The organism is Sphingobacterium sp. UBA5639 (assembly GCF_002421245.1).
GTDB classification, from domain to species: domain Bacteria; phylum Bacteroidota; class Bacteroidia; order Sphingobacteriales; family Sphingobacteriaceae; genus Sphingobacterium; species Sphingobacterium multivorum.
Genome location: NZ_DIJR01000016.1, coordinates 1 through 55,641, shown reverse-complemented (window position 1 = coordinate 55,641; position 55,641 = coordinate 1). Strand labels below are relative to the sequence as shown.

At 39.3% G+C, this 55,641-nt stretch carries 53 protein-coding genes; 23 read left to right on the top strand and 30 right to left on the bottom strand.

The window, feature by feature from the left end:
- Positions 1 to 988: 988 nt before the first annotated feature.
- Complete coding sequence (locus tag B4Z90_RS10725) at positions 989 to 2,146, top strand: zinc-dependent alcohol dehydrogenase (RefSeq protein ID WP_070568391.1); 1,158 nt, start codon at positions 989 to 991, stop codon at positions 2,144 to 2,146.
- Positions 2,147 to 2,284: 138 nt separating this feature from the next.
- Here B4Z90_RS10725 and B4Z90_RS10720 read toward each other — a convergent pair whose 3' ends face one another.
- Positions 2,285 to 2,410 carry a hypothetical protein gene (locus B4Z90_RS10720; RefSeq protein WP_280176864.1) on the bottom strand — a complete coding sequence of 42 codons (126 nt, stop codon included), beginning with the start codon at positions 2,408 to 2,410 and terminating at the stop codon, positions 2,285 to 2,287.
- A gap of 426 nt (positions 2,411 to 2,836) precedes the next feature.
- Between B4Z90_RS10720 and B4Z90_RS10715 the strand changes: the two genes are divergently transcribed.
- The 4 genes from B4Z90_RS10715 to B4Z90_RS10700 are packed head-to-tail and all read left to right on the top strand — an operon-like array spanning position 2,837 to position 8,652.
- Positions 2,837 to 4,306, top strand: a complete 1,470-nt coding sequence (locus B4Z90_RS10715) for a hybrid sensor histidine kinase/response regulator (RefSeq protein WP_145331359.1) — start codon at positions 2,837 to 2,839, stop codon at positions 4,304 to 4,306.
- A gap of 8 nt (positions 4,307 to 4,314) precedes the next feature.
- Positions 4,315 to 7,899, top strand: coding sequence for a response regulator (locus tag B4Z90_RS10710; RefSeq protein ID WP_286769528.1), 3,585 nt, complete (start codon positions 4,315 to 4,317; stop codon positions 7,897 to 7,899).
- Positions 7,900 to 7,906: 7 nt separating this feature from the next.
- Positions 7,907 to 8,278, top strand: coding sequence for a response regulator (locus tag B4Z90_RS10705; protein ID WP_286769527.1), 372 nt, complete (start codon positions 7,907 to 7,909; stop codon positions 8,276 to 8,278).
- Between the two features lie 2 nt (positions 8,279 to 8,280).
- On the top strand, positions 8,281 to 8,652 hold the full coding sequence (locus B4Z90_RS10700; protein ID WP_286769526.1) for a response regulator: 372 nt from the start codon (positions 8,281 to 8,283) through the stop codon (positions 8,650 to 8,652).
- Positions 8,653 to 8,742: 90 nt separating this feature from the next.
- Here the strand turns inward: B4Z90_RS10700 and B4Z90_RS10695 are convergent, their stop codons facing one another.
- Entirely contained in the window at positions 8,743 to 9,093 is a 351-nt protein-coding gene (locus tag B4Z90_RS10695; RefSeq protein WP_145331365.1) for a hypothetical protein, read from the bottom strand.
- A gap of 18 nt (positions 9,094 to 9,111) precedes the next feature.
- The gene (locus tag B4Z90_RS10690; protein ID WP_286769525.1) at positions 9,112 to 10,227 is read right to left on the bottom strand and encodes a hypothetical protein; all 1,116 of its coding nucleotides are present in this window, start codon (positions 10,225 to 10,227) and stop codon (positions 9,112 to 9,114) included.
- A 629-nt stretch (positions 10,228 to 10,856) separates the two neighbouring features.
- Between B4Z90_RS10690 and B4Z90_RS10685 the strand changes: the two genes are divergently transcribed.
- Positions 10,857 to 11,075: a hypothetical protein gene (locus B4Z90_RS10685; RefSeq protein ID WP_145331369.1), complete on the top strand. Its 219-nt coding sequence runs from the start codon at positions 10,857 to 10,859 to the stop codon at positions 11,073 to 11,075.
- A 130-nt stretch (positions 11,076 to 11,205) separates the two neighbouring features.
- On the opposite strand, the gene B4Z90_RS10680 is transcribed toward B4Z90_RS10685, so the two are convergent.
- Positions 11,206 to 11,946, bottom strand: coding sequence for an Rpn family recombination-promoting nuclease/putative transposase (locus tag B4Z90_RS10680; protein ID WP_286774933.1), 741 nt, complete (start codon positions 11,944 to 11,946; stop codon positions 11,206 to 11,208).
- A gap of 10 nt (positions 11,947 to 11,956) precedes the next feature.
- On the opposite strand from B4Z90_RS10680, the gene B4Z90_RS10675 reads away from it, so the two are divergent.
- Both B4Z90_RS10675 and B4Z90_RS10670 read left to right on the top strand, forming a co-directional pair.
- Positions 11,957 to 12,427: a hypothetical protein gene (locus tag B4Z90_RS10675; RefSeq protein ID WP_286769522.1), complete on the top strand. Its 471-nt coding sequence runs from the start codon at positions 11,957 to 11,959 to the stop codon at positions 12,425 to 12,427.
- Between the two features lie 219 nt (positions 12,428 to 12,646).
- Complete coding sequence (locus B4Z90_RS10670) at positions 12,647 to 13,174, top strand: hypothetical protein (RefSeq protein WP_286774931.1); 528 nt, start codon at positions 12,647 to 12,649, stop codon at positions 13,172 to 13,174.
- 81 nt (positions 13,175 to 13,255) lie between these two features.
- Here B4Z90_RS10670 and B4Z90_RS10665 read toward each other — a convergent pair whose 3' ends face one another.
- Positions 13,256 to 14,002 (bottom strand): hypothetical protein, encoded by a 747-nt coding sequence (locus B4Z90_RS10665; protein WP_088161284.1) that lies wholly within the window; start codon positions 14,000 to 14,002, stop codon positions 13,256 to 13,258.
- A 262-nt stretch (positions 14,003 to 14,264) separates the two neighbouring features.
- Between B4Z90_RS10665 and B4Z90_RS10660 the strand changes: the two genes are divergently transcribed.
- On the top strand, positions 14,265 to 18,773 hold the full coding sequence (locus tag B4Z90_RS10660) for an AAA domain-containing protein (RefSeq protein ID WP_286802181.1): 4,509 nt from the start codon (positions 14,265 to 14,267) through the stop codon (positions 18,771 to 18,773).
- Positions 18,774 to 19,056: 283 nt separating this feature from the next.
- Here the strand turns inward: B4Z90_RS10660 and B4Z90_RS10655 are convergent, their stop codons facing one another.
- Positions 19,057 to 19,452, bottom strand: coding sequence for a hypothetical protein (locus B4Z90_RS10655; RefSeq protein WP_286768343.1), 396 nt, complete (start codon positions 19,450 to 19,452; stop codon positions 19,057 to 19,059).
- Positions 19,453 to 19,455: 3 nt separating this feature from the next.
- Positions 19,456 to 20,628: an FAD-dependent monooxygenase gene (locus tag B4Z90_RS10650; protein ID WP_286768344.1), complete on the bottom strand. Its 1,173-nt coding sequence runs from the start codon at positions 20,626 to 20,628 to the stop codon at positions 19,456 to 19,458.
- A gap of 83 nt (positions 20,629 to 20,711) precedes the next feature.
- Between B4Z90_RS10650 and B4Z90_RS10645 the strand changes: the two genes are divergently transcribed.
- Positions 20,712 to 21,665, top strand: a complete 954-nt coding sequence (locus B4Z90_RS10645; protein WP_286768345.1) for a helix-turn-helix domain-containing protein — start codon at positions 20,712 to 20,714, stop codon at positions 21,663 to 21,665.
- Between the two features lie 5 nt (positions 21,666 to 21,670).
- Here the strand turns inward: B4Z90_RS10645 and B4Z90_RS10640 are convergent, their stop codons facing one another.
- Together B4Z90_RS10640 and B4Z90_RS10635 are read right to left on the bottom strand one after the other, a co-directional pair.
- Complete coding sequence (locus B4Z90_RS10640) at positions 21,671 to 21,928, bottom strand: hypothetical protein (protein ID WP_145330417.1); 258 nt, start codon at positions 21,926 to 21,928, stop codon at positions 21,671 to 21,673.
- Positions 21,929 to 22,075: 147 nt separating this feature from the next.
- Entirely contained in the window at positions 22,076 to 22,312 is a 237-nt protein-coding gene (locus B4Z90_RS10635) for a hypothetical protein (RefSeq protein ID WP_075992239.1), read from the bottom strand.
- A gap of 343 nt (positions 22,313 to 22,655) precedes the next feature.
- Here B4Z90_RS10635 and B4Z90_RS10630 point away from each other — a divergent pair, with 343 nt between their 5' ends.
- Complete coding sequence (locus B4Z90_RS10630; protein WP_088161279.1) at positions 22,656 to 23,123, top strand: hypothetical protein; 468 nt, start codon at positions 22,656 to 22,658, stop codon at positions 23,121 to 23,123.
- Between the two features lie 26 nt (positions 23,124 to 23,149).
- Here B4Z90_RS10630 and B4Z90_RS10625 read toward each other — a convergent pair whose 3' ends face one another.
- The 3 genes from B4Z90_RS10625 to B4Z90_RS10615 form a co-directional block, all read right to left on the bottom strand.
- Complete coding sequence (locus B4Z90_RS10625; RefSeq protein WP_075992237.1) at positions 23,150 to 23,596, bottom strand: hypothetical protein; 447 nt, start codon at positions 23,594 to 23,596, stop codon at positions 23,150 to 23,152.
- Between the two features lie 119 nt (positions 23,597 to 23,715).
- Positions 23,716 to 23,973, bottom strand: a complete 258-nt coding sequence (locus B4Z90_RS10620) for a hypothetical protein (RefSeq protein ID WP_075992236.1) — start codon at positions 23,971 to 23,973, stop codon at positions 23,716 to 23,718.
- Positions 23,974 to 23,977: 4 nt separating this feature from the next.
- Positions 23,978 to 24,160 carry a DUF3606 domain-containing protein gene (locus B4Z90_RS10615; RefSeq protein ID WP_075992235.1) on the bottom strand — a complete coding sequence of 61 codons (183 nt, stop codon included), beginning with the start codon at positions 24,158 to 24,160 and terminating at the stop codon, positions 23,978 to 23,980.
- Positions 24,161 to 24,253: 93 nt separating this feature from the next.
- Here B4Z90_RS10615 and B4Z90_RS10610 point away from each other — a divergent pair, with 93 nt between their 5' ends.
- Both B4Z90_RS10610 and B4Z90_RS10605 read left to right on the top strand, forming a co-directional pair.
- Positions 24,254 to 24,454: a hypothetical protein gene (locus tag B4Z90_RS10610; protein WP_248933574.1), complete on the top strand. Its 201-nt coding sequence runs from the start codon at positions 24,254 to 24,256 to the stop codon at positions 24,452 to 24,454.
- Positions 24,455 to 24,464: 10 nt separating this feature from the next.
- Positions 24,465 to 25,238, top strand: a complete 774-nt coding sequence (locus B4Z90_RS10605) for an Fpg/Nei family DNA glycosylase (RefSeq protein WP_286802180.1) — start codon at positions 24,465 to 24,467, stop codon at positions 25,236 to 25,238.
- Positions 25,239 to 25,990: 752 nt separating this feature from the next.
- Here the strand turns inward: B4Z90_RS10605 and B4Z90_RS10600 are convergent.
- The 6 genes from B4Z90_RS10600 to B4Z90_RS10575 form a co-directional block, all read right to left on the bottom strand.
- Positions 25,991 to 26,263, bottom strand: coding sequence for a hypothetical protein (locus B4Z90_RS10600; RefSeq protein ID WP_075992232.1), 273 nt, complete (start codon positions 26,261 to 26,263; stop codon positions 25,991 to 25,993).
- 283 nt (positions 26,264 to 26,546) lie between these two features.
- Positions 26,547 to 28,112, bottom strand: coding sequence for an ABC transporter permease/substrate-binding protein (locus B4Z90_RS10595; protein WP_286768351.1), 1,566 nt, complete (start codon positions 28,110 to 28,112; stop codon positions 26,547 to 26,549).
- Positions 28,109 to 29,029 (bottom strand): ABC transporter ATP-binding protein, encoded by a 921-nt coding sequence (locus tag B4Z90_RS10590; RefSeq protein ID WP_286768352.1) that lies wholly within the window; start codon positions 29,027 to 29,029, stop codon positions 28,109 to 28,111. Before B4Z90_RS10590 ends, B4Z90_RS10595 begins: the two co-directional genes overlap by 4 nt.
- A gap of 1 nt (position 29,030) precedes the next feature.
- The gene (gene egtB / locus B4Z90_RS10585; protein ID WP_286768353.1) at positions 29,031 to 30,224 is read right to left on the bottom strand and encodes an ergothioneine biosynthesis protein EgtB; all 1,194 of its coding nucleotides are present in this window, start codon (positions 30,222 to 30,224) and stop codon (positions 29,031 to 29,033) included.
- 12 nt (positions 30,225 to 30,236) lie between these two features.
- The gene (locus tag B4Z90_RS10580; RefSeq protein ID WP_286768354.1) at positions 30,237 to 31,238 is read right to left on the bottom strand and encodes an L-histidine N(alpha)-methyltransferase; all 1,002 of its coding nucleotides are present in this window, start codon (positions 31,236 to 31,238) and stop codon (positions 30,237 to 30,239) included.
- 234 nt (positions 31,239 to 31,472) lie between these two features.
- A complete protein-coding gene (locus tag B4Z90_RS10575; protein WP_070566443.1) occupies positions 31,473 to 31,709 on the bottom strand; it encodes a hypothetical protein in 237 nt (78 codons plus the stop codon).
- 268 nt (positions 31,710 to 31,977) lie between these two features.
- Between B4Z90_RS10575 and B4Z90_RS10570 the strand changes: the two genes are divergently transcribed.
- The 3 genes from B4Z90_RS10570 to B4Z90_RS10560 are packed head-to-tail and all read left to right on the top strand — an operon-like array spanning position 31,978 to position 34,952.
- Complete coding sequence (locus B4Z90_RS10570; protein ID WP_286768355.1) at positions 31,978 to 33,063, top strand: glycosyltransferase family 4 protein; 1,086 nt, start codon at positions 31,978 to 31,980, stop codon at positions 33,061 to 33,063.
- On the top strand, positions 33,053 to 34,120 hold the full coding sequence (locus B4Z90_RS10565; RefSeq protein WP_286768356.1) for a glycosyltransferase: 1,068 nt from the start codon (positions 33,053 to 33,055) through the stop codon (positions 34,118 to 34,120). The genes B4Z90_RS10570 and B4Z90_RS10565 overlap by 11 nt, the downstream gene beginning before the upstream one ends.
- A 1-nt stretch (position 34,121) precedes the next feature.
- Positions 34,122 to 34,952: a glycosyltransferase family 2 protein gene (locus B4Z90_RS10560; protein ID WP_286802179.1), complete on the top strand. Its 831-nt coding sequence runs from the start codon at positions 34,122 to 34,124 to the stop codon at positions 34,950 to 34,952.
- A 268-nt stretch (positions 34,953 to 35,220) separates the two neighbouring features.
- On the opposite strand, the gene B4Z90_RS10555 is transcribed toward B4Z90_RS10560, so the two are convergent.
- A complete protein-coding gene (locus B4Z90_RS10555; RefSeq protein ID WP_286802178.1) occupies positions 35,221 to 36,045 on the bottom strand; it encodes an AraC family transcriptional regulator in 825 nt (274 codons plus the stop codon).
- A gap of 58 nt (positions 36,046 to 36,103) precedes the next feature.
- Between B4Z90_RS10555 and B4Z90_RS10550 the strand changes: the two genes are divergently transcribed.
- Both B4Z90_RS10550 and B4Z90_RS10545 read left to right on the top strand, forming a co-directional pair.
- Positions 36,104 to 37,255 carry an Atu1372/SO_1960 family protein gene (locus tag B4Z90_RS10550; protein ID WP_286802177.1) on the top strand — a complete coding sequence of 384 codons (1,152 nt, stop codon included), beginning with the start codon at positions 36,104 to 36,106 and terminating at the stop codon, positions 37,253 to 37,255.
- 178 nt (positions 37,256 to 37,433) lie between these two features.
- Positions 37,434 to 38,066 (top strand): hypothetical protein, encoded by a 633-nt coding sequence (locus tag B4Z90_RS10545; RefSeq protein WP_286802175.1) that lies wholly within the window; start codon positions 37,434 to 37,436, stop codon positions 38,064 to 38,066.
- A gap of 283 nt (positions 38,067 to 38,349) precedes the next feature.
- Here the strand turns inward: B4Z90_RS10545 and pgl are convergent, their stop codons facing one another.
- From pgl to B4Z90_RS10525, 4 genes are all read right to left on the bottom strand, one after another.
- Complete coding sequence (gene pgl, locus B4Z90_RS10540; RefSeq protein ID WP_201639355.1) at positions 38,350 to 39,060, bottom strand: 6-phosphogluconolactonase; 711 nt, start codon at positions 39,058 to 39,060, stop codon at positions 38,350 to 38,352.
- Positions 39,061 to 39,077: 17 nt separating this feature from the next.
- A complete protein-coding gene (zwf, locus tag B4Z90_RS10535) occupies positions 39,078 to 40,559 on the bottom strand; it encodes a glucose-6-phosphate dehydrogenase (protein WP_286802173.1) in 1,482 nt (493 codons plus the stop codon).
- A 9-nt stretch (positions 40,560 to 40,568) separates the two neighbouring features.
- Positions 40,569 to 41,987 (bottom strand): NADP-dependent phosphogluconate dehydrogenase, encoded by a 1,419-nt coding sequence (gene gndA, locus B4Z90_RS10530; protein WP_286802172.1) that lies wholly within the window; start codon positions 41,985 to 41,987, stop codon positions 40,569 to 40,571.
- 213 nt (positions 41,988 to 42,200) lie between these two features.
- Positions 42,201 to 42,806, bottom strand: a complete 606-nt coding sequence (locus B4Z90_RS10525) for a DMP19 family protein (RefSeq protein ID WP_236586081.1) — start codon at positions 42,804 to 42,806, stop codon at positions 42,201 to 42,203.
- 392 nt (positions 42,807 to 43,198) lie between these two features.
- On the opposite strand from B4Z90_RS10525, the gene B4Z90_RS10520 reads away from it, so the two are divergent.
- On the top strand, positions 43,199 to 43,726 hold the full coding sequence (locus tag B4Z90_RS10520; RefSeq protein WP_201639356.1) for a DUF4468 domain-containing protein: 528 nt from the start codon (positions 43,199 to 43,201) through the stop codon (positions 43,724 to 43,726).
- Between the two features lie 44 nt (positions 43,727 to 43,770).
- Here the strand turns inward: B4Z90_RS10520 and B4Z90_RS10515 are convergent, their stop codons facing one another.
- From B4Z90_RS10515 to B4Z90_RS10505, 3 genes are all read right to left on the bottom strand, one after another.
- The gene (locus B4Z90_RS10515) at positions 43,771 to 44,553 is read right to left on the bottom strand and encodes a hypothetical protein (RefSeq protein WP_286802170.1); all 783 of its coding nucleotides are present in this window, start codon (positions 44,551 to 44,553) and stop codon (positions 43,771 to 43,773) included.
- Between the two features lie 327 nt (positions 44,554 to 44,880).
- Entirely contained in the window at positions 44,881 to 45,948 is a 1,068-nt protein-coding gene (locus tag B4Z90_RS10510) for a DNA polymerase beta superfamily protein (protein ID WP_286768048.1), read from the bottom strand.
- Positions 45,945 to 46,691, bottom strand: coding sequence for a nucleotidyltransferase domain-containing protein (locus tag B4Z90_RS10505; RefSeq protein ID WP_286802169.1), 747 nt, complete (start codon positions 46,689 to 46,691; stop codon positions 45,945 to 45,947). Before B4Z90_RS10505 ends, B4Z90_RS10510 begins: the two co-directional genes overlap by 4 nt.
- A 416-nt stretch (positions 46,692 to 47,107) precedes the next feature.
- Between B4Z90_RS10505 and B4Z90_RS10500 the strand changes: the two genes are divergently transcribed.
- Complete coding sequence (locus tag B4Z90_RS10500; protein WP_286802168.1) at positions 47,108 to 47,716, top strand: hypothetical protein; 609 nt, start codon at positions 47,108 to 47,110, stop codon at positions 47,714 to 47,716.
- A 67-nt stretch (positions 47,717 to 47,783) separates the two neighbouring features.
- Here the strand turns inward: B4Z90_RS10500 and B4Z90_RS10495 are convergent, their stop codons facing one another.
- On the bottom strand, positions 47,784 to 48,056 hold the full coding sequence (locus B4Z90_RS10495; RefSeq protein WP_070568767.1) for a hypothetical protein: 273 nt from the start codon (positions 48,054 to 48,056) through the stop codon (positions 47,784 to 47,786).
- Between the two features lie 318 nt (positions 48,057 to 48,374).
- Between B4Z90_RS10495 and B4Z90_RS10490 the strand changes: the two genes are divergently transcribed.
- Complete coding sequence (locus tag B4Z90_RS10490; protein WP_286802166.1) at positions 48,375 to 48,659, top strand: hypothetical protein; 285 nt, start codon at positions 48,375 to 48,377, stop codon at positions 48,657 to 48,659.
- A 158-nt stretch (positions 48,660 to 48,817) separates the two neighbouring features.
- Positions 48,818 to 49,054 (top strand): hypothetical protein, encoded by a 237-nt coding sequence (locus tag B4Z90_RS10485; RefSeq protein WP_286802164.1) that lies wholly within the window; start codon positions 48,818 to 48,820, stop codon positions 49,052 to 49,054.
- 654 nt (positions 49,055 to 49,708) lie between these two features.
- On the opposite strand, the gene rsgA is transcribed toward B4Z90_RS10485, so the two are convergent.
- On the bottom strand, positions 49,709 to 50,761 hold the full coding sequence (gene rsgA / locus B4Z90_RS10480; protein ID WP_286802163.1) for a ribosome small subunit-dependent GTPase A: 1,053 nt from the start codon (positions 50,759 to 50,761) through the stop codon (positions 49,709 to 49,711).
- A gap of 313 nt (positions 50,762 to 51,074) precedes the next feature.
- On the opposite strand from rsgA, the gene B4Z90_RS10475 reads away from it, so the two are divergent.
- Positions 51,075 to 51,632 (top strand): DUF4382 domain-containing protein, encoded by a 558-nt coding sequence (locus B4Z90_RS10475; protein WP_286802161.1) that lies wholly within the window; start codon positions 51,075 to 51,077, stop codon positions 51,630 to 51,632.
- A 9-nt stretch (positions 51,633 to 51,641) separates the two neighbouring features.
- On the opposite strand, the gene B4Z90_RS10470 is transcribed toward B4Z90_RS10475, so the two are convergent.
- Positions 51,642 to 54,578: a DNA polymerase III subunit alpha gene (locus B4Z90_RS10470; protein ID WP_286802160.1), complete on the bottom strand. Its 2,937-nt coding sequence runs from the start codon at positions 54,576 to 54,578 to the stop codon at positions 51,642 to 51,644.
- Positions 54,559 to 55,641: DNA polymerase Y family protein (locus B4Z90_RS10465; RefSeq protein WP_286802158.1), on the bottom strand; the 1,083-nt coding region annotated here is incomplete at its 5' end. The genes B4Z90_RS10470 and B4Z90_RS10465, both read right to left, overlap by 20 nt.

Genomic DNA, 55,641 nt, shown 5'->3' with positions numbered 1-55,641 from the left:
CTACCCCGCGGTCACTACTTCCGCCTATGAGCACGGGTACTCCGATGAGCTTGCTGTTCTGCAAACGCTCTACAGATACAAAAAATGTATCGAGATCACAATGTACTATACTCCTCTCCATGTTTTTTTCAATTGTATCAAAAGCCCTGTATTGTCGCCTTTGATTTTTGGTAATTGCTGCATTCAAAATTACTAATATTATTAGCAAACAATCAACAGCGAGAAATGATTTAATTTTTATCACATTCATTGTCAGCGATATAATTTATAGTAAAGGATTGGCTTAAACTTCACTTACTTATGGCGGAAATCCGGTGCGCATGCCTATAAACCCATGAAAGGAAATCTGGAGCAACTGCTCGCTCGAACCTGCACAACTCCACTTTGGGAGGACGATTTATTGTCAATAGACGATGCGCGATTATTGGTAGGCACGAAACGCGTGCAAGATGATTGGATCGTGCTGGTAAAGCACAAAAGGGGGAAATAAAAAGCCTCCCTTATTAATCGTTAAGGGAGGTAATGCTTATTAGATGCCCGCCTTGGTTACATGTCAACGGGCTTCGGCTGCTTTGAGCTAAAGCAAAAGACCTTACCTAATTACCTTATCATTGCTGTTATTGATAAGCCTTAGTATTGTTGCGAGCGGAAAGAACTCAAAAAAACAATAGAGCAATTCGAAGACTCTTCGACAGAGATTGATTCTAGTGAAGTTAAAAAATAATATCACTCCGCCATACAACCTATTCTATTTAATCTTCATCACCTTCATTTAATGAATTATTCTTTCACCGTGAACATCACCGAACACCTAATGGTTTGACACATATTGATGTTGCATATACGTTATCTTTTGAGAAAAATACCCTTCATTGAGATGTGAATAGTTGTGTGCTATTATTTTTTGAACCAAAGTTGTTTTGGATGTGTTCCTTTAAAACACAGATTAATAATTGGTTAAATGTACACACATTCTAAAATATAAATTATGAAAGCAGCAGTATTCCATAAGCCCGGCGATATCAGGGTCGATAATGTACCTGACCCAGCTATACTTGACCCAAGAGACGTCATTCTAAAAGTAACCGCGACCGCAATATGTGGCTCCGATCTACATATTCTAAGCGGTGCAGTCCCGCAGAAGGAAAACCTGATCATGGGACACGAATTTATGGGCATCGTAGAGGAAGTGGGCTCAGAAATCACCAATCTAAAAAAAGGCGACCGTGTAGTAGTCCCCTTTCCGATCGCTTGCGGAAAATGTTTTTTCTGTACGCATGAAGCATCTCCTGCCTGCGAGAATTCAAACTTTAAACACTATGGTCCCAACGGGGATTTGATGGATCAAAAAGGTGGTGCACTCTTTGGCTATACTGATCTTTACGGAGGATATTCTGGCGGTCAGGCTGAATATGTACGCGTTCCTTATGCCGATATCAGTCCTCGGATTATTCCCGAACACCTGACTGATGAACAGGCTTTGTTTTTAACAGACATTTTTCCTACCGGATGGTCTGCGATTGATTGGGCAAATCTGAAAGGCGGTGAAACTGTTGCAATCTTTGGTTCGGGTCCTGTCGGCCTGATGGCTCAAAAAGCAGCATGGCTTAATGGTGCTGGTCGAGTTATCGCTATAGACCCACTGGACTATCGATTGGAGAAAGCGAAAGCAGTCAATAACGTTGAAATCCTAAACCCACATAAAGTAGATGTTATTCAGGCAATTCGTGAAATGACTAACGGAAGAGGAGCCGACGTGTGCGTAGATGCAGTAGGCTTTGAGCCCGAACGAAATTTTATGGATAAAGTAAAAGCAACGATAAATTTTGAAAAAGGGTCGATAAAAGTATTGGAAATGTGCTTTGAAGCGGTCAGACGAATGGGAACAGTATCGATCATGGGCGTATATGGTTCACCATACGATAATTTCCCACTATTCAGGATTTTTGATAAAGGTATCACCATTAAGCAGGGTCAAGCCCCTGTTCTTAACTATATTGACAAGCTTGTGAACCTCGTCAGCGAAAATAAAGTAGTTCTCGATGATATTATCACCCACACCATTCCGCTTACTGAAGCGGAGCATGGCTATAAAATCTTCAATGAGAAAGAAGACGATTGCGTTAAAGTAGTTTTGAAACCCTAAGATAAATTTGCGAGGAAAAATCACGAAAAACGAGCAGGCTTGCTGTAAACATTAAATGATTTTTCCTCGCGGTTTATCGTTCGGTTAATGCTGCTAGGCCTTTTCGCAAATCGCTAAAATAGCTTCGCAAGTATTCCTTCAAAAGTTACCAAAATATTTTCTCCATATTTTTGCTGTGCTTTGGTCTACTTTCTCTTCAAGCGTGTAAGCTGTAATCCCCCCTTTAAAATTAACTGCAGCACTTTCGATCTGGGACCACCCCATCTGCAAATATTTTTTGTAAATCAATCATACGCTTTAAGACGATAGTAAATACTATATCAGATAATTAGAGTTTATTTCTATGCATTATTGAAGCTACAATAGTTCATTTATTTTTAAGTATCCTTACCCAACCATTTGCCCTCCAAAAATGTTTTAAAACCGAGTCGAATAAATAATCAAAATATGAACTAATGAGGAAAACATGATCAACAAAAATACGGCAAAGCTAGTTTTGGTAGACTTGTATCGATTTTCTATATTACCCCAATTTATAAACGGCTAAATCTATATTTGCTGCCGGCTTTTATAATTTATCAAAAATTTTCCCTTTAGGACAGAGTTGAATTCGTTGATACAAATAAACTGTGTATATTTAACATTTACTTATACAATCTCAAACTACCGTTAAACATAAATGCAGAAACCATGATTTTAATTGTAGATGACCAAGAAGAAAACATATTTTCGTTAAAGAAGCTCTTAGAATCAAAAAATTTTTTAGTGGATACTGCCCTCTCTGGTGAGGAAGCGCTAAAAAAATCCCTGAAAACCGACTACGTACTCATTATTCTGGATGTCCAGATGCCGGATATGGATGGATTTGAAGTTGCAGCAACCCTACGTGGCCTCAATAAAACAAAAAATATCCCGATAATATTCCTATCGGCAGTCAGCAAGGACAAAAAATTCATTACGCAGGGATATGCTTCCGGTGGTCATGATTACGTCACTAAACCTGTCGATCCGGATATCCTGAATCTGAAAGTCAAAACTTTCTATGATCTCCATGAAAAGACAGTCGCTCTCAATAAAATGCAGGAACAGCTTCTATCTGAAATCGAAGAACGCAAAAAAGCCCAGCGTGCCCTTGAAAAACAGGTTGACCAGCTCCACCTGACACTCGAATCCTTACCGCAGCTGGCTTTCACTGCAAATTTTGATGGGGACATAAAATTTGTCAATTCCCAATGGTACCGATTTGCTCGGTCCGCTGAATCTTTTCCGCCCACACATCCCGATGACGAGGAGATCAAAATGCTATGGACTGACGCTGTGTCACACAGAACGGTTTATGAAAAAGAAGTCCGCATCAAAGAGCTTAGCGCAGAAAATTACAAATATTTTCTTCTTCGCATAGCACCGATACGCGAGCAGGAATCGGGCCCAATTTGGGTGGGAACCCTGACGGACATTGACCACAGAAAACAATTGGAAAAAAAGAAAGACGAATTCTTGAGCATTGCCAGCCACGAACTAAAGACACCTCTGACCAGTATTAAGGGTTATGTGCAATTTATGATGCGCCTGATCGGCTTAAACGACATTTCTTCTATCCAAAAACATCTCCTTACCCTAGATGGACATGTAGATAAGTTACAGGAGCTGATAAAAGACCTGCTCGATATTTCTAAAATTGATAGCGGCCAGCTAAATTTAAGAAAAGAGGATTTTGTAATTGAAAACCTGATTGAAGAGACTATATCCTCAATGAGACAGATGAATGCCGATGTTGATTTTTATTTTCATTACGATCCCAATCTTATCAACCACATGATAAAAGGTGATAAGAGGCGTATAGAGCAAGTCTTGATCAATTTTCTCAGTAATGCGATAAAATATTCAGTCAATAGGCCCTGTATAACAGTAGACATACAATATGAATCTGACTCAGTTAGTGTATTTGTCACCGATTGCGGTATAGGTATCCCGGAAAACAGGCAAAAACACGTGTTTGATAAGTTTTACCGTGTGGAAGAATCGTCCGTAAACTTTCAGGGTCTGGGGATTGGTCTTTATATCTGCGCTGAAATAATTAAGCAGCACAATGGAACTATCGGTGTACGCAGTGCCCCCACAGGAGGATCTACTTTTTATTTTTCTTTACCTTTAAATTGAACCAGGCAATGCCAAAACGTTTTTTAAGAGATCTGCAGATCGGCTTTGGATTTTCACTGGCCCTGTTATTGACCAGTTCGACAGCATCATATCTAAGTATCCGTAATCAGATCCATAATAGTCAAATGGTTGATCACAGTAGACGTGTCATTGCACGCTCGAACAGAATTTTGATCGACCTGCAAAATGCCGAGACTGGACAGCGGGGGTTTCTGCTCACCGGAAGAGAACATTTTCTGGAACCCTATTATAGCAGTTCCCGCTCCCTCCCTCAGTCAATTGCCACCGCCCGTGACCTGGTATCGGACAATCTCCCGCAGCAAAAAATAATAGATAGCATCGGCCAGCTGGTCGAGTCCCGATTGAATAAACTGGCCGGACTGGTTAACATAAAAAAGGCCCGGGGTACGGTGACCTTAGCGGACATGGAGGAGGGCAAGAAATATATGGACAGATGCCGTGCGCTTCTCGCCAGACTTGTGGACAATGAAGAGAAATTGCTCGACAGTAGGTCCGGAAGGCTCAATACGGCATCAACATTGACTTCACTTTTTGTGATCATCGCTGCGATTTTTTCGCTGTTCATTACCATATTTTCTTATATAAGGCTTAGAAGGGACCTGGCGAAACGGGTACAGCTCGAACAAGACCTTAAGAAAAAAGATAGGGAGATCACCCAAAGACTCGTCGCAACACAACGTATTGCGGGACAGATTGCTGCCGGAAACTATTCGGTTAAAATCAATGACCAGGAGCATGATGAACTAGGAAGTTTAGCCGGTTCACTAAACAATATGGCAGATTCGTTAAAACAATCTTTCGATGAACTTAGCGACAATGAATGGCGCCAGACCGGGCTCGCCTTGCTAAACGAAGTTTTAGTCGGCAACAAAGTGAAAGAAGATCTAGTTTCCGATGCATTGCAAATCTTAGTCACTTATGGGGAATGTGCCAACGGCTCCCTTTATATCCTTGAGCATACGCAGCTAGCACTGATAGGAGCCTACGGCCATGAAGATTCGATGCGGCAATTTATCGCACCCGGAGAAGGCGCTGTCGGTCAGGCGTTTGTGGACGGCAAAGTACGGATCATAGAAAATCCATATCCTTCGAAAAATGTGGTCAGTTTTACTGCAGGATATTTACCCCTGCATTCGATCTTATTACTTCCAATTTTTGATGGTCACACCTGCATTGGTGTTATTGAACTTGGTTCTTTCAGGAAATTCAAGGAACCCCAGATGCCCTTTTATAGAGAAGCGGGCCGTCATATTGGTGCAGCGATTGTTGCAGCTCAGGCGCGGCTGAAAGTACAGCAGCTGCTTGAAGAAACGCAATCGCAGACAGAGGAACTTCAGGCACAGCATGCCGAGCTGGAAAATCTCAATGCAAATCTTGAAATCCATACCCAAAAACTCCAGACGTCCGAAGAAGAACTACGCGTACAACAGGAAGAACTGCTGCAAGCCAATAAAGAACTGGAGCAACGCTCTGCAATGCTAGAAGAAAAAAATATACTGATAGCAGACCGAAATCAGGAAATTCAGAAAAAAGCGGAAGAACTGGCGCGGAGCACGAAATATAAGTCAGAATTTTTGGCAAATATGTCACATGAGCTGCGTACACCGCTCAATTCAATTTTGCTTCTATCACGCCTAATGTCGGATAATCCCGAAAAGAACCTGACAACCGAACAGATTGAATCGGCCGAGGTGATCCAATTATCGGGAAAAAACCTATTGACCCTTATCGACGAAATTCTCGATCTTTCAAAAATTGAGTCCGGTAAAATGGAACTCGATTATCAGCAGGTTGCAATTTCGGATCTGACAAAAGACCTGGACAATCTATTTTCTCCGATTATAAGGGAAAAAGCACTCTCATTTACAATAAAATTGGCAGACAACCTGCCAAAGACAATACGTACTGACCGCCAGCGACTGGACCAGATCCTACGGAATCTATTATCGAATGCCATCAAGTTTACGAAAGAGGGACAAGTCACACTTTCCGTCTTCCCAAGCGAGGCACAAGATGGACAGATTGCTTTTGCCGTAACTGACACCGGTATAGGAATTGCACCGGACAAACAGGACGTCATTTTTGAAGCTTTTCAGCAGGCTGACGGATCCACACGCCGTAAATTTGGCGGGACAGGTCTTGGGCTTTCGATCAGCCGTGAACTCTCGCGTCTGTTGGGCGGAGAGATCCGTTTAAGTAGCCAGGAAAAAAAAGGAAGTACCTTTACCCTTTTAATTCCCGAAAATCTGGAAGAAAATACTGTTACGACAACGGGAGAGCTTATACAGTCCATTGCGGAAAACATCGAAAAAACACAGGACATCATAATGTCCAGTAATCCGCATACCGTTGACATTATCCCGCCGGATGTTGATGATGACCGGAATGATATAAAAGAGGACGATAAAGTGATATTGATCGTGGAAGATGATGTTAATTTTGCTAAAGCGCTGCTTAGGTATACCCGGCAGCAAAAGTATAAAGGGGTAGTCATCGTGCGTGGAGACCAGGCAGCTGATGCAGCGATAAGGTATAAGCCTACGGCGATTTTATTGGATATTCAATTACCTGTAAAAGATGGGTGGCAGGTTATGGCAGAGATTAAAAACAATCCAATTACACGTCCGATTCCAGTCCATGTTATGTCATCTTTTGAAGTTAAACGGGAAAGTCTGCTCCAAGGGGCTATCGATTTTATGGATAAACCTATTGCGCTGGAACAAATGGCGCAGATGTTTATAAAAATTGAGGAAGCACTTGCCCGGAATCCGAAAAAGGTGCTTATTGTAGAGGAAAATTCAAAACATGCAGCAGCACTTGCTAACTTTTTGGAAAGCTATGATATCATTTCTGAAATAAAGACTACCGTTACAGAAAGCGTCGACAGTCTCTATTCTGATAAAGCAGATTGCGTTATACTGGACATGGGCGTTCCGGGCAATATGGGATATGACACATTAGACTCGATACGACAAAAACCCGGTTTAGAAAATATACCTATCATTGTATTCACAGGGAAGAATCTTTCGAAATCTGAAGAGCTAAAATTGAAGCAATATGCCGATTCGATTGTCATCAAAACGGCAAATTCCTACCAGCGAATACTGGACGAAGTTGGACTGTTTTTGCATTTAGTAGGAAACCATCCTGGTGAAGAATGGTCAAAAAAATCGTCTTTAGGAACCATCAGAGAAGTACTGCAAAATAAAAAAGTTCTTATCGTCGATGACGATATACGCACTATTTATTATCTCTCTCAAGCGCTTGAAAGGTATCAGATTAATGTTGTTTCTGCAATGGACGGAAAGGAAGGTCTAGACAAAATTGAAGAACACGATGATATTTCTGTTATTCTTATGGATATGGTGATGCCCGAAATGGATGGGTATGAAACGATTAAAATGATTCGTCAAAATCCCCATTATAGTGAAATACCGATAATTGCCATAACAGCAAAAAACATGATCGGTGACAGGGAAAGGTGTATCATAGCCGGGGCCTCTGATTATATTTCAAAGCCCGTGGACACCGATCAATTGCTTTCATTATTACGTGTATGGTTATACAACTGATTAAAATATGGACAATAAAAAATTGATTCTGATCATCGATGATGAACCTTATAATATTTTTGCCCTAAAATTGGTTCTTAAGTCAAAAGGTTATGCTGTACTAAGCAGTGCTTCCTTAGCAGAAGGGCTTGAAATACTCCATCAGCATAAAAATATCAATATCGTGCTAATGGATATGATGATGCCTGAAATAGATGGATATGAAGGCATTGCCAAGATCAAGGGATCCAGCGAAATATTTAACGATGTTACCATAATTGCGGTTACTGCTCAGGCCATGTCCGGTGACCGGGAAAAATGCCTAAGTGCTGGCGCAGATGGTTATATTTCTAAACCTATAGATATCGACGAACTTATTCCGCTGATCGAAAAATTTTAAGAATGGAAAAGAAGAAAATATTATTGTTTGACGATGACAAACAATTGCTGGAGATGATTTCTATGATATTGGAGAGCTTCGGATATTCAATAGCTGTGTCCTCTACCTCCCACGACGTGATAGAAAAGGTTACTGAGACAAAGCCTGACTTAATTTTAATGGATAACTGGATACCATCCATTGGAGGAATTGAAGCGACTCAGTTACTCAAAAACCATCAGGAATTCAAGAGAATACCGGTAATTTATCTTTCCGCGAACAAAGATATAGAAAGCTTGGCTAAACTGGCAGGAGCTGATGACTACCTGGAAAAACCATTCGACATCGTCGATCTGGAGAAGGTGATCAATAAAATGCTAAATTTAAATTATTAAGATCTTTTACTCCCCAAAAGTTTATCAATCTTGGGCACCAATTTTATTATTTTAGGGATTAACGACATACTTGATATTTGCACTAATGCTTTACCTGGTGGACCTAATGATATTTTTGCTATTGAATATTGCACCTGGATAGGCATAATCCTCCGTTTCTGATGAAATGGTTATATTATCAGACTCAACAAAATAGGTATTGCCAAGCCCATTTTGCCAGACGCTGTCTCTAATGATTCCTCCGGCCCGGAGTCTGCTCGAATTTCCTTTCTTAGTCAGGTCAATAATTGGATTTTCGATGATCTTCGTGTTTTGGAAAACTTTTAACAGGGAATCCTCGTTATTTCCGATTTCATTTTTTAGACTCGAGTTGTCTTTTTTACAGGAATAGAATCCCAATACCCCGGCCAGGAGTACAAGACTTAATTGACTACTTTTCATTTTAGTTTATATTATGTATTAAAATTTTATTTCTTTTGTAAACTGAAGGGTTTTGAAAGTTTCATCATTTAAATTGGATGACTCTAATTTATATAAAGCGGGAACTCCTATATGGGGATATTCGTAAGTCTTTGTTTCTGGGGAGCGAATTGCCAAGGCTAGATAAGCATCTATTTTTTCTACGGTGCTAGGCGCATTTCGTATCAGATCTAAATCCGAAGATTGATAGCCAATAAGGTAAAAATAAGCTCGTTGTTTGTTTAAAAGATTCTTATCGTCAGCACTTAAACTCTGCGGGTCTAAAGATAATTTAGAGATGATAGGCTTAATTTTTTCAGGGCCATCCACGACCATATAAGCACTTTTTCCATATTCTATTTCTGCTACCCTGACAATGTTGCCTCCAGTTAAATTCGCCGTAGGGAATAGTTTCTTGAAATCTTTTTCCTCTGCATGTGATTTGATATTAAATGTCGGTTTATAACTATAGTATAGCCAGCCCGTATTTTCCATCCTATTATAACGTGAATCAGGGATGGCGAACTTCGATTTTATATCCACATCTCCGCTAAAAACAAGACGTAGATTCTCAAATTGCTTAAAATGATAAATATAATCCTGATGGCCATAGTAATTTACCGGGCCCTTGTCAACAAACTTATCTTTTATAAATTGATCTAGATCCTGTCTGCTCGCAATTTTTTGATACGCGACGGGATTTGAATTATAACGATTAAATCGCACATAAGGAATATAGGAGGCAGACTGCGATTGATACTGGGTCAAATTAAATTCTGGAAAATCGTTTAAGGAAACAAATACATTAAAATAAGGTTGTTTTAAATAATTTTCAGAATCATACGAAAAAGCATAATCTGCTGCCTTCTTAAGCCTAAATCCGATAATTTCGTTCTTTTTTTCATTCCATAATGTATCGGATATCCAACGATTACTAAGCGCTGCCATTCTTTCAAAATCATAAACACTATAGTCTATCTTCTTACCTGTACTATCGACGATAGGTGGCTTAACTGGCATTGGACTTTTACTGCAAGATGCTGATCCTAAAACTATAAAACATGCCGCAGCAATTCTGGTATTTACAATAACCTTATTCGATATGATCTTTATCATTAATTTTAAAATTAAAAATCAAGCAAGTCAGCTTGCTATTATTTGAATACGTTTTCTTCTATCAAGCATTCTATTGAAAAGGAAGAACATATTTTAAAAAAAATACTAAAAACCACTATTACATACAGAAACTTGATTCACAAATTTAATTATAATTTTCTTTCAATGAAATGAAATATTCAATCCTACACTTTTGTGTAATAAATCTTTAAATAAAAAAAGGTTTATGTTAATTTTTTAAATATTCTATAACAAAAAGTTAACACAAAGCTGAAAACAGCTAATATATTGTTGACGAGGAAACCATATATGTATTCTATCTAACAATGAAAAATCATCAACTTTATTTGCAAGTAACCTGTGCAATAATAGAACACGCCAATACAATACCGATCTGCCAACGATCAGCTTCGATGAGGTGTATGTAGGCGGTATGTGGGAGATACCGAAAAGTGTGAGGTTTGAAATACAAAATCCCACGGATATAATATATTCTTTTTAAATTGTAGAGGAAATCGCTAAAAACAATGAAATCAGTTTTCACCTTTAATACTGGAGACTAGGCTGCTCTTGAAATTGGCAATATAGAAAAGACTGTCACACTCAACATTTCCTTTTTTCACGATTCGTTGAAGGAATTGGCACAATCTGCCATTGAATTAAGAACTAAAGTTGACAAATCAGTTGTTTTTATGGATGAACCTGGTGAGCATAAACTTATTCTGAAAAAAAATGGCACCAGTATTTCCTATGAACTCCGATGGTATAAAGATTGGGCTAGTTGGAACCTCATAAGTGAAGATAATTTTGAGACCATACTTTCGGGAACTGCTACCCTGCCGAAATAGGTCTACTATTAATTGTCCGTCTTTCCTAAATTCTTCGAGTTGCTAGGAGTGTCCTGTCCAAGGTTCTGCAACCAGTGGTGTCCGCTTGGCATCCTTAGTGACTTGCCCTTTGTAGGACAAGCGTAGACTATCAACCATGGCCGTATTTAGCTATCTCAGCCTGGACCTCATTTACAAATTCTACAGTGACGTTCGCTAATTCGGCTATCTCCGATATCGAAAACTTATTCGAAGACAAAAGATTTTTTATTACTTCCGCCTTTCCTTCGGCTTTTCCGATAACTTCTCCTTCAGCTTTTCCTTCTGCTTTTCCCTCAGCCATTGCTTTTTCGCGCGCTCGTTTCAATCGCTCCTCCTGACTACTTCGGATACTCTCGGCATCCCATTTATTCCTTAAACTTACGTTGTACATCTCTCGTTCCTCCGGTTTTAGTTTGCTATACTCTGCTAACTGAAATAACTTCTCAAAAATAGGCTTACGCAAATAAGTGGAAAGTCCATTTAGCGAAGACATATTTTTGAGTACATAAAGCCAACGATCTAAATCATTAACTAACTCTGCCTCAGCTTTAACAAAGTTAACCAATTCCACATATATAAAGCCTAGATCGTCATAAAATATTTTACCATGATCTCGATAACATAAACAAATATCGTGTAGAAAATACTTCTCATCCCCCGCATCAGGCATTGCAAATCCATCCATCAGTACAATGATATAAACTTCACTAATTCCATAATTCCAAGCCCTTCGGTTGCCTTTGGGTGCCTGATCCGCTATCAATTTACTACTGTAGTAAAGCATGCGCTTTTTCAAATTATCCTGCGCCGTGCGCTGCACTTCAATAATAAAACGTTCGCCATACGGCAAAAGATGCTGAATGCGCCTTGTTAAACGAATAACCGGCAAAGCTTTCCATCTGCCGCCAGATCTCACGGCTAATCTTTTCGTCGTAGCACTTCGCCTTACAGTTGGAAAAGAACTTATCCTCAATTTCGATCAAATGGTCTTTGCTGCGATATTTCCCCTACATCATCCGCCGGAGCACATGCATCAGCCATATCGAGTCCTCCATAAGCATGCGCATGCCTATAAACCCATGAAAGGAAATCTGGAGCAACTGCTCGCTCGAACCTGTACAACTCCACTTTGGGAGGACGATTTATTGTCAATAGACGATGCGCTATTATTGGTGGGTACAGAAAGCGTACAAGATGATTGGATCGTGCTGGTCAAGCAGAAAAGGGGAAATAAAAAGTCTCTCTTGTTAATCGTTAAGGGAGGCAGTTTTGGCTTTTCTCAAATATTTTTTAGGCAAAACAGTATGGCTTTTGATATTGTTATCTATTAAAATTTTATAAAATGTAGTGAAATATGATTGCATCTATATTATAGTTTTCCGATCGACTTATCTTATTGAAAACTCAACGCATTTGATATACAAATTTCAATTCTCTAACCCGCTCGCTTTGGATTTTCCTACACAAAGAAGTACATTGCAAAAAATTAATGCGACTAACGACTTATTTTGTAAAGTTGGTTGAGTTACTTTCCTTCAAAACAATTTAATATGAAAAATTACATAATTACTGGAATATTTTTGCTTCTGTTCACAAATTTAGCATTTTCACAATATTTCACCCTAGCTCCAACAGGTTTCGTTTCTAAAGAGAATCTAGATTATACCGTAGTGGAAGTTCCTGGCGCTAAACAGCAAGAACTTTACGATAATGTATTAAAATCGATCAATAGCTTATATTCCAACCCCAAAGAAGGCCTGACTTTGGTTCCTGGGCAAGCGATCACTTTAGCGGCTTACAAACACAGAGGACTTAAAACATCCGCTATTGCTTACTATGATGTCGATTACACCTTGTCTTTTTTATTTAAAGATGGAAAAATAAGAATCAATAGTCCAACTTTCAGTGCTCAAATTATGAATTACAACGGTACTTGGAATAAAATGAACGTGAAAAAATTTTATTTCAAAGGCAACGGTAGCCCCAAAAATGAGAAAAAACATCAATTCGTAAACGCGTACTTTAATGAGCTGATCAAATCTATTCTTGAAAAATCAACCAATATTGATAATTGGTAATATCGATGTATTTGTTCTCTTCCTGACAATAAACTTGCGAGCTTTCATCCCATTTTTCCGGTTTTAATTCTAGAAATAATATCATTCAACGCCTTTAAAAGACATAATAACGCCAGAATATTTATCGTGATCTGCACCAATATAAGATAAATCAATACCGGATAAATTTTTATTGTTCACAGCTTCTTTAAATAGCGTATAATTCATTTTTTCGACCCTATTATTCCAGTCTTCATCCGATGTTGGCTTAATTGATTCCAAATCTTTCATTTCAAACATCGCACGATCCGATATTTTTTTAGACCGTTGGACAAAAATTGTATCTCCTTCTATCTTTAGAATCTTAACCCAACCTGCTGGTAAACCTTGGATGTTATTTCCTTCAGCATCGGTAAAGAAACTTGCACCATATAGTTGTCCTGCCTGTAGTTGTTGAGCCGATTGAGCAAGACTTTCTTTTTCATTCCGATATTTCTTACCATCTATGTTCAGTTTAATACCATAAATAATAGAGCCGATAATTGCTATCGATGCTATAATCAAATACCCTTTCCAAAGTTTGAAATACGGAATTTCTAGTGTCTTCTTAAATTTCTTTACCTCTTCTTTTATTTCAGGCGAATAATTTCTTGCGTGGATGACCTGCCCGTATTGATTGACTAAACGAGACATTTTTACCAGACCTCCTCCAACTGGAAACCCTAAAAATTTGGTCGCAGGTGTAATGATACTAAGATTGAAATTCTGCGCTATGGTCTCATTTTTTAATGTTGCAATGATATTTTTACTTCCTAAAACGTACTCGTAACGTGTATAAATGAACAGCATAAATGGAATGAATTATAACTATAACGGTTCGAAATTAAGAAAAAATTCCTCCTGTAACAATCCTGTGTCAATTAACTAATTAGTACAGAAACAGATAAATTTATTTGATATCCTACGCGTACCTGAACCATCTCGTGTAGGATCTTTGCGATGAAGCTGGAGTGTCTAATTAAAATGCTGACAGGCATTGATAAGGTAATTTGATTCGATTGCTGATTATACCGAATATTTGTATCTTAGGTTAAATACTAATATTACAATTATGTCATCCAAGATTTTCCTGCAATCTTTACAAAGTAAATTAAAAGGCGGTAACGCCCGATCTATTCATTTAAATGCATTGCCAGGAAGGTTGGCCACACGGTTAGACCTACAGCAGCTCGACCTCATTGAGGATGGTCTCGCCAAATCATTTTTGGATACCTTGTTGACCAAAGCAAACTTTGAATTTAAGATATCATTTGATAAAATAGATCTCAATGAAAAAGATGCGGAGGCTCAAAAGAAACTGACCGTCATTTCTAAACGACTGAACTCCATTATCATAGAAAATGAGGACTATTTTAAAGAACATGGGATGAAGACCCTTGGGTTCGGCTACCCGATACTTATAAAAAGATCTTCAAAAGACCCCGCTAAGATCATAAAAGCCCCATTATTCATTTGGCAACTAGAGGCCGTTAAATCTAAAAACAAAGTCAATGAATGGTCGTTTTTGCGAAATAAAGTGGTTCAAGCGAATGGAAAAATAGTGGATTCAGATATTCACCCGATCAGTATCAATGAAGTCCTCCTTTCTTTTATCAAAAGTGAAGATGACATCACACTCCCCAATCTGACCAATGAGGCCTTAGATGACGCACTGATTGATAGCAACGAGTTAGTGAACGCTTGTGCTGAAGTACTGGAAGCACTCAATTCAAATAGTAAAGAGCAGATACTCGAGGTGCTAAGCAAAAACTTTGAAACAGCTATCAATGTATTACCCGAAGCATCCCAGATAGATGCTATCGCCAATAACAAAGCTTACATTCATTTTGGTGGTATTTTTGGTTTGTTCAGAGCGCAAAAAGAAAGTATTATTACCGACATTTCCCGCTTATTAGATCGCTTCGATGCCTTTGAATTTGATGAGCTTAAAGTGGAAAGCTTATCGACAACACCTTTCAGTGCCGTAGATACAGACCCAAGCCAACAGGCAATAATAAGTGCTCTTGGAAATGAACCGAATCAAATAATACAAGGCCCCCCAGGTACGGGAAAGAGTCAATCATTAACTGCACTGATAACAAATGCACTTGCCAATGGAATGAAATGTCTTGTCGTCTGCGAAAAGAAAACAGCGCTTGATGTCATTAAAGCAAATATCGAACGTACGAATCCTCAAATCGGCGCTTTAGTCGGTATAATTGATGATGTAAACGATGCGCGTGAAGCGATCGTAGATTCTGTCAGAGATCGTCAGATCGGAGTTCCGTTTCACATCTCAGTAAGGCAAGCTCAAAACCAATATGATACGATAAAATCAAAACTCAAGGAATCAGCTGAACTTATTAACGCACAGCATGCTGCCTTAGCTCAAACGGTCTACGGTGATAAGAGTTGGTCGCAGATCGTAGGACGGTATTTGGCTTTATTAAAAAACTTTAATGAGGTACCGCTTAAGAATATTATACCGAAAGAGGATTTTAATTTTGCTCAGGATCACACAGAACTAGAAAAGACACTTGCTATTTTAAAACATAGCCATAATTTATTTAAGCAATCGCATCAGGTCCATTCCATATTTAGACCATTGACAGACGATCTGTTTTTAGATCAACAGGTTGGACCATCACGTGTAAGAATTGAAGATTTTATTGCATACGCTCATAAACAGATTCCAACGATTGAACAGGTTATTGCTGAACGTCAGGTGAGTGGAAAGCATTGGGCTGATGATTTTTTGAGCGGTATTCCCGCAATAATGCAGCAGGATTTTAAGCCCTATTTAGCATTTTGTATTGGAGATTCAGTTCAAGAAGAGGCATTACCATCCACTTTTCCTCAGGAACAGCGGATCAACGAAATTGTCTTAGCATTACAAACAGTTCGGATTAAAGCGCAACAATTTTTCAAGCAATATGAAGATGCTTTGCAACAACATTATAGCAGCTATCATACATCGCTAAGCAATGCAATAATAACTTATCTTGCCTACGCTGAATCAAGCATTGCTCAATATGGTAATAATTTATTGGATAATAGTAGTGGTGCAAAATTTAAAACAAGTTTATTAAGTATATTCTCGGGAAAACATAAACAAATAAAACAAACGAGGATCGAATTAAAGAATCGCATCGCGCAGGTAAGATCAGCCCATGTTCAGAAAAATTATATTGACCATCAATATAACGATCATTTGGAAACGACTGATTTATCTATTTATCTAAATAATATCGAGGAACTCAGACAAAAGGCAGCCGATTGGAAAGAGCAATACCCGCATACGATAAATAACTATTTGTCTAATATTAATGATCATCATTTTCATGCTGAACTGAGTGAACTAAAAGCGCAGATAACTCCCCTACTTCAAAAATTGGATAGTATAGAGCAAATGCTAATCGCTGATTACAATATCGTTCCAACGACTCCTGTTACCGATATCAATGGGTTGCTTGAGGCAATACCTTATCTAACTGAAAGAGTAACTTTTCAATTAAGCTATTTTAATAATTTTCGTGACTACTACGCGGTACGCGCTGATGCCTATCGAAGTCTACAAAACTCGTTTGACGATATTGAAAGTAACCAATTAACAGGAAATATTACGGATGGTGTATTTTTACAATATATAAATCTTCAAACCGCACAGGAACAATGTGATAGGATTAATCACACTATCGCAACATTCAACGAGCACATAAGTGATTTCCGTATCTATCATGAGTGGAAATCATTTTTCCTTTCACAGGACGAAGCGCAACAAAGGCTTATTACAAGAATCAGCATACATCTTAAAGATCATTGGGCTGATGCATTTGAATGTTGGTATCTGTATTGGATACTCACGACAAATGAGCCACAGGAATTGCCAAAAAGCGATTACCAACTACAACAATATCAACAGCAAAAACAAGAGTTTAACCATGCGCAGCTGAATAGTGTTATTGCCTTATGGACAGAAAAACAAGCGGAAGCCGTCGGACATTTTAAAGCCAGAGGACACAACATAAATAGTTTGTTTAACAAAAAGGGAGCTAAGGGAATGCGTCGCAATTCACTCCGCACTATTGTGAACAGAGAATTTGAACTATTTACTAATTTTTTTCCAGTATTATTGGTCAATCCATCGGTCTGCAGTTCTATCCTACCACTGGAGGAAGGAATTTTTGATGTGGTCATATTCGATGAGGCCAGCCAGCTGCGTCTCGAAGATACTTACGCGGCCCTGATCCGGGGAAAAGCAAAAATTGTTTCCGGTGATAAGCACCAGATGGCTCCCTCCTCTTACTTCGAAGGAAGTGGAGCGCTACTTGATCCGATCGATGATGAGATAGAAGACTCCGAAGATGAATTTTCTGATCGGACTGCGCTACAAGCGGCTCAGCTTAACCTTGCAGATAGTGAATCCTTACTAGCTTATGCTGTAGACAAAGGGTTTGTGGAGTCTTATTTAAAAGTCCATTACCGCTCGAAACACCCTTATCTTATCGACTTCTCTAATCATGCGTTTTACGGAAATAGGTTGATGCCTGTTCCGGCGAAGGAGCACTACACTCCTATCGAATATTTACAGATTGATGGATTGTATGAAGGGCAAGTAAATAAACAAGAGGCATTGAGAGTGGTCGAATTGTTACAACAGATCATGAAGGAAGCTAAAGACAGTATTCCAAGCGTGGGTGTTGCTACTTTCAATATTTACCAACGCAACTTGATCCTTGAGGAACTGAGTGCAGTTCGCCAGAATGACCCTGCATTCGACAGTTTAATGGCGCAGGCGGGAGATTCATTCTTTGTTAAAAATCTCGAAAACATTCAGGGCGACGAACGGGATATTATCATTCTATCCACAACATTTGGGCGAAAAGCCGACGGTTCGTTTAGTCAAAACTTTGGTCCGATTATACAAGGTAAAGGACATCGTATGTTGAACGTAATCATCACTCGAGCGCGGTCAAAGGTATATGTATGTACTTCTTTCCCGCAGGAGTATGTTGGTCAGTACCCAAATCTTATCCAACAGAAGGGCAATAAAGGCCGTGGTATTATGTACGCTTACTTTACCTATGCGAAAGCGGTAAGTGAGGGTAATGACGAATTGCGAAAGGGCATTCTCCAGCTATTGAGTCAGTATTGTACAGATAAACTGTATGAGCCAGCAGAATTTAGCTTGGGGTCTGAGTCTCCATTTGAAGATGAAGTATTCGAACAACTTGCACAGCATATCGGTGCCGATCGTTTAGAACAGCAGCATTCCGTAGGCGGTTTCCGGATTGATATCGTTGTCAAATCAAAAACAAGCCACAAACCACTCATCGCAATAGAGTGTGATGGCGCGAAATATCATAACAGTCCGGAAGCTTATGCTTGGGACAGTTTCCGACAGGAGCAACTTGAAAGATATGGTTTTGTATTTCATAGGATATGGTCAATTAAATGGTGGGATGATGCCGATGGAGAGCTGAAGCGACTACTTGATTTTATTCGTCAACAGGATGAAGAAGAGGCAAATTTGAACAACCACGTGCATGTGGCAACGAAAATCAATATAAATGATAATTAGCGAATCGCCATTGATAGAACCGATAATTCGCAGGTAACCAGCACAAATAATGTTATCTCATTGGTTCCCGACTCCTATTAAAGGTTATCGAGGCAACAATCGTAACCACAATAACCTTAAAAAGGAGCTATTCACACCAAATGACGAAGTCTGATCTCACGTTCAGGCTTGATAACTTAAAAGATGCATATTAATTATCGCTTTTGATGACATTACTCCTACAGCACTAAATCTAGTTTCGCCAAAAAATCAGGTGGTCAATTTGCAACTAAGAATCGCATGGTCATTTGATATGAAATTTACATATAATAGAAGTTACTCGATATCCTAAAAATACACAGGGTAAAATACCTAAAATCAGCAATACCCAAAACCATATAGGATTTTCAGACGACAACCATAGCCAACCCACGACCAGTATTATTAAACCACCAACTATAAGATTTTCTCTTGGCTTGCCCCCTATCCTCGTAGTAGCCATTCCACCCAACACACAACTAAACCAAACACAAAAAAGTTTGATGATAAATTGGGAAAAATTGGTGGCAGCGATTTCCTTACTGGTAAATATTTCTAAAGATGACGTGAACAGCGAGCCTTGCATTTTTGCAAAAACAGAACTCATTAATCCTATCGTTCCGAATCCAACTATGACGGAAAATATCTTTCTAAAATTCATTATCTAATTGATTTTAAAATTTAACTGGTCTTTCGTTAATAAAATTGGATCAATCATTATTTTTTGCACATCAGCCTCAGAGGCGGCTCTGAATGAATGGACAAAACAGTTTAATTTTTCTTTACTATCAGGGATAAATGATGCTGAATTATTTTTTGCATTAGCCTGAAATTTCTGAATTATTGGCTGCATCATGGTATCATAATTGCAACAAGCCGTTTTTAAATCATTCGGATTTTGATGAATAAAATGAGCTAGCGCCTTTGCTCCATAAATTGATAATGATGCTCCCATTCCCGATAGCGCAGTGGGACAATACCCCGCATCTCCCAATAAAACCACATTACGATTTACTAAAGTGGATGAATTTACCATCCCCATTTTATCAATAAACATTAGACCGTTATCCGCGAAGCGACCTAACAAATGCTGTATATCTTCATTATACCCAGCAAAAGATGTTTTGAGTATTTCATTAGCTTTATTTTGAACAGATGGTAAATCTCCTGTATTATGTAAATAGCACTGAATGGCTATTTCATCGGAAGCAATGGGATAAATAGACAGCATCTTATTCACATCAATATAGATATTGAATTTGCCAACCTCATAAGAATGATGCTCTTTCAATCGTCCACCCATATAAACAAATTTAAAATCCTCTAGCGTACTTTCCGGAAAATAATTTTGTCTTGTCGTAGAGCGTAACCCTTCTGAAACGATAAGGAGATCGGCCTCCAACACAGTTCCGTTGTTGAGTAATATTTGGACTTTGTCTTCATCATGCATTACGTTTTCAACAGAAGATGAAAAATGAATACTCACTTCATTTTTTACTTCGTTGTATAAAACGTGATGCAATCCGCCTCGCGTTATCAGAACGGAACGTTCAATATTCTCGTTCATTTTCTCATAGCTAAGACTTTGTATAATTGAATCGTCTGACTCCCTGAAATTTACAAATTCAGAGGGTGACGATGCTTGTTGTAATTGTTCTGCTAATCCTAATTCTTCAATAATACGAACGCCAAAACTCTTAAGCGAAATAAGAAATCCGGACTTACTGAATGATGCCGCTCTTTCCAAAACAGTCACCTTATGCCCTTGTTTGCTCAACAGTTTTGCAACAGTCAATCCAGCGATGCCACCTCCTGAAATAATAATATTTTTTTTCATTTTTTTCATTTTTATACAGCAAATATCTTTCTATATTTACAGATAAAATAGCCCAAATTAAACTAATAATAGTCCAAAAAATTATGTTTGATGAAAAGCGTAAAATGAGAAAACTTGCTGAAAAACTTGGCATCTCCTTATCTTCCATTGAAAATGAGATAAAATTTTTGAATTTCAACGAATTGAACATTGTGGACTTGATGCCCGAGATGTTAATAATGGTTCGCTCTTTAATTGCCAGCAAGACTTTTGCTTATAAAAGAAAACCAATCAGGACAATAGAAAAAGGACTACTCATTTCGTTTCAAAATATTCTTATTAACAAAAAATCGGCAAATGCCATTAGTAAAAGATCTTTGAACAATCAGCCTCATGTTCGTATTATACCTTCACATTTGGAAAGTGAAGTGTTATTTCCTAAAGATGTCCACGTACAGCAAATCAGCATTTTAGTTGAGCTGGAATACCTGAAACATTTTGTAGGAAATGATGCAGATAAATTGTCTTATCTTTTTGATATAGAAAAAACCTTTTGGATAGAAGAATTTTTGTCACCTGAAATGACTGATTTAATTGCTCAATTAGCTGACCTTTCAATAGAAAACATTTTACCGCAAACTTTTTATCGGTTAAAAGCACTTGAACTTATTTATCTGCTTTTCAGCAATTTATTAAAAAGAAAAAAAACAGATTATTTCCATCTTAACAACGCTGAAATTGATGCGGTTTATTTGGTTCGGAATACGATAGCATCAAATCTGGAAAAATCCCTATCTAAAGATGAACTGGTAAAAATAGGTGGAATGAATGAGCTAAAACTAAGAAGTATTTTTACACAAGTTTTTGGAAAAGGAATGTACGAATATTACAATCATCTTCGTATGCAAAAAGCAGCAAGACTATTACAGCAGGAAAATCTTTCAGTTTCAGAAGTTGGCTATCAAGTAGGATTTAGCAATCTGAGTTATTTCGGAAGGTTGTTTGAAAAACACTTTGGATTAAAACCAAAGAAGTGGCAGGATAAAAATAGAATGTAAATACCTTATCCCTTTGCAAATTCTACTTTACCGGAGAAATCAGAGGTTGAGAGCTCCATTTTAAATATGCCATCTGAGTCGGTAACGGTACTTCCAATTAGTTCCCCTTTTTCAGATTTAAAATTCACAGATGTATTGCTTGCTTTTTCATTAGTGTCACCCAATCTAATTACCCCCGATACAATTAGGTTTTCATACATGTTACTTTCATTCACATCTGTGTAAGCTTGCACTTCAAATCCACCGCTGTTATATCGTTGCACTCTCCTAATCGGATCTTCACTATACATTCTCCGAGAACAACCAATAGTTATAAAAATTATAGATAATAAAACTGTAAAAAATCTGTTCATTAAAATCGACTCGATAAAAAAATTACTTTTATAAACAATAAAGATAAGATTACATTTTTAACATCCCGCAGGTTGACCGTGTTGAACTGTATCATTGTTTTCTACTTTATACTGTTCAGCTTTAATACGATCTATTATACGTTTTCTTTTCGTGTCCGAGAGCTTCATAAAAGCTTTAGGACCTGTTAATCCCTTCCAAGCCATATCATTGTAAAAGTCAGAATCGAATCCATTGTCCGCATAAAATATCTTAGCGACTATTTCTTCGCCAAAATCCGGCAAGAACAAAGGCATACTGATGTATATCGGAATTTGTGGGCTAAAAGGAGGGTTACATCTTTTATTTTGATCTTCGTGTGCATACGCTAGCCGTTTAAAGTTGCTCGTTGACCAATATTTACCAATAGATAAACCTATATGCCACAGCTCTTGTTCTTTCTTAAATATTTAGAACCATGATATATACGGTTTATGCAGATCAGCAGTATCAAGGCAGGAAAATCCCTCTGTTAGCAGTATTTATAATTGTAAAAAAAGATCACAAAAATAAAGTACAAAGGAGTGTAGTGACACTGAAAGATACAATTACCACAATTTGATCATTTATTTTTACTAAATTAATTAGTATTTTTGATCCATGAAACCTCTTGAAGTCTTTTGCCGTAATCGCGTTATGTATGTCCAAATGACTGTGCATGATAAAAGCATGGGCATGAAAGACTATCATCTTTACAACAAAAATGGGCTTGCTTTTTATGTTTTCAGAAAGTCTCAGGGAGTTTGGGAACTTGCGTTTGGAGAACTTGCAGATGATATAAAGGAAGCATGTATCGATGCACTGATCTTGCGATTCGATACCGATGTACCGGAGCTATTTTACCACCATGGCGTGCGCCAGGTAGTCGAGGTACGCGCGAAAAAATACAGTCTTTGGCACATTTATCTGAACAATGCTTATGTAGGCAGCATCCAGCACGACAAGTATACTAAGAATTTCGATTATCATATTGAGGACAACAGCCTACTGACCGACGACCAGGTACAAAAATACATCGGAATGATTCAACACGGGGAGCTAAAATGGAGAAAAGATGATAATAGATAATTTCGAGATTATTTGTGTGTTTAACGCTACTTTTTTAAACGTTTTGTCGGTTTCTTTTTTTGTGGCTTTGCTGGTGTCTTAATTTTTTTCTGTACGGCCTCCATGCGCTTTCTCCAGCTGATGATCTGAGATTCTTCATATACGGGAAGGCCTTTATCGTTGAGAAGCCCCATAGATTTAGCTAAACTAAGACTGAGACGTGCAGACTTACTGTTTGCTTTCTTCCAGGTCTGTTGATCGTCTTTAAAATCCTTCTCATAGGCAGCAATAGCCTGCTTAATAATGGCTAGCTCCTTCTTATATTCTTTGAGCTTTCGATAAAGAATCATTAATCTGTTATATGCCCCTGCTTGTAATGGTGCTTTCCTTATAACCAGGATATAGCTTTTGATGGCATCTTCAGTTTTACCTTCAAGCTCCTGCAATCGTGCATCTTTTAACAGCTCATTTTTGGATTTCTTAATACCAGTCATATTTATTTTTATCTTTCAATACGATCCTGAATACCCGGTCAAATCCCCGCTAATATATTGTAGAGTCCTTTTAACCTGAATATCATAATTAAACTTGAGAAAAGTAATGAACAAATTAACTAGCTCAAAGTTCCATCTCGGTTTCGGTCTACTTCCAGTAAAAGAAGAAGTTTGGCAATAGCGGGTTCCCTCCATTCTTCCGCAAGATCGCCCTCTATAAAACCAAAATCTTCATCTAAGATCATCTGGCAGCCATCCATCGTAATTCGGGCATATGGTCCGTTTTGCCCCTCCTGTCCTACTTCAAAATCACAGTATTTTTCTACTCCTATGTTATTTGTCACCGGAATTCCAGTGAATGTTGCTATAGCTCCCATATTCTCATTTTTTATTTTTCAAATAATTAATAACATCCTCACGACCATTGCCAACGCTTTTGATGGCCTCTTCGACTTGCTGCCGGGTTACGCCAAGTTCTTTTGCCAAATAATCTACCTCATAAGATTCACCGCCAGCTACCTGATTGCGGTCCCTTGCATCTTTTTTATTTTTATTGTCTGTCATAATAAATGTTTTTGGAATAGAACAACCGCCAGCCAATAGAGTTTGAAAACTATCACTATTCTGATGTTGTTCTAAATACAAAAAGGAGGAATTATGCCTTGGTATAATGGAGATTATCCACCATCATATAAAAATCAACCGGTCAACATCCGGGAGAAAGAAACTGAAATCGCAAACGCTTTGCTTGAGGAAGGCGCCGAAGAAGGAATTGCCATAGCAACCGGCCTAAAAAAAGCGAGGGAGCATTTTAAAAAGGTAAAAGAAGAGAGTAGAAAGAAGTACACAAATTATTAAATCGACAACTATGCCAGAATTACCAGACCTACAGGCCTTCAGCAAAAATCTCACAAAAATGCTTAAAGGTAAAGTGCTTGAAAAAGCTGCCATTCACAACAAACAAAAAGCCAAAGTCAGCCTGAATGAGCTGCAAACTCTAGAGGGCAAAAAACTCGTCAAAGTTTATCGGGAAGGTAAAAGGCTTTTTTTTGATTTTGGCAAAGATGCTACCTTGTCGGTTCATCTCATGTTGCATGGGAAACTGATATATTCTGAAGACGAAAACCCAAAGTATGCATTAGTTTCCATGAAGTTTAAGGATGGTGGCACGCTATCCATTACCGACTTTAAGAGGATGGCATATATAGAATTGAATCCTGAACATGCAAACGTGATGGATGCACTTTCTGAAAAGCTAAATCCAAAATTACTTTTCGGATTACTGCAATCAAGCAAGGCCAAAATTAAAACTCTCCTGATGGACCAAAACGTCATTGGCGGTATTGGAAATGCCTACGCCGACGAAATCCTGTATGAAGCAGGGATATCACCACTTTCAATTTCAAACAAAATCCCCGAAGAGAAGGTACAACATCTTGCCAAAGCAATTAAGGAGGTACTGGAAAATGCCGAACAGCAGATTCTAAAAGAGCATCCTGAAATCATTAACGGTGAGATAAGGGATTTCATGAAAGTTCATAACAAAAATGCGAAGGTTGATGGTAAGGATCATGAAATATTGCAAACCAAAATTAGCGGCAGAACTACTTATTACACAGAGCAACAAAAAGTTTTCGAATAGCACAGGATACGACTAGAGAATTACTTATCTCAGTGAAGTTTTTTGGCACAGATCTGGTACGGAAATAATAGCAACTAATTGCATATGAATAATCTATATATTATCTTCTTTTTTTTAGTTCTCCAGGGCTGTACAATGCGTAAAAGTACAATGACACCGGTACAAAATAATAAGTCCAAAATATACAATGACAGCTCAATGCAACAAGACTATGTTTCCATTTTAGAAACAATTTTGTCTGACGATTCAGCTGGTATCAAACTGCAACGTGAAGGAGAACGAAGGGCGTTCATTCATAANNAGAGATTCTATCTCATCATTGCATGACAGGAATTATGTTTTTTACAACGTCGATCCACAGAAGCTGATGAAAATACTGGATAACCAGCTCACAGATTCGCTGGATATGCTGAATCAGATGAACGAAAGGAAGGCAATCATCCCGATTCCAGCCGCTATCAAAGCAGCGTACACTGTTGATGACGCCGATAAATACAGGATGGACCGCAACCAAAGCATTTATTACTTTCACCTTCCCATTATAGGGTATAATCGCAAAAAAGCATACGTGCCGGTTGACTATATATGCGGCCCTTTATGTGGAAACGGTGATGCATTTCTGCTTGAAAAAGTGAATGGTAAATGGGTAATCATACAACGATTCTTTAACCTCTGGATCTCTTAAAAAAATGTAGTCACAATAATCTTTAAACAGAAGATATTCACGCCAAATAACCAAGCGGACTTATAGACTAATGGACCTTATCACTTTCTATAAATACACTTCCCGACAAATAGCACTCGGGAACATTGGCTAATACATAATCAACGTCCAGAATATTAGGACGAGCCGTACTTCCATGCCCACAATACAAACTCCTGATCCAGGTATCTACGTCATCCACCCATATCGCCTTCCAGGTAATATTTTGTGGATCCTGGACATTGACAGGTGAAATTAGGACATTATACCCCATCGCTCGCAGCGCGGTTAATACGACTCGATTTACTTTGACAAATTTCATCTTCGAAAGCTATATACGGTTGTCTTTACTTTGGAACAGAAATACAACCCATATGGTTCAAAAGTCATTAACTTTTTGTGCTTAGCGGCAGATCCTAATAGTACTAAATCTGACTGATCGCTTGCATCGGATCCATTCCCGAATCAAGAGACTCGTGGTGGTTACTCCTTTTTATATATAACTATTAAAACTGTCCTGTATGAGTTTTATGAGGTGTAATCATACAGGAGAAATGCTTCGGAACATCATTTTTTGACTTTCTGATTTAGTTTTTATACCACTTTTAGTAATATTTTTTCAAATCACTAATTCTTTCAATATGAAGTTCTCTGGCCTGAGACCGCCGCATCATTAGCGCATAAGCATTATTAAATCCCAAAGGTTTTAACCACTTGATGCCGTACAGCCTCTGAAACTCATTGTTCACATAATTATAGGTATCGGAAGGACTTTTGGATACGCTTCCTAATACCTGCTGATTTGGTTTTAACAACACCAAAAGGCCTGTTCCGGTGTACTCTACATAGCAATCAATCGCGTCGCTCACCAAAGCATCAAAACATATTTTGGTCCCACCCAACCCCGTCTTTGTATCTACTTTATAATCGGTATGGCCTTCGATCAGAATTTTGTATATCGCAGCCAAAATATATTGTTCTGCAAAAATTTTTGAACCTACCTTTATCGTACCGGCGCTCCCAGAACCAGTTGGCTTATAAAGATTGTTGTGCAGCAGAAAGTCCTTTGCAATATGTTCTGGCGTCTGCTTCAAAAAATCGGCTCTATAATTTAGATCCGTCATGACCGAATCATTGAACTTATCTGCCAGCAGATTCATTGTTTCTTCCAGCTTTGGGAATTTCTGAAGTGTTGCCGTCTTTATAATTGGCGCTGCAAAATAAGGTGGGAAAATCTTCTTGTCATCTGCCAGCACAAACAGGTCGTATGCCTTGATCCGCCCATCGGTGGAGTATCCGCTAATGAGATCAAGATCTTTTTCATAAGCGGCTTTATACATAATCGCATCGCTGACAACAAGTGGGTTGACCTGAAGACCATAGATACTGCGAAGTCCCAGGTCACCGTCCTGACGTCCCATAAACTCTGGTGTGAAACCTGCCTTGATGCGACTGTCATTGGACCTCATAACCATATAAAGCATACTTAAAATGCACACAGCGGTGAATATGCCCAAAATAATATAGGTCTGTCGACTTTTGATATTTACCTGGGAATATTGGATTAGTGCAATGCCTTTGTCCAAGAGGATTGCTAGTAATGCTGCAGGAATAGCACCGGCCAAGATCATGTTTGAATTGTTGAGGGATATACCGCCAAAAATAAATTCACCCAAGCCTCCGGCGGCAACAAATGATGCCAAGGTAGCTACACCAACATTGATCACTGCCGCTGTACGTACGCCCGCGATAATCACTGGCATGGCAAGTGGGAGTTCTACTCTGAGAAGCAGTTGCCAAGCGGTCATACCCATCGCCTTGGCTGCCTCCACGATACCGGAACCAACTCCTGTAATGCCGGTAAAGGTATTCCGGATAATGGGTAAGAGTGCGTAAATAAATAGTGCAACAATGGCGGGAATAGCTCCGATACCCAGAACCGGAATAAGAAAACCCAACAATGCAATACTCGGTACAGTTTGCAAAACACCTGCAAAACCTAAAATAATAGCAGCAAATTTTCTTTTTCTCGAGATCAGTACCCCTAGAGGCACTCCGATAAGAATGGCAAATACCAAAGATAAAAATGTAAGCCCAAGATGTTGGCCAATCTGGGTCAATAGCTTGTCCTGTTGTTCGAGAATAAATTGCCAAAAACTTTGCGCTTTCATACCACTTGTTGTTTTCGATAGTTGTTAAATGCACCCACTAGCGTTTCATAGGCTTGCGCCGCATCTGTATGCATACTCAGAACCTGGGTGGCATGCCATAAATCTGTGCTCAATGTAAATCCATAACGCGAGATAAAAGGATCTATCGCCGTAATCCCTTGTAGTTCTTGTAAGGTAGTCACTTTATACTCCAATAGTAGGCGATTTTCGGCGAAGAAATTGGCTACAAATTCATTTGCAGGTCTATATAACAGTTCTTTTGGCGTTCCAATCTGCACGATTTTCCCCTTGTCCATTAAGCAGATCAGCTGTCCAAGTTCGAAAGCCTCCGACACATCGTGCGTAACGAGGATGATCGTCTTACTGCGTATCTCCTCCAAGGATCTGAATTCTGCGTGGATATCTGCTTTGGTTATATTATCCAGTGCTCCGAAGGGCTCGTCCATTAATAGAATAGGTGAATCGGCGATCAGTGCCCTAGCAATGCCTACGCGCTGTTGTTGCCCTCCACTCAGTTCATGGGGATAACGTTGGAGGATCTCCTCGCCCAAGTTTAATTTGTGAAGTAGCTCCGCAGTACGCAGGCTTATTGTCTTTTTTTCCCATTTCAGCAATTCTGGAACTACAGCAATATTGCGTGCAACGGTATAGTGCGGAAAAAGGCCGGCATGCTGCATGACAAAACCAATTTGCCTACGTAAATCATGGATGTCTCTTTCTCTGATATCTTTGCCAGCAATAAAGATCTGGCCTTTATCGGGTTCGATAAGCCTATTGATCATTTTTAGGGTTGTCGTCTTTCCACAACCGCTGGTCCCTAGCAGAACAAGAACTTCGCCTTCCTTGGCCTGAAGGGAAATCTGATCGACTGCAACCTTTCCATTGAAGAATTTTGAAATGGAGACGATATCTATCATATTATCTCGCCAGTCTAATACCTGTAAATTGCCATTGCAGTGCCGTCTGAAAAAAGTTTCGGTACGTTTTGCGGCTATGATCTTTAGGTGTTGCAATAGAGGCTCCGCGCAAGACCATTTGGTTAACCATAAATTTTCCGTTATACTCGCCCACGGCACCAGCTTCCTTTTTAAATCCGGGGTAAGGTAGATATGCAGAATTGGTCCACTCCCAGCGCTGTCCCCAATTGAGATGATCTGCCGCAACTTCCCACTCTGCCTCTGTCGGAAGCCGCATTCCCCTCCAGGCTGCAAATGCGGAAGCTTCATAAAAGTTGACATGGCAAACTGCATCCTCATGGTCTATTTCCATCAACCCCGCTAAGGAATAATTCATCCATTGACCATCCATCAAATGCCAGTATAAGGGAGCCCGAGCCTGACGCCGTTTTACCCAGTCCCAACCTTCGGCATGCCAATACCTGAAATCAGCGTACCCACCAGCTTCCATGAAAGCCATATATTCCTTATTTGTCACCAAATCACTCGCAATTTCAAAGTCATTCAGATAAACCTTATGTCTGCCTTTCTCATTGTCAAAACAGAAACCCGGACCTTCATATCCGATTTCATAAATCCCAGCATCGAATTTGACATACGCTGATTCAGCTGCAGTATAACTGATAGCGGCTTTTGTACTGCCGTATGCAGGAAAAAGTGGATTGTGCCCAAGTATATATTTGATATCCGTAAGCAGCAATTCTTGATGTTGCTGTTCATGATTTAATCCTAGCACAAAGATGTCAAGGAGATCATTTGTCAAAAACCCACCATCTAAAAACTCAATCATGGACTTGTCCACACATTTGCGATATCTATAGATGTCTGCAACGGAAGGTCTGCTCAGATTTCCTCGATCTGTACGAATCACCCGAGCTCCTATTGTTTCATAGTAACTATTGAATACAAAATTGTATTCAGCATCGAATGGCTGATAGTTTGGCAGATGCGGAAGTAAAATAAATGTTTCGAAAAACCAGGTGGTATGTCCAAGATGCCATTTCGGAGGACTAACCTCTCCTATGGGCTGAACCACATAATCCTCAGTTTCCAACGGTTGGCAAATTTCTTCGGAATATGCTCGTATAGCAAGATAGCTATCGATCCATTTTTGCTTTTCCGACATTTCAATAAGCGCAGTTTGTATATTTTTCATAAATAAAACGTATTAGGACACCCTCCATACCGAATCAACAAACCATCCTTTGCTGTCTTCAATATTTGCGATCAGCTGAAATCCTGCTAAGGAAGCCATACGCTGTATTTCCTCAGGAGCATATTTCTGAGAAATTTCCATGTCAATCAATTCATTTTCCTTAAAAAATATGGAATCACCCTTAATATGAACGTGTTGATTGGTTAGGCTGACCAAGAAACTGCGGCAGGCTCCAGAAATTGGATCGTAGGACTGATAATGCTGAAAATATTGGGTATCGAAATCAGCTTCAAGTTCCCTGTTTATGCGATTCAATAAATTGATATTGAAGGCCGACGTGATTCCGGTTTTATCATTGTAGGCAGAAAGAACGGTGTGTGGATTCTTTTTGAGATCGAAACCGATTATAATCATATCACCGGGGCTTAGTTTACGGCGCACTTCGGCACAAAAAAGCTGGGCTTCGTCCATATCCATATTACCTATATTACCGCCTAAAAATAATACTACTTTTCGCCGTGTGGAAATTTTCATCGCTTGGTCAAGCATTTCAAAGTACTCTCCCTCAAGCGGTACAATGTCTAAATTTGGGATGTCACGATCTAATTTTTCGACTAATAACGAAAGAATATTGCCCGATATATCGATAGGCATATAGGAGTATGAGGTGTGATTTGCGCTGAGATGTTGTAATAGATGACTTGATTTAAGGGCATCACCTGCACCGAGTTCTATCAGGTCGAAATCGGATTCATCAGTAGTGATTAAATCCGCTAGCTCAAAGGTTTTTGTGCGGAATATTTCGAGCTCGCAGTCGGTCAGGTAATATTCGGGCATATGCATGATATCCTGGAAAAGGCGATCGCCAATGGGATCATAAAAATACTTTGAATATAATTTCTTTGGATAAGTATTTAAACCTTCTATCACGTCCTTGTGAAAAATCCCTTCATACTTTTCGATCTCAGGTACAGCACTATTTACCGGTAGAACATTATTTAATTGTAAACTCATAACTCTATGGTTTTTGCGGTCTTTTATACAGCAATATAACAGGAAAAATGAGCGAATAGTTTCAGAATAATCCAATCTGTGAAAATGGTCGAAACAGCAAATGGCCAGCCTGGATTAAGGCGGGGACGTTATGCTGATTTACAATTGAATTTATCGATTCGGAGCAATTACTACTATTTAAAAAAGGCTGATCATAAGATCAGCCTCTAAAACACTCATCACAATAAAACCATACTAATCGTGCCCTTCGGTCTTAACAATCTTGTTGTAAATACCTAATAATAAAAACGGTGCCGCCCACTGCCCGACAAACAGTGCATTATTATCGTCTTTTGTTTTGCAACATTTTAATGCTGCTGAAATTCCCATCGCTGCCAGCGAAGCCGCTAAAAATAAAATCGATGGAATTTTAGAAGTTTGGTTTTCTACCTCTCTTGTTACTTTGTCTTCATTTCCTGTTGTAAGTGCCATAATATATCTACTTTGCTTTATTATTGAACTATTTTCAAGAGGAAATGGTTTAAATTTAAACAAAAAAAAGGTCGAGACGCTAATTCTCGACCTTAACATGATACGAGGTTGGCATATCAACCTAGTTAGCGTCGAAATAGTCAATTCAATAGTAGCTGGTTTTAGGGTATCCTAAAAATAATTGTTACTAACGGTGAACGAATTTCACTTGGTGCTGTTCTAATCAGCATGGTTACGTCACGTGCATCACATATACAATCAATATATTATGAAAATAGCAGTGCTAGCTCATTTAAAACATCCCATCCGCAAACCATTTATGGGCGGGTTGGAAGCCTTTACATACGAAGTAACTAAACTTTTACTGCAAAGGGGACACGAGGTTACCTTGTTTGCCAGTGAGCATTCCGATCCTTCTCTAAATGTGCATGCTATCCTTAGCGATGTAGATTACGATATGGAAACATTAAGTAGATTTCGCTCGCATGAATTGAGTGAAGATTTTATATCGACACATCACGCCTATCTGGAGCTGATGCAGGAGATAGACCAATATGATTTTGATGTTATATTTAACAATAGCCTAAATTACGTACCCATTACAATGGCGACCTTGGCGGAAACACCGATGGTAACTGTATTGCATACACCTCCTATTTTTGAGATGAAAAAAGCTATTATGGCAGCAAACAGATACAACAAAATGACTTATGTATCTGTCTCGCAAACAAATGCAACAATGTGGAAGCCCTATATACCCAACTGTAAGGTCGTACACAATGGAATTGATTTGAATAAATGGAGCTATATAGCAAATAACTCTGGAGAGTATGCATTATGGTTTGGCAGAATTCATCCCGATAAAGGAACCCATTTCGCAATAGCAGCTGCAAAATTGGCCGGAAGACCTATCAAAATCGCAGGCTCGGTCGCAGACAAACATTATTTCGACACTTTTGTCAAACCGCTTCTCGATGACAACGCTGAATGGGTAGAGCACTGCACACACGAACAACTTAATGAACTAATCGGAAATGCGGCAGTAAGTGTGATTACCCCCTGCTGGGAAGAACCTTTCGGTTTGGTTGTTGCTGAGAGTTTCGCATGCGGAACGCCAGTCGCTGGCTTTGCGAGAGGAGCGCTACCAAAAATTGTGACAAAAGAAACTGGATGTCTTACAGCGTCCTGCTCAGTGACAGAATTGGCTAAGTGCATAAACGACGCAGCACAGCTTAGTCGCAAAGCATGCCGAGTGCATGCTGAATCATCATTGGATATACAGCATATGGTATCTTCCTACGAAAATATATTTGCTCAAGTAATCAAAAAATGTGCAGATAAATATGTCTTATAAATATGCTTTTTATATTCACCACCATGGGTCTGGTCATCTTACTCGAGCCTTAGCTATAGCGGCGCAACTACCCTCTGATGAAGTGGTTTTCCTCGGTAGTTCATTAGAAACTTATAAAGATTTAATACCAAAAGGTATTCGTTCAATCGTATTGCCATTTGATATTCCCGCCAATAGCGATCGGGATTGGGCTGCTAGTGACTTGAGTTTTTTACATTATGCTCCCGTGAATGTGAAGGGTATAATAAATAGAAATTACCTTATAACAGAATTTTTTGCTAAGCACAACCACTGTTTACTATTCGTTGATGTGTCGGTCGAGATAACTTTACTTGCGCGTCTCTGTGGGATACCAACAGTAGTCGTAAGACAACATGGCAACCGCTCCGACTTAGCACACTTAATGGCTTATGAAAGCGCTTCTTTTGTGTTGGCACCATACGCAAAAACAATGGCTCAAGATATTGAAAGCGATTTTGCGCATAAAACATTTTATTCAGGTGGCTTCTCCAAATATAGCGGCATGTCGATTGAGGACAATACGAGTGCGGACGATCAGATAGCGATGTTTTTTGGCCGAGGTGGCACATGTTTCGATTGGAAGCTCATCGCTCAAATTCGGAAAGATCTACCTGAAACATCCAGCCTACATATACTCGGCACAATACCAGATTATCACGCTATTAGTGGAGTCAGCTATTATGGCAATTCAAAAACTGCATACGATATATTAAAAAATTGCGGAATCGTGATAAGCAATGCGGGACACAACTGCGTGATGGAATTGGGCGACTTAAGAAAAAAAGTTATTTGCGTACCTGCGGAAAGGCCTTTTGAAGAGCAAAAAATAAAAGCCAAACTACTGCAAAATGCTGGTGTAGCGACGATAATAGAAGAGCAAGCTTTACATCAGGTCAATTGGTCCCACATCATTGAAAACGCAAAAAAATTAAAGGTCGAAGCATGGGAAAAATTGATGAACCCAAAAGCGACCATCGAAATTGCTGCGCGGCTTAAGAAACTGCATTCAAATCTATTTAAAACTTTATATAAATAATATGTACTCTACCGCTTCCATTTCTGTATTGACGATCGTACATAAACGCCATGACGCGCTAATAAACCTGATGAATGGGCTCGCAAAAAATTCTATTCTACCCATAGAGCTGATCATTGTCTATATCAATGAACGTGCCTACCCACTCAAAGACGAATATCCCTTTAAGATAAAGTCCTTGGAAATAGATACAGCAGGTGAATTAAATTTGGCCAAAGCAAGAAATACGGCTATAAAAAGTTCGAGTTCTTTATTTAATATCTTTTTAGACGTAGATTGTATTCCGGCAGATGATTTAATAGAACAGTATCTGCCCTATTCAACAAAAAATATCTTAATAAGCGGCCGAGTAAGGTATTTAAAAAAAGGCTTTGCAGATAAACTTGGATGGATGTCGCAGTTGATGCAAAACAGCAGGCCGGATCCTGTCAGGAAAGATGTAAATCAATTTAGTTATGAACTTTTTTGGTCCCTCAATTTTGCGTGTACCAAAGAGACTTTCCATAAAATTGGAGGATTTGATCAAAATTATATTGGATATGGAGCTGAAGATACCGATTTTGGTTTCAGTGCGAGGAATAATGGGGTTGCTCATATCACGATAGACGCATTGGCCTACCACCAATATCATCCAAGTTATAATCCCCCTTTAAACCACTTCAAACCAATTGTCATCAACGCTAATCAATTTTTCCTAAAATGGAGAGTTTGGCCAATGATGGGATGGTTAACTAAATTTTATGAGTGCGGATATATATCCCTCAAAAACAATAAAATAACCATTGTTCGAGAACCTTCAAAACAAGAAATTGGGGCCAGCCTCATTGAATAGGAAACAGGTCAAGGTTATTCTCGGACATTTAAAGAGCCGTCCTTGTCAACTATTATCGGATTATAATTCGCAACAAATTAAAAAAAATATTGATAACATATTTTCAACATATTTAAATTTCCCCAAAATGCATTTAAATCCTACGATATATCTGGGCTGAAGTGAAATTCATAATAAGCTCCGGAGATCAAGCAATACGAAACCTCCGTTTCGCTGGAAAATATGAATGCACGAAAAAAGTATATCTGCATCTGCTCAAAGGGAATTATCATCCTATATCCAAATTGGTCTTGTGCTTATTCACTGCAGGCCTCTTTTTCATCAGTAATTTAAAAGAGCTTGTGAAAGCATGAAGACTTTTGTATCCAACCATTGTGGCAATCTGTGTCTGTGTAAACTGGCCGCTGTCGAGTAACTCAATGCTTTTAACTATTCGTAGCAACTGTTGGTACTTTAAAATAGTTAGTCCTGTCTCTTGCTTAAATATCCGTTGCATCTGTCTTACTGACAACGATGCTACAGAAGCCAATTCCATGAGGTCAACCCCAGAAGCATAATTTACATTAATTTCATTACAGACCTTGGAAAGGCGTTTATCGGTTGGAACAGGGATCTGTAGTGAAGTACTTTCATTACAGAAACTAGGAAGGCTATTGATAATCGTATTTAGGAAACTTAATTCTTCTTTATCTATACCATTAAGCCTGTTCCATTTTTTTGCGTAAATGAGCATTTCTCTTAATACCACTGGACAAGAAAAAACATGAACCTCCTTATGAAATTCTTCGGCTTGCAAATCGTTAAAAAATAGGACCATTAAATTAACCGTTTTCGAATCAGAAGAGATACAGTGTTTCTCACCCGAAGGAATCCAGATCAGGCTATTTTGCGGAACGAGATAAATACTGTTTTCAATATGGAAATACTGATAACCGTCTTCAACATAGGTAAGTTGATAATGACTGTGAGAATGCTCATAGTTATCATGCTGATAATTTCTTTCATACCATACAAAGGATTTTTTTTCACTTCGATCCGTATAGCATCCTGGCTCAACCTCAGTTAATCCACATTTAACCATGTCGTTTTGCATACACTTTTTGGCAAAGTTAAAAAAAGTACTTTGATTAATTTTGACCAAATACTTAGAAATGAAAAACTTTATAAAGTTATTACTGCTTTTAATGGTTATGATGATTACTTTATCAACTCAATCCATGGCACAAAAGAAAGATGTAAATGTCTTGGTCCTTATTTACTCCGATAACGGTGGGACTTTAGAATTAGCAAAAGAATTTGCTAAAGGCTTAGAAAAAAACTCAAATGTTCGATCAGTAATCAAACAAGTAAAGAATTCGGACCATCCAATTTTGAAAACCATCCCAGTTGCTAGTATGGAGGAACTTTCATCATATGATGGTATCGCGTTTGGCTCTCCGGTATATTTTGGAAATATTAGTACCGGCATGAGCGAATTTTTCTCCAAAACAACAGATCTATGGGCGAAACACGCACTTGAAGGAATGCCTGCCAGCGTATTTATGTCTGCGGGTACCGGAGCAGGACGTGAACTTGCCTTACAGTCGTTTTGGAACGCCCTTGCGGTTCATGGAATGATACTTGTTTCAAATGGCATACGCTCAAATGACAAAATTGACAGATCAATTGCTCAGGGCAATTCTGTTTTAGGAACCACGAGCTTGGTAGGTATAAAAAATGTGCCACGTCCAAGCTCCGATGAACGCCTTCTTGCCGAAGATCAGGGGGAAAACTTCGGGAAGGTTGCAAAGGCCTTACAAGGAACATTTCACAAAGAATCCGCTCCTATTGAACAAAAAAACAATAATGATATAAATCAGGAACTGAACAATAAAAATATTATCCTGCCTGATGTTCCAAAACCTGCCGGAAATTATCAGCCATTTGTACGTACCGGAAACCTGGTATTTATCAATCAATATGCATTAAAGGATGGTAAATTACAATACCCCGGTAAACTCGGTAAAGACGTGGATGAAAGGCAGGTTAAGGAAGCGACACGTACCACAATGCTCAATGTTTTGGGAGTATTAAAAAATGCTGTGGGAGGCGATCTTAACCGCATAAAAAAATGTGTTCAGTTAACTGGGTACTTTAATGTAACTGATGACTATACCAAACATGCTGACCTCATGAACGCTGCATCAGATTTGGTTGTAGAAGTATTTGGTGAAAAAGGAAAACACGCCAGGGCAACGGTGGGAGCCTCGTCACTCCCAGGAAATACTTCAGTCGAAATACAGGCTATATTCGAAATTGAATAGATTCCATCGGTGTCCCTGAAAAATGCTTCCCGATACGATCTAGTCAAATTAAAATCTCTATCTCCTGTGCTTTGGCGTTGATAGAGATTAATAAAATATACTTCATACGGAGACACTTATCTAATTTGATTTATAAATAAAAACCCGTACATTCAACGGAAATTAACCTCTTTCCATTATGCAAAGTAACAATTGGTTCAACCGGTTTAAATACATCCAGCGAAAAAGGGTATTTAGGTTAATTACGCTATTAACTATTTTTCATCATACAAGCTTCGCGCAAAAAGATCCTCAGCTCAGGGAAGCACTGTCTATCATGACAAAAGCATCTATTTCTGGAGATATCGAAGGTATTATAAGTCAAATATCGCCCCGCATAATTGAAAGCATGGGCGGGATAGATCAGGCAACAAAACTGACCAAGGAACTCTATTCTTCTCTTATAAAATATGGGGTTAAAATTGATTCCACGATCAATTATGTCGATATAGATGTCTCAAAAATTGATGGGATAGCCTACTGCTTTATTCCTCAGGTATTGGTAATGTCTATGCCTGAAAAAGGCAAAATGGCTATTACTTCAGCTTACTTATTAGATTTAAAAGAGGACGAAACCAAAAAATGGACTTTTATTAATTTCAATAAGATGGATCAGGAAAAGATCAATTTGTTTCTTCCTGAATTTAACGGCAAGATTTCTCTTCCTCCGGGTCTAGAAAAAAAAACCTTAGTCGTGAAGAAAGAAGAGGTAACTAAAACTGTCGATCATCAAATGAAACTTATAGATGAATCTATCAAAGAAAATAAATAGTTTTAAGTCATTTCCCGTCAATCTTCGGAAATTCACTAAAACCTGCTGTGATTTTTTTGTTTCACCTCACGTCCCAATTGCTGAGGGAAAAGTCCTGTAGACTGCTCCAGAAAAATCATCTTATACTCAGCTAAAATCTGAGTATTTTTAGGATTAATATAATTCCTTCCATCGCATGATAAGAGGAATCAAAAAGACCTTTCCGCTATTGCGGAAAGGTCTTTTTAATAATCTCAATTTCGAAATGGAGGTTAATATTGCTTACCCCGAAAAGACAATTCAATTAAACTCCAGCTTCTTTATCAGTAAAAATCTGGACTCCTGCTTTCTTTTCAATTAACTGTAGCGGATATAGTTCAGGATTATATACACCATTAAGAACCTCGTTCAAAGCGTTTTTCTTGGATTTACCGAATGTAACAATCAGAATATTTTCAGCTTTATTGATAATAGGTTCAGTCAACGTAATTCTAAACATTTCCTGTGGCTTTAGATAGTAGGCATCAACCCATTTTCCTTTTTCTTGTAGGATCTTTTCACCTGGAAACAGAGAGGCAGTGTGGCCATCATCCCCCATTCCTAATAGGATGAAATCAAAAATACCGTCAGCTCCCAAAACATTTCTAATTTGCGCTTCGTATTCTTTAGCGTAATTTTCAGGCTCAATTCCCTCTTTATACATGGGGAAAATCTGATTTTTATTGACTGGAACTTTATTCAAAAGTACTTCCAAAGTCATCTTAAAATTACTTTTCTCATCTTCAAGAGAAACCCATCTTTCATCTACCCAAAAAAAATGGATTTTCTCCCAAATTATTTTATCGGCATATTCAGGAGTAGCTAATAAACTAAAAATAGCTTTCGGTGAAGAGCCACCACTTAACGCAACCACAAATTTATCATGCTTCTGGATTGCTTTTTTCGAAAGCTCAACAAATGTATCTGCTGCTTCTTTATATAAAGCATCCAGATTATCAAATATCGTAATATTCATTTTCTTTTAATTAGATTTTAAACCCACTGATGTCCCTGCCGCTCTACCAGTGCATCACTGTCATCAGGTCCCCAGTTTCCTGAAGCATAATTTGGGAAAGAGGGGTCTTTGGTTTTTTCCCAGGTTTCCTGAATTGTTTTTATCACATCCCAAGCTTCTTCTACCTGATCGGAGCGCATAAACAGTGTAAGGTCTCCGACAAGTGCTTCCAATAAAAGAGTTTCATAAGCTTCGGGAGTATCGGTCTGACAGGCAAAATTATCGAAAATCATTTCCACAGGTTTAAGCGCTAAGGACAAGCCTGGTTTTTTAGACATAAACTGCAATCTGATGTCCATTTGTGGCTGGATATTAATAATCAATCGGTTAGCCGACAGAAGCGAGGTGCTTTCTGAAAACATAGAATTGGGAAGTGGCTTAAACTGAATCGTTATATAAGAATGCTTTTCTTTCATCTTCTTCCCGGTACGAACATAAAAAGGAACATCTTCCCATCTTTCATTATCCAGATAAAACTTGATAGCGACAAATGTTTCGGTATTGGAATCAGGAGCAATTCCCTCCTCCTGGCGATAGCCATTTACTTTTAGCCCATTTACTTTGCCTCGTCCGTACTGTCCTCTTACCGCATAATGATCTACTTTTTCAGGAGAAATCCTACGGATGGATTTTAAAACATCAACTTTACGGTCCCTGATCTCACCCGATCCAAGTGAAGCCGGAGGTTCCATAGCAACCATACAAAGAATTTGCAAAAGATGGTTCTGAATCATATCGCGCAAAGCTCCTGTCTGCTCATAAAAACTGGCTCTTGTTTCCACTCCTACTTCTTCGGCAACCGTAATCTGCACCGATTCTATATGTCTGTGGTTCCAAAGAGGTTCAAAAATTGAATTTCCGAACCTGAACGCCAAAATATTCTGTACTGTTTCTTTACCTAAATAATGATCGATACGATAAATCTGTTCTTCCCGGAAAGTTTGTGAAAGAAGATTATTTAGCTCAATGGCAGATTCTTTATTGTGACCAAAAGGTTTTTCGATAATAATTCGATCTGTTGCAGGATCAGATGCTATTGATGTATTTTTAAGATGATTTGAAATTACAGATACAAAGTTTGGTGCAATCGACAAATAGAAAAGTCTGTTTCCTCTCATTCCGTACACCTTATCAAAATTCTCCAGTTTCTGATATAAAGTCTGATAAGAGCTTTCTTCATCAAGCTGATGCTGAAAATAGCTGATGTGAGCCTGAAAACCAGCCCAATCTTCCTTGGTTACGGTCTTCCTGGAAAAACTCTCCAGATTTTCTTTAATATAAGCGCTGAATTTTTCATCCGTATTTTCGGCTCTTCCTAAAGCTAGAATATTAAAACCTTTGGGCATTCTGCCATCGATGTATAAATTGTAGAAGGCAGGAAAAAGCTTTCTTTTTGCCAAATCCCCTGTTGCACCAAAAATAACAATCGTTGTTGGATGCAGGATTGTATTGTCACTCATTGTTAGGATCTAGTTATTTGGGGTTTGCCATGAAGTATGAAAGACTCCTTCTCTGTCCGTTCTTTGGTAAGTGTGCGCACCAAAATAATCACGCTGAGCCTGAAGCAGGTTTACAGGTAAAGATGCTGTGGTGTAAGCTTCGAAATACCCTAGAGCCGACTGAATTCCTAAACTTGGAATTCCGTTTGATACAGCAAAAGCAGCTGTTTTTCTTAATGACGGAATTTTATCTTTTACAATTTCTGAAATTTCATGATCCAATAAAATATTAGATAAGTTCTCGTATTTTGAATAAGCCAGATAAAATTTCTCCAATAAAACAGAACGGATGATACACCCACCTCTCCAGATTTTAACAACATCTTTTAACGGAATTTCAAACTGATATTCCTCAGACGCTTTTACCAATAATGACAAACCTTGAGCATAACTGATTAAAGTAGATAAATACAAAGCATCCCCCACCTCTTTGATAAACAATTCTGTATTTTCTGGAGTTTTTACTTCTTCTTTAGCATATAATTGAGAAGCTTTTGCTCGCTCATCTTTGTAAGCGGATAAAATTCTTGATGTTACGGCAATATCGATGGTTGGAATAGAAACCCCAATTTCCATAGCCTCCTGGGAGGTCCATTTTCCGGTTCCTTTTGCTCCTGCTTTATCTAAAATCTTGTCGACAAGAAAACCGTCTGTTACATCATCTTTTTGCTGGAAGATATCTCTTGTTATTTCAATAAGGAAAGAATTCATCTCGCCTTCATTCCATCTTTTGAAAACTTCATACAATTGTTCATTCGTAAGATTAGCTCCTTTTCTCAGTAAATCATATGCTTCACTGATTAATTGCATGATGGCATATTCAATACCGTTGTGAACCATTTTAACATAATTCCCAGCAGCTCCTTTCCCCATATAAGCGGTGCAAGGCTCCCCCTTTACTTTTGCTGAAATAACTTCCAGCATAGGCTTCACCAAATTGAAAACTTCCAAATCTCCCCCTGGCATAATACTCGGTCCTCTTCTGGCGCCCTGCTCTCCTCCAGAAACTCCCATTCCCATAAAATGAAGGTTTTTAGAAGCTAAATCGGCTATACGTCTCTCGGTATCTTTGAAATAAGAATTTCCCGCATCAACGACAATATCTTTTGGACTCAGCAGCGGGGTTATGCTTTCAAGAACAGCATCAACCGGTTTGCCTGCTGGTACCATCAAAATAACTTTTCGCGGACTTTCTAAATTCAATACAAATTCCTCTAGTGAAACAGTTCCAACAACCTGTGTACCTGAAGCCACTCCTTTACGAAGTTCGATTACCTTTTCTTCATCTAAATCGAATCCTACGACAGAAAAACCATTATCGGCAATGTTGTAAAGCAGATTTCTTCCCATTACACCCAGACCAATGACCCCGTAATTATACTTTTCCATTCTTACTTAAAGTTTATGTTATAAATTCAAAATTACTGAAATGCATGTCAGTAAAAAAATTATCTAAAATTTTCTTTCCATTGTGACACTTTTTATCATCAACTGGAAAATGTCATTAATCAATACGGTGAAAAGGGCATCGTTCAACATATAAACTATCCAGGTCCAAATTCTCTAATTTTAATTTTACTTTTGGCTATATGTAAATACATGCTAATCAATAAACTCTTTCTTGTTCTTTCGGATGTAGTCAACCAGAATTTTTTGCAAGTTTTTAGCGTCATTAAGTTTGTAGAACTCCTCGTCAAATTTGTTGAGCGGATTGTTTTCATAAGATTTACTAAAACCTTCTACCGTACCATCCTGATCTTCGGTTATTTTCGATTTCTCCTTTTCAAATGTGCTGTTTGCCCGCTCGGTCAGATCAGCAAATTGAGTAGCGCCAACTAATTTCAGCGCTTCTGGCAACGCAGCAGCAAATTGACCGCTTGAATTAAAATAAAACTGGTTATAACCACCATTATTTACTTCTCCTTCTAATTGGCTGATCATATAAATTGCTTGTCTGGATTTGTTCCAGGACAAGACGATTTCATATTCTTTGTCATATGCCGGCGATAACTTACGAAAGAGGTTATCATAAACGACTTCCAATAAGATGTCATCCGAAGTCGTATCAATAATCTGCTCGGTTAATGGATTCTGAATTGATGGCTTATTATTGTTTTGCTTAGTATGTCCAGAACAGCCAAATAAATTTAAAATAATTATTATTATAATTCCAATGGTAATAGTTTGTGTTCGCATTGATTTTATCATCTTTAAATCTTTTTAGTATTCAAATATATACATTGATTTGCAAACAATTTCCTCAGTTGTATAGTTATAAAATGGTTCGACATCATCTGTATGCACTTTTCAAGTTACTGGTTATTATCAGGACCAATTAGAAAAGTTTACGGTTGTAAGCACATCGGTAGATACGGCTTATCAATTTTGGACGGTTGGAGCATCTAATGGAGCAGACTATTATGACTAGACCAAGGGTATCATTCGTTTCTTATATCATCCTATTAAAGGGATAATTGGCGGCTCGGGGTAACTTTAATTTTGGATTTTCTTTTACAAAGAGTACATTGTAGAAACATTGATGCGACTAAAGAATTATTTTGTAAAGTTGGCTAAGTTAATTCTCTTTAAAACAATTTAATATGAAAAATTATATCATTACCGGAATATTTTTGCTTCTGTTCACAAATTTGGCGTTTCCACAATATTTCACCCTAGCTCCAACAGGTTTCGTTTCTAAAGAGAATCTAGATTATACCGTAGTAGAAGTTCCTGGCGTTAAACAGCAAGAACTTTACGATAATGTATTAAAGTCGATCAATAACTTGTATTCCAATCCCAAAGAAGGCCTGACTTTGGTTCCCGGGCAGGCGATAACTTTAGCAGCTTACCAACAAAGAGGACTTAAAACATCAGGTATTGCTTACTATGATGTCGATTATACCTTGTCTTTTTTGTTTAAAGATGGAAAAATAAGAATCAATAGTCCAACTTTCAGTGCTCAAATTATGAATTACAACGGTACTTGGAATAAAATGAACGTGAAAAAATTTTATTTCAAAGGCAACGGTAGCCCCAAAAATGAGAAAAAACATCAATTCGTAAACGCGTACTTTAATGGGCTGATCAAATCCATTCTTGAAAAATCAACCAATATTGATAATTGGTAATATCGATGTATTTCTTCTCTTCCTGACAATAAACTTGCGAACTTTCATTCCATTTTTCCAGTTTTAATTCTAGCAATAATATTATTCAACGCCTTTAAAGACATAATAACGCCAGAATATTTATCGTGATCTGCACCAATATAAGATAAATCAATATCGGATAAATTTTTATTGTTAACAGCTTCTTTAAATAGCGTATAATTCATTTTTTCGATCCTATTGTTCCAGTCTTCATCCGATGTTGGCTTAATTGATTCCAAATCTTTCATTTCAAACATCGCCCGATCCGATATTTTTTTAGACCGTTGGACAAAGATTGTATCTCCTTCTATCTTTAGAATCTTAACCCAACCTGCTGGTAAACCTTGGATGTTATTTCCTTCAGCATCGGTAAAGAAACTTGCTCCATATAGTTGTCCTGCCTGTAATTGTTGAGCCGACTTAGCAAGACTTTCTTTTTCATTCCGATATTTCTTGCCATCCATGTTCAGTTTAATACCGTAAATAATAGATCCGATAATTGCTATCGATGCTATAATCAAATACCCTTTCCAAAGTTTGAAATAGGGAATTTCTAGTGTCTTCTTAAATTTCTTTACCTCTTCTTTTATTTCAGGCGAATAATTTCTTGCGTGGATGACCTGCCCGTACTGATTGACTAAACGAGACATTTTTACCAGACCTCCTCCAACCGGAAATCCTAAAAATTTGGTCGCAGGTGTAATGATACTAAGATTGAAATTCTGCGGTATGGTCTCATTTTTTAATGTTGCAGTGATATTTTTACTTCCTAAAACGTATTCGTAACGTGTATAAATGAACAGCATAAATGGAATGAATTATAACTATAAAGGTTCGAAATTAAGAAAAAATTCCTCCTGTAACAATCGTGTGTCAATTAACTAATTAGTACAGAAACAGATAAATTTATTTGAAATCCTACGCGTATCTTGTTCTAAATACAAAAATGAGGAATTATGCCTTGGTATAATGGAGATTATCCACCATCATATAAAAATCAACCGGTCAACATCTGGGAGAAAGCAACCGAAATCGCAAATGCTTTGCTTAAAATCCAAAGTATGCATTAGTTTCCATGAAGTTTAAGGATGGTGGAACGCTATCCATTACTGACTTCCTCTTAACATGAAGAATTAAATCTTAACATGATACAGACGCTTACGCATATCAACCAATTGATGCTTCAGCTTATCCTGATCTGGCGCTACCGGAAATAAACTGTGCAAGCAGAGCTCTTCAACTTCCTGAAAGAGCTTTTGCGACCAGACAAAAAGTTCCTCATAGCTATAGGCGCCATTCTTGATGCGCAGGAGCTCTTCCCTATTGGGACGTTGTATCTGTAATTTCTTTTTGGATACAATCTCCTTTGCCTGTTGCAATAAACGTATGGTATGCATCATATTTTTGGCATCATAACCCTGCCCATGATCCATTGTCCCCTCAAAACGTGCCTCATTGCGTGCTGACACCCAGCTGAAATATTCATTATACGCCTTGCAATAAGATGAATAAGATTCGTAATTAACACAGAGGTACGCACAAAGTGTCTGACCCTTTGCGATAGAACTGCACGACACCTCATTGCTATCCAGGTTAGCCACGACACCTTTATAACCCAAAGTCTGAGTCTGATCATAATATAGGGCATACATTCCCTTTGCATGTTCAATCTTTGCTAAACCACAGTTTTCCTGCTTCCAATGCCGCCTGCTTAGCCACGCGCTTAACGGTAAACTACCATTACCGGCTATGATAAAGCAGAACTCCAGCAAATTTTTACGTTCGTGATCCATCGGATTGTTGATTTTCTTATTCAACCCTTTTGCCTTACGCACCTGTACCATAGCATATTGCGCAAAAGTCATAACGGCCTCCCGCGTAATAAATTCCTGCATTTTAAATTGCTCCATTATTGGATCTCGGTATACGATGCAATCGGCAGGACTAGCCAATAGCTCCAATACAGTCGGATTACTCTTTGACAGGAGCTCGACGAAGCGACCTAGCTCATAATACACTTCATCATTGCTCGCATTAGCCACTTGGGCAGTATATTGACCACCCAAGTAATCTTCCAGAGGCAGATAAAATACCCCTTTGATATCCGTATCGGAAGATGCGGTGGCCAAACCATATGCCCGGCTGCCGACAACGGCCTCAAACAGGATCAGCCCGTTCTTTCGAAGTTCGTCTATAGTCATCTTAATATAGTTTTAAAGTAATTCTCTAGTCCTTCCTTATCCAATACGGATACGGGAACCTGCCCTACTTGGCTCTCTAAATGTATTAACTTTGTTTCGATATAACTCCTTATGGTAGCTGAACAGCTGAATACAAAACCTTCATCGACTTGGCTTTTCAACTTCTGTAACTGCATAACTTCGACTTTAACAACATTGGGCAATAATACGGATAGTTCGGCTAATGTCATCGGCGCATAACTGCGATAGGTCATACTCCAGTCTGCCGCTAGTAAAGATCTGAGGATATAAAATAAGCTCTTGAGATTCATCGTTTCTAGCCGAAGATTTTTCACTTTGCTTCGGACAATCCCAAGATAATGATGGGCGTGCCTACGTGCGTCAAAATAATTTTCGATCATTGTCCTAAAACTTGTTTTGAATCCGTTAAACTCGTGATAGACTACTGGTGACTGAATCCATTCAAATGGGCTCACATTGCTCTTATACATTAAGGTGAGTACTTTAAACAGATCCCAGCCTGCGATATCAAGGTCATCGGTTATCGGAAACCGCATTTCGGTAGGAAGCGGAAACAAAAGACTATAGTCCTCTGCTTTTCTTACATAAATAAACCGAACATCGTAATCACTGTCGATTGACGGAAATCCCCAACCTCGACTTCCTGATTCACAGGCGAAAAGTATACGTACTCCTTCGCTCGCTTCTATTTCCATGAGCTTCTTGATGATATGTGCTTTCATTTCTTCATGCTTTTTTAAATTTTCATTAGCACAAAGATCGATTGCGCTACTGAAGCCTTTTTGCGCATTAAAAAAAGAGCATAAAAACAATGGAAGACCTCTTATTATCAGGTAGATAATTTTCTTGAAAAAATTGAAGCTTACACAGAAATATAGAAGTACGCAGATAGAATGCGTATTACGGTGTTAAACGAAAGTATTATCCCCCATCTCATGCCACTGATATAAGCTATTCATAAAGAACAGCTCATAATCTTCTTCGTTGACAAAATAAAGGCTTTGCCTCTTCTGCACCCAGTTGTAGCATTACTGAAGTCTGGGATGGCGCAAAAGATGGAAAGCGGCATTAGACCAAAAACTGAAAATGAAGTTTTTTGGCACAGATCTAGTACGGAAATAGGAACAACTAATTGCATATGAATTATCTATATATTATCTTCTTTTTTTTAGTTTTCCAGGGCTGTACAATGCGTAAAAGTACAATGACACCTGTCCAAAATAATAAATCCAAAATATACAATGACAGCTCAGTGCAAAAAGACTATATTTCCATTTTAGAAACAATTTTGTCTGACGATTCGGCTGGTATCAAACTGCAACGTGAAGGAGAACGAAGGGCGTTCATTCATAATAAGTTTATCAGAGATTCTATCTCATCATTGCATGACAGGAATTATGTTTTTTACAACGTCGATCCACAGAAGCTGATGAAAATACTGGATAACCAGCTCAAAGACTCGCTGGATATGCTTAATCAGATGAACGAAAGGAAGGCAATCATCCCGATTCCAGCCGCTATCAAAGCAGCGTACAATGTCGATGACGCCGATAAATACAGGATGAACCGTAATCAAAGCATTTATTACTTTCATCTTCCCATTATGGGGTATAACCGCAAAAAAGCATACGTGCCGGTTGACTATGTATGCGGTCCTTTATGTGGAAACGGTGATGCATTTCTTCTTGAAAAAGTGAATGGTAAATGGGTAATCGTACAACGATTCTTTAACCTCTGGATCTCTTAAAAAAACGTAGCCACAATAATCTTTAAACGGCAGATATTCACGCCAAATAACGAAGCGGATTTATAGATTAATAAACCTTATCACTTTCTATAAATACACTTCCTGACAAATAGCACTCGGGAACGTTGGCCAGTACATAATCAATGTCAAGAATATTTGGACGAGCCGTACTTCCCTGCCCACAATACAAGTTCCTAATCCAGGTATCGACGTTCTCTACCCACATCGCCTTCCAGGTAATATTTTGTGGATCCTGGACTTCGACAGGTGAAATCAGCACATTATACCCCATCGCTCGCAGCGCGGTTAATACGACTCGATTTACTTTGACAAATTTCATCTTCAAAAGCTATATACGGTTCTCTTTACTTTGGAACAGTAATGAAGCCCATATAGTTCAAAAAGTCGTTAACTTTGTGCTTAGTCAAAGATCCTACAGCTGACCCCGAACCAAACCGATCGCTTGCAATGGATTCACCCCCGCATCAAGGAACTCGCGATCTTATTGAAGAAATGTAATATTTATTTCATGAAATCAGCAAGAAAAAATAAATCACGGCTTGTAAACGTTATATTACTGTAAAACTTATAAAAGGGTACCAATGCCATAGCGGTTCTCTTTGTAATATAAATTTCTCACCCTTAAAAAGATAACATCATGAACGGAATCATATTTCAAGGAAAAAGTCTCAATGTTGGGTGTACAGCAACATTCCTGTTCGAACCCGAAGTAGGTGTAGAAAATATTCCGGCAATAGCAGCACTTAGCACTGGTGAAAAAGCATATGCTGAAATACTTAGAGATACTACAACGCTGATAACAGTACGAGTAGGTGAATATTTAAATGAAAAAGGAAAGAGAGCCAATCAAACGGCTTGGATGCTCACCTATAATCATCATTTAAAATCATGGCAGATAACGAAGAACCTTATCGCAAAATAGCGTATTTTATTTCTTAGGAATACCAAAGTAACGACATAAAAGCCTTTAGTGCAATGTCTTGAATGGAAGGTCGAGATGCTGAGCCTCGGTCTTTTTTGTATAAAACTAAACTATTCATCCCTGAAAGTAGTTCATTAATAAACCAAAGTATACATATTATGGCACTTACAACAGGAAATGAAGACAAAGTAACAAAAGAAGTAGAACAGCAAACTTCTAAAATTCCCTCGATTTTATTCTTGGCGGCATCACTTGTAGCGATGGGAATTTCAGCAGCATTAAAATGTTGCAAAACAAAAGATGATAATACAGCTTTGTTCGTCGGTCAATGGGCGGCACCGTTTCTATTATTAGGAATTTACAATAAGATCGTTAAGACTGAAGGACACGATTAATAGGTTTTATTTTTTATGGTTGATTTTAAAGGCTGGTCTTAGGATCAGCCTTTTTTATTTTTTTCAAACTAAAAGTAATTCGACCTTGTATTATAAGTACTTTTCAAAAATATAGGTTAATAATAATTAGAGCCTTGGGTTCCCCCCTCAAGGCTTTTTCATTTTTATCAAACCAAGCTGTTAACAGAATTGTCCATTTAGCGTCAATCGTTATGTATCAGTTCAGTTAGATTGATTTAATTGTATGGTCAGGTTTTAGACCTGGCCATTTTAAACGTATTTTCCGGTCCTTTATGGATCTGTCTATAATTTAGTTAGGGGCTAATCGAAAGATTAGTCCTTTTTTTGCTAAAAAATGAACTATTATAAATGAATATCGTTATCTGATAGGTTAAGTTAGTTTGTTTTAGTAGTTATAAAGGTCGGTAATTCATGTCGCCGGCCTTTTTAATAAAGTAGTACTTTCCCCTGATTCAATCGATTCTGTTATTATATCCGCTACATGAAATGTTTCCCCAAAAAGTAGTCGTTTCCGGGGGGTAGAATTGTATAGTATAATGTGAATTCGTGACTACCAAGGTTTGATATCTGTATCTTAAATTATACAGATGTTCAACATTGTTAAGGAACATCTGTATAAAATTGAAAAATTGATTAGCGTTTCTTTATTCGCTTCGCCTCCTCCCCGATTTTTGAGAAGGATTTATCTCTTTTGCGCCTGTCGTGTTCAGATACGGAGAAATGCCATGATTCCCTTCTCAATTTTAAGTAGCTTTCGTATACACGAGGTTCTAAAAGACCATTGTCTACCGCATTCTTAACTGCACATCCAGGTTCGGAAAGATGAGCACAATTGTCAAAGCGACAGGAGCCAGCAAATCCAGAGAAATCAAATACGTCTTCCAATGTTTCGGGAGTTTCTAACGCTAAACCGAATTCTCTTACACCGGGCGTGTCAATCAAAACGCCGGAACCATCCATCAAGACCATTTCTCTCCGGGTTGAAGTGTGCCTACCTTTCCCTGTGGCGTTACTTGTTTCGGAGGTGAGCAACACTGTGCGTTCGCATAACGCATTGACTAAAGAACTTTTTCCTACACCAGAGGAGCCTATACATACTACTGTTTCCCCAGGCAGGATAGATTCACGTACAAGAACAATTGACTCTGTGGAATGAATGCTTGTGTAAAATACTTGCACGTTGCTGGTAAGGTGTTTTAACGACTCATCTATATCCTGTCGATTAAAATCCAAATCAGATTTAGCGAGTATGAGCACCGGTTGAATATTTTCTTCCAATACCTGGGCCATAAACCGTTCCGTTCGACGGGGATTAAAATTGGCATCCAAGCTCTGAACAATAAAAGCTTTGTCTATATGAGATGCTATTGCCTGTTTATCCGAAGTGGTACCACTCTTTCTTCTGTATAATGTGTGGGTACGCGATAGGATATCGACAATTATTCCTTTGTTGTCGTCAAAAGGTTGAAAGATAACCCAGTCCCCCGTGCAGGGTAGCTCAAACGCTGACTTTCCAAAGAGCAGATTGCCCGCCAGCTCGCAAAATAGCAAGCCATTCTCGGACATGATCTCGTAGTTAGTTTTGTTCACAGCCGAAACACGACCATGAAAAAGATTAGAATATGTAGATTCTTGTTTAAGCTGAAATAGGTCACTATTCCAACCAAATAATGCGAGGTTATTCATTTATTATTAATTTAGAATGATGAAATTAAAATGCTGATTATTGGTCATCCGAATGACTCACAGGTATACCACTGGTAACATTTTTGTTATCAGTGAAACGTAAGAAGCAAGACACCCGGAATCAGGCAATCATTCCAATCGCTAAACTATAATATGTGAATAGTTGTTTTTGCATGAACTACAAAGATATGAAAAGTTAAATTAAATAGTTAAGGGAAAAATGGACAATGTGTATATGGGTTCACGTAGCGGGCTGTTTTTACAAAAAAACAAACGATGACTGCTCCTCTTGTGTTCAACTTAAAAAACAATTATGCCCCTGATTTCCAATAGAAAAAACACGAAGTTAACCGCCCGCAGGGTTTCTGCGCTGTTGCATCTTATGGGCCTGGTCCTCCTCATACTTTTAGGTAGCTGCCATGAGGATGATAGCCCCGCACCCGAGCAGGCGCACTTAAAAGTGAAGATAAAAACTGAAGGTGATCAGTATGATGCAGTCCATCTCGAGATCCAACAGTTATGGACCCGCGCGTCTGCAGGTGGAGGAAAAATCGAGGCGAATAAAAGGGTAAACATCCTGGAAATTCAAAAAGACAGCATCATTGCCGGTGGACATGTGCCCCATGGCAGCCTACAGGAAGTTATGCTAAAAGTTGCCCCTACAGGAAATGAAATAGTCATAGATGAGCTTCCCTATGCTTTAGAGATGCCGCAAGGACAAATTATCGCGGTGAATATCGCAGCCGACAATAAGCTTTCTCCGAATGAAAACCATACGCTAATGCTTCATATCAATCTATCAGATTTCATCCAAGAGACTGCAGAAGGTAAATTTGTGATTAATCCAAACCTCGCCGCAGTACTGGATTAAAGGGGCAGGTTACTCACTTCTAGGATCTGGCTTTAACGGCATTTTAGCACAGCGGATCACCTCAATGGAAGGGCAACCATATTCTACGACAACTTTGCCTTCAACCAAATAGATTCCCGTCCCATGGAGCGGATATTTGACCAGGCTCTGTGGGAAATGGACGGTATCAAAAAAGCGCCCCTCGGCATCGAGAAAAGTACCAAATTTCATCAGGTCGCCACGCTTGGTCTTCACAAATTTCTCACAGACAAAATCCCCCACAACGCGGACTATTTTCCCTTCATGCAGATAAAGCTCTCTAGCTGGCATATCGCCCCGGTAATCGCTTTTGGTAAGATCGAAAAGCGTCCCGGTAACGCAAAACCCAATCAGCTCCATCTCGTCGTAATAGTCCTCCAGGATATCTTCTTCTAAGGGTGGCAGTATAGGCTTGCGACTCTCAGTCTCAAAGAGCGCCATACCCGTTGCAACAGGCTTATGCTTGCTCATCATCAGATGCGAAGCCCACAGCAATTGCTTTTTTCCCGTCCCCGTAAAGCGCAAGGCTCCAACACGGATCAAGATAACAACCTGCTCAATACCCGTCTGTGTGCGCTTAACAAAATTTTCCAGACTCGTATAGGTGCCATTCGCTTCGCGCTCTTCGATAATGCGATGGGCCAGTTTACCCTCCAAATTGAGCAGGCAGTCAAAACCCAGATAAATATCCTTACCCTGAATGGAGGTGTTAAAGACCGACTGGTTGACACAGGGCAGACAGATATTGCCGCCTGAAATTCGCGCCTCATTGATATAGACTTTACGATTGTAAAACCCACCATAATTGTTGAGTACCGCAACCATAAACTCCAAAGGATAATAGGTCTTCAGGAAAAGACTCTGATAACTCTCTACGGCAAAGGATGCGGAATGCGCCTTGTTAAAGGAATAGCCCGCAAAGCTTTCCATCTGCCGCCAGATCTCGCGGCTCGTCTTTTCGGGGTATCCCTTGGCCTTGCAGTTGGAAAAGAATTTATCCTCGATTTCGATCAGGTGGTCTTTGCTCCGGTATTTGCCCGACATCATGCGCCGCAGCACATCGGCATCGGCCATATCGAGTCCACCGTAGGCATTGGCGATCTTCATCACATCTTCCTGATAGACCATCACGCCATAGGTCTCTTCGAGCTGTTCCTTAAACACGGGGTGCGGATAGACGACCGTCGTGGGGTCGTGATGCCGGCGGATATATTCGCCCATCATACCCGAACTGGCCACACCAGGCCGAATAATGGAGGACGCTGCCACCAACGTCAGGTAATCATCGCAACGCAGTTTGGTGAGCAGCTGCCGCATGGCCGGGCTCTCGATATAAAAACAGCCGATGGTATTGGCTGATTTTAATTGCGTCGCAATATGGGCATCCTGAAAAAAACGCTTGGGGTTGTCGGTATCGATCACCACACCCAAGTTTTCCCGCACAATGGTCCGGCAATCTTTGATATGGCCGATACCTCGCTGGGAAAGGATATCGAACTTTTCAAAACCGATATCTTCGGCCACATACATATCAAACTGCATGGTCGGCAATCCCTTGGGCGGATTGTCCATCGCTGAATAACAGGTGAGCGGTTCCTCCGAAATGAGCACGCCGCTGGCATGGATGGTGCGTTGATTGGGAAAATCGGCCATGCGGTTGTAAACGCTCAGAATTGTATTAGTCACCTCATTTTTGTTGAGCATATGATCGGGCTCATGCACCAGGCGGTCGATCTCGGCCTTGGGTAGCCCATATACCTTACCCAGCTCGCGCAGGATGCTGCGGGAGCGAAAGGTGCTCATGGCGCCCATCAGGGCTGTATGTCCTGTCTGATAACGGTTGAAAATATAGTCGTACATCTCGTCGCGTTCATTCCAACTAAAATCTATATCAAAATCAGGCGGACTCTTGCGCTTGGGATTGAGAAAACGCTCAAAGGGAAGTTTAAGTGCAATGGGGTCAACATCGGTGATCCCCAAGCAATAAGCAACAGCAGAATTGGCCCCCGATCCACGGCCTACATAGTGAAAATTGCGCCCACGTGCGTAGCGGCAGATATCGTCGGTAATGAGAAAATAACTGGAGAAACGCAGGTTTTCGATAATCTCGAGCTCGCGCTGGATGCGTTCGGTTGCCACCCGGTCGTTACGACCATAGCGTCTGGAAAAGCCATCCATGCAGTACTTGTACAGGAGCTGCTTATCGTTGTAGCGATTACCGGTAAAGGTTGCTTTATTTTTAACACTGGTGAAATCGAAACTGAAAGAACACTGGCCCAGTATACGGTTGGTGTTGGCCAGCAATTGGGGCAAGTCGGCAAATAAGCGCATAAGCTTGACCCGAGGGATAAATACCTCGTCCTCGGCAGCGATCTGCCCTTTGTTAAGCTGCGAAATTAACAAGTTGTTATCAATCGCCCTTAATTGCCGATGTAAGGTGTAGTCGGTTTTGCGGAAACTGACGGGTGCGATTATCACACAGCGATCAAGTACCTTGTGGTCCATCAGCTGGGCGCGGGTCCGCTCACTGGGTCGAACGCCGATGTATTCGAAGTCCCGCAATGGAAAGGCATTGAGCCTGCTAAAGGGATAGATGACAAAGACCTCCTCAAATTCGGGCGCACGCTCCGGTATAGCACGGTTTTCCATATTGAGCTTAGTTCGATACTCATTGATCTCACGGAAGCCACGCTCATTTTTCGCAATGGCTACAAAAAAAAGCTGATCGTCGTTGCGGAACTCCATCCCTGCGAGTAGGTTCAGTCCGGCTGCGCGCCCCAGTTTGATAAAATCCAGTGATCCCGAACTGTTGTTGATATCGGTAAGCACGGCGGTATCATAACCGCCAGCAAGCATGCCCGACACGAGATCCTGCAGGCTGAGGGTACCAAAACGTAGGCTATAATAGCTATGTAGATTTAAGAGCATGCTCCCCTCCTTTCTCCGGCAGCGGCGCACAGATGGCCTTCATCAGAAATTCGGCCCCATAGCGTTTTCGGATCTTGTCCATGGCTTGCATGAGGTTAACCTCCTCGGCGCTATCGTCAAAGAGATCGGTCTGGTAAGAACCGTATATCAGGCCTGAGAACTTGATCCCAATAAGCCGTATCAGCATCCTGCGGCTATAGAGTTTTTTGAATAGCGAAAGCACCACATCGGTAAGCTTTCGATCCGAATTGGTATAGCCAATCTGCAACTGCTGCGTATGGGTATCGAAGTTGCTGTAACGGATCTTGAGAGTGACGCAGCTGGTTAGTTTCTGCTCTTTGCGCAGATCGAAAGCGAGTGTATCGACCATGCTGATCAGCGTGCGACGTAGTACATCCATATCGATGGTATCCTGCTGAAAGGTATTTTCTTTGGACATGGACTTTTGCTCCCGAAAAGGCAACACCAGGGAATCATCAAGCCCATTGGCTTTGCGCCAGATGTTGATCCCATTTTCCCCGAGGACCTTCTGCATGGTGAACACCTCCATTTGCTGTAGGGTTCCGATCTTGGAAATCCCCATATTTCGGAGCAAGGTAAAGGACTTCTCGCCTACCATGGGAATCTTGCGGATGGATAGCGGTGCGAGGAAACCTTTTTCGGTACCATTTTGTACCTGCTTTTCGCCACAGGGTTTGGCCGTACCGGTGGCGATCTTAGAGACGGTTTTGTTGACCGAAAGACCAAAGCTAATGGGTAATCCAGTCTCTCGGATAATACGCTGGCGGAGCTCCTGGGTCCATTTCCAACAACCAAAAAAGCGGTCCATACCGGAGACATCGAGATAATGTTCGTCTATACTGGCTTTTTCGACAATAGGCGTTTCTTCTTCGATAATCTGTGTAACGATACCGGAATAGTGGCTGTATCGATCGTGATCGCCCCGGACTACAACGGCTTCGGGACACATGCGTAGTGCCAGCCGCATCGGCATAGCGGAATGCACGCCAAACTTACGGGCTTCATAGGAACAAGACGCAACTACCCCGCGGTCACTACTTCC

Coding starts and splice junctions, on each gene's coding strand:
- B4Z90_RS10725 (WP_070568391.1), top strand. CDS start 989: ATGAAAGCAGCAGTATTCCATAAGCCCGGCGATATCAGGGTCGATAAT.
- B4Z90_RS10720 (WP_280176864.1), bottom strand. CDS start 2,410: ATGGGGTGGTCCCAGATCGAAAGTGCTGCAGTTAATTTTAAAGGGGGG.
- B4Z90_RS10715 (WP_145331359.1), top strand. CDS start 2,837: ATGATTTTAATTGTAGATGACCAAGAAGAAAACATATTTTCGTTAAAG.
- B4Z90_RS10710 (WP_286769528.1), top strand. CDS start 4,315: ATGCCAAAACGTTTTTTAAGAGATCTGCAGATCGGCTTTGGATTTTCA.
- B4Z90_RS10705 (WP_286769527.1), top strand. CDS start 7,907: ATGGACAATAAAAAATTGATTCTGATCATCGATGATGAACCTTATAAT.
- B4Z90_RS10700 (WP_286769526.1), top strand. CDS start 8,281: ATGGAAAAGAAGAAAATATTATTGTTTGACGATGACAAACAATTGCTG.
- B4Z90_RS10695 (WP_145331365.1), bottom strand. CDS start 9,093: ATGAAAAGTAGTCAATTAAGTCTTGTACTCCTGGCCGGGGTATTGGGA.
- B4Z90_RS10690 (WP_286769525.1), bottom strand. CDS start 10,227: ATGATAAAGATCATATCGAATAAGGTTATTGTAAATACCAGAATTGCT.
- B4Z90_RS10675 (WP_286769522.1), top strand. CDS start 11,957: ATGCGCCTTGTTAAACGAATAACCGGCAAAGCTTTCCATCTGCCGCCA.
- B4Z90_RS10670 (WP_286774931.1), top strand. CDS start 12,647: ATGAAAAATTACATAATTACTGGAATATTTTTGCTTCTGTTCACAAAT.
- B4Z90_RS10665 (WP_088161284.1), bottom strand. CDS start 14,002: ATGCTGTTCATTTATACACGTTACGAGTACGTTTTAGGAAGTAAAAAT.
- B4Z90_RS10660 (WP_286802181.1), top strand. CDS start 14,265: ATGTCATCCAAGATTTTCCTGCAATCTTTACAAAGTAAATTAAAAGGC.
- B4Z90_RS10655 (WP_286768343.1), bottom strand. CDS start 19,452: ATGAATTTTAGAAAGATATTTTCCGTCATAGTTGGATTCGGAACGATA.
- B4Z90_RS10650 (WP_286768344.1), bottom strand. CDS start 20,628: ATGAAAAAAAATATTATTATTTCAGGAGGTGGCATCGCTGGATTGACT.
- B4Z90_RS10645 (WP_286768345.1), top strand. CDS start 20,712: ATGTTTGATGAAAAGCGTAAAATGAGAAAACTTGCTGAAAAACTTGGC.
- B4Z90_RS10635 (WP_075992239.1), bottom strand. CDS start 22,312: ATGCCTTTGTTCTTGCCGGATTTTGGCGAAGAAATAGTCGCTAAGATA.
- B4Z90_RS10630 (WP_088161279.1), top strand. CDS start 22,656: ATGAAACCTCTTGAAGTCTTTTGCCGTAATCGCGTTATGTATGTCCAA.
- B4Z90_RS10625 (WP_075992237.1), bottom strand. CDS start 23,596: ATGACTGGTATTAAGAAATCCAAAAATGAGCTGTTAAAAGATGCACGA.
- B4Z90_RS10620 (WP_075992236.1), bottom strand. CDS start 23,973: ATGGGAGCTATAGCAACATTCACTGGAATTCCGGTGACAAATAACATA.
- B4Z90_RS10615 (WP_075992235.1), bottom strand. CDS start 24,160: ATGACAGACAATAAAAATAAAAAAGATGCAAGGGACCGCAATCAGGTA.
- B4Z90_RS10610 (WP_248933574.1), top strand. CDS start 24,254: ATGCCTTGGTATAATGGAGATTATCCACCATCATATAAAAATCAACCG.
- B4Z90_RS10605 (WP_286802180.1), top strand. CDS start 24,465: ATGCCAGAATTACCAGACCTACAGGCCTTCAGCAAAAATCTCACAAAA.
- B4Z90_RS10600 (WP_075992232.1), bottom strand. CDS start 26,263: ATGAAATTTGTCAAAGTAAATCGAGTCGTATTAACCGCGCTGCGAGCG.
- B4Z90_RS10595 (WP_286768351.1), bottom strand. CDS start 28,112: ATGAAAGCGCAAAGTTTTTGGCAATTTATTCTCGAACAACAGGACAAG.
- B4Z90_RS10590 (WP_286768352.1), bottom strand. CDS start 29,029: ATGATAGATATCGTCTCCATTTCAAAATTCTTCAATGGAAAGGTTGCA.
- egtB (WP_286768353.1), bottom strand. CDS start 30,224: ATGAAAAATATACAAACTGCGCTTATTGAAATGTCGGAAAAGCAAAAA.
- B4Z90_RS10580 (WP_286768354.1), bottom strand. CDS start 31,238: ATGAGTTTACAATTAAATAATGTTCTACCGGTAAATAGTGCTGTACCT.
- B4Z90_RS10575 (WP_070566443.1), bottom strand. CDS start 31,709: ATGGCACTTACAACAGGAAATGAAGACAAAGTAACAAGAGAGGTAGAA.
- B4Z90_RS10570 (WP_286768355.1), top strand. CDS start 31,978: ATGAAAATAGCAGTGCTAGCTCATTTAAAACATCCCATCCGCAAACCA.
- B4Z90_RS10565 (WP_286768356.1), top strand. CDS start 33,053: ATGTCTTATAAATATGCTTTTTATATTCACCACCATGGGTCTGGTCAT.
- B4Z90_RS10560 (WP_286802179.1), top strand. CDS start 34,122: ATGTACTCTACCGCTTCCATTTCTGTATTGACGATCGTACATAAACGC.
- B4Z90_RS10555 (WP_286802178.1), bottom strand. CDS start 36,045: ATGCAAAACGACATGGTTAAATGTGGATTAACTGAGGTTGAGCCAGGA.
- B4Z90_RS10550 (WP_286802177.1), top strand. CDS start 36,104: ATGAAAAACTTTATAAAGTTATTACTGCTTTTAATGGTTATGATGATT.
- B4Z90_RS10545 (WP_286802175.1), top strand. CDS start 37,434: ATGCAAAGTAACAATTGGTTCAACCGGTTTAAATACATCCAGCGAAAA.
- pgl (WP_201639355.1), bottom strand. CDS start 39,060: ATGAATATTACGATATTTGATAATCTGGATGCTTTATATAAAGAAGCA.
- zwf (WP_286802173.1), bottom strand. CDS start 40,559: ATGAGTGACAATACAATCCTGCATCCAACAACGATTGTTATTTTTGGT.
- gndA (WP_286802172.1), bottom strand. CDS start 41,987: ATGGAAAAGTATAATTACGGGGTCATTGGTCTGGGTGTAATGGGAAGA.
- B4Z90_RS10525 (WP_236586081.1), bottom strand. CDS start 42,806: ATGATAAAATCAATGCGAACACAAACTATTACCATTGGAATTATAATA.
- B4Z90_RS10520 (WP_201639356.1), top strand. CDS start 43,199: ATGAAAAATTATATCATTACCGGAATATTTTTGCTTCTGTTCACAAAT.
- B4Z90_RS10515 (WP_286802170.1), bottom strand. CDS start 44,553: ATGCTGTTCATTTATACACGTTACGAATACGTTTTAGGAAGTAAAAAT.
- B4Z90_RS10510 (WP_286768048.1), bottom strand. CDS start 45,948: ATGACTATAGACGAACTTCGAAAGAACGGGCTGATCCTGTTTGAGGCC.
- B4Z90_RS10505 (WP_286802169.1), bottom strand. CDS start 46,691: ATGAAAGCACATATCATCAAGAAGCTCATGGAAATAGAAGCGAGCGAA.
- B4Z90_RS10500 (WP_286802168.1), top strand. CDS start 47,108: ATGAATTATCTATATATTATCTTCTTTTTTTTAGTTTTCCAGGGCTGT.
- B4Z90_RS10495 (WP_070568767.1), bottom strand. CDS start 48,056: ATGAAATTTGTCAAAGTAAATCGAGTCGTATTAACCGCGCTGCGAGCG.
- B4Z90_RS10490 (WP_286802166.1), top strand. CDS start 48,375: ATGAACGGAATCATATTTCAAGGAAAAAGTCTCAATGTTGGGTGTACA.
- B4Z90_RS10485 (WP_286802164.1), top strand. CDS start 48,818: ATGGCACTTACAACAGGAAATGAAGACAAAGTAACAAAAGAAGTAGAA.
- rsgA (WP_286802163.1), bottom strand. CDS start 50,761: ATGAATAACCTCGCATTATTTGGTTGGAATAGTGACCTATTTCAGCTT.
- B4Z90_RS10475 (WP_286802161.1), top strand. CDS start 51,075: ATGCCCCTGATTTCCAATAGAAAAAACACGAAGTTAACCGCCCGCAGG.
- B4Z90_RS10470 (WP_286802160.1), bottom strand. CDS start 54,578: ATGCTCTTAAATCTACATAGCTATTATAGCCTACGTTTTGGTACCCTC.